Source organism: Novosphingobium aeonii, assembly GCF_052279045.1.
Taxonomy (GTDB): domain Bacteria; phylum Pseudomonadota; class Alphaproteobacteria; order Sphingomonadales; family Sphingomonadaceae; genus Novosphingobium.
On the sequence record NZ_CP176833.1, the window covers coordinates 65,172 to 122,842 of the forward strand.

The 57,671-nt window shown below is 65.9% G+C and carries 38 protein-coding genes (2 of these 38 cut by a window edge); 13 read left to right on the plus strand and 25 right to left on the minus strand.

The annotated features are described in order from the left end of the window. Together ACLIMP_RS16230 and ACLIMP_RS16235 are read right to left on the minus strand one after the other, a co-directional pair. A protein-coding gene (locus ACLIMP_RS16230; RefSeq protein WP_132469598.1) for a tryptophan halogenase family protein crosses the window boundary here: on the minus strand, window positions 1–475 show its beginning. The gene continues 1,082 nt to the left of window position 1, outside the view; the window shows 475 of its 1,557 coding nt (coding positions 1–475); the start codon lies at window positions 473–475; the stop codon falls past the left edge of the window. A 23-nt stretch (window positions 476–498) separates the two neighbouring features. After that, entirely contained in the window at window positions 499–2,952 is a 2,454-nt protein-coding gene (locus ACLIMP_RS16235; RefSeq protein ID WP_054436398.1) for a TonB-dependent receptor, read from the minus strand. 172 nt (window positions 2,953–3,124) lie between these two features. On the opposite strand from ACLIMP_RS16235, the gene ACLIMP_RS16240 reads away from it, so the two are divergent. From ACLIMP_RS16240 to ACLIMP_RS16250, 3 genes are all read left to right on the plus strand, one after another. Next, window positions 3,125–4,381: an MFS transporter gene (locus ACLIMP_RS16240; protein WP_132469597.1), complete on the plus strand. Its 1,257-nt coding sequence runs from the start codon at window positions 3,125–3,127 to the stop codon at window positions 4,379–4,381. After that, complete coding sequence (locus ACLIMP_RS16245) at window positions 4,378–5,394, plus strand: LacI family DNA-binding transcriptional regulator (RefSeq protein WP_443478548.1); 1,017 nt, start codon at window positions 4,378–4,380, stop codon at window positions 5,392–5,394. The genes ACLIMP_RS16240 and ACLIMP_RS16245 overlap by 4 nt, the downstream gene beginning before the upstream one ends. Window positions 5,395–5,496: 102 nt before the next feature. Then, entirely contained in the window at window positions 5,497–6,822 is a 1,326-nt protein-coding gene (locus tag ACLIMP_RS16250) for a metal-dependent hydrolase family protein (protein WP_185999205.1), read from the plus strand. Here the strand turns inward: ACLIMP_RS16250 and ACLIMP_RS16255 are convergent. Further along, window positions 6,794–8,131 (minus strand): sugar MFS transporter, encoded by a 1,338-nt coding sequence (locus ACLIMP_RS16255; RefSeq protein ID WP_185999204.1) that lies wholly within the window; start codon window positions 8,129–8,131, stop codon window positions 6,794–6,796. The genes ACLIMP_RS16250 and ACLIMP_RS16255 overlap by 29 nt on opposite strands. 395 nt (window positions 8,132–8,526) lie before the next feature. Between ACLIMP_RS16255 and ACLIMP_RS16260 the strand changes: the two genes are divergently transcribed. Then, window positions 8,527–9,519 carry a LacI family DNA-binding transcriptional regulator gene (locus ACLIMP_RS16260; RefSeq protein WP_185999203.1) on the plus strand — a complete coding sequence of 331 codons (993 nt, stop codon included), beginning with the start codon at window positions 8,527–8,529 and terminating at the stop codon, window positions 9,517–9,519. Between the two features lie 4 nt (window positions 9,520–9,523). On the opposite strand, the gene ACLIMP_RS16265 is transcribed toward ACLIMP_RS16260, so the two are convergent. Then, window positions 9,524–10,840 (minus strand): NAD(P)/FAD-dependent oxidoreductase, encoded by a 1,317-nt coding sequence (locus tag ACLIMP_RS16265; protein WP_054436395.1) that lies wholly within the window; start codon window positions 10,838–10,840, stop codon window positions 9,524–9,526. 84 nt (window positions 10,841–10,924) lie between these two features. Then, complete coding sequence (locus tag ACLIMP_RS16270) at window positions 10,925–11,611, minus strand: glutathione S-transferase family protein (RefSeq protein WP_324699160.1); 687 nt, start codon at window positions 11,609–11,611, stop codon at window positions 10,925–10,927. Between the two features lie 231 nt (window positions 11,612–11,842). Here ACLIMP_RS16270 and ACLIMP_RS16275 point away from each other — a divergent pair, with 231 nt between their 5' ends. Next, a complete protein-coding gene (locus ACLIMP_RS16275; RefSeq protein ID WP_054436394.1) occupies window positions 11,843–12,622 on the plus strand; it encodes an IclR family transcriptional regulator in 780 nt (259 codons plus the stop codon). Between the two features lie 26 nt (window positions 12,623–12,648). Here the strand turns inward: ACLIMP_RS16275 and ACLIMP_RS16280 are convergent, their stop codons facing one another. The 7 genes from ACLIMP_RS16280 to ACLIMP_RS16310 all read right to left on the minus strand — a co-directional run bounded on the left by ACLIMP_RS16280 (window position 12,649) and on the right by ACLIMP_RS16310 (window position 24,133). Continuing rightward, a complete protein-coding gene (locus ACLIMP_RS16280; protein ID WP_132469594.1) occupies window positions 12,649–14,202 on the minus strand; it encodes an MFS transporter in 1,554 nt (517 codons plus the stop codon). Between the two features lie 69 nt (window positions 14,203–14,271). Next, window positions 14,272–16,740, minus strand: a complete 2,469-nt coding sequence (locus ACLIMP_RS16285; RefSeq protein ID WP_243692714.1) for a glycosyl hydrolase 115 family protein — start codon at window positions 16,738–16,740, stop codon at window positions 14,272–14,274. Window positions 16,741–16,742: 2 nt separating this feature from the next. Beyond that, the gene (gene bglB, locus ACLIMP_RS16290; protein WP_054436126.1) at window positions 16,743–17,858 is read right to left on the minus strand and encodes a beta-galactosidase BglB; all 1,116 of its coding nucleotides are present in this window, start codon (window positions 17,856–17,858) and stop codon (window positions 16,743–16,745) included. A gap of 62 nt (window positions 17,859–17,920) precedes the next feature. After that, window positions 17,921–20,959, minus strand: coding sequence for a glycoside hydrolase family 35 protein (locus ACLIMP_RS16295; RefSeq protein ID WP_324699159.1), 3,039 nt, complete (start codon window positions 20,957–20,959; stop codon window positions 17,921–17,923). 4 nt (window positions 20,960–20,963) lie between these two features. Then, window positions 20,964–21,257 carry an L-rhamnose mutarotase gene (locus tag ACLIMP_RS16300; RefSeq protein WP_054436129.1) on the minus strand — a complete coding sequence of 98 codons (294 nt, stop codon included), beginning with the start codon at window positions 21,255–21,257 and terminating at the stop codon, window positions 20,964–20,966. A gap of 109 nt (window positions 21,258–21,366) precedes the next feature. After that, window positions 21,367–22,914 carry a rhamnogalacturonidase gene (locus ACLIMP_RS16305; protein WP_443478549.1) on the minus strand — a complete coding sequence of 516 codons (1,548 nt, stop codon included), beginning with the start codon at window positions 22,912–22,914 and terminating at the stop codon, window positions 21,367–21,369. A gap of 4 nt (window positions 22,915–22,918) precedes the next feature. Next, a complete protein-coding gene (locus tag ACLIMP_RS16310; protein WP_324699158.1) occupies window positions 22,919–24,133 on the minus strand; it encodes a rhamnogalacturonan acetylesterase in 1,215 nt (404 codons plus the stop codon). Window positions 24,134–24,419: 286 nt separating this feature from the next. Here ACLIMP_RS16310 and ACLIMP_RS16315 point away from each other — a divergent pair, with 286 nt between their 5' ends. After that, window positions 24,420–27,386, plus strand: a complete 2,967-nt coding sequence (locus tag ACLIMP_RS16315) for a TonB-dependent receptor (protein ID WP_443478550.1) — start codon at window positions 24,420–24,422, stop codon at window positions 27,384–27,386. A gap of 104 nt (window positions 27,387–27,490) precedes the next feature. Here ACLIMP_RS16315 and ACLIMP_RS16320 read toward each other — a convergent pair whose 3' ends face one another. Both ACLIMP_RS16320 and ACLIMP_RS16325 read right to left on the minus strand, forming a co-directional pair. Continuing rightward, window positions 27,491–28,456, minus strand: coding sequence for a glycoside hydrolase family 43 protein (locus tag ACLIMP_RS16320; RefSeq protein WP_324699156.1), 966 nt, complete (start codon window positions 28,454–28,456; stop codon window positions 27,491–27,493). After that, window positions 28,453–29,445, minus strand: a complete 993-nt coding sequence (locus ACLIMP_RS16325; protein ID WP_324699154.1) for a family 43 glycosylhydrolase — start codon at window positions 29,443–29,445, stop codon at window positions 28,453–28,455. The genes ACLIMP_RS16320 and ACLIMP_RS16325 overlap by 4 nt, the downstream gene beginning before the upstream one ends. A 74-nt stretch (window positions 29,446–29,519) precedes the next feature. Here ACLIMP_RS16325 and ACLIMP_RS16330 point away from each other — a divergent pair, with 74 nt between their 5' ends. Continuing rightward, window positions 29,520–30,515 (plus strand): alpha/beta hydrolase, encoded by a 996-nt coding sequence (locus ACLIMP_RS16330; RefSeq protein ID WP_443478551.1) that lies wholly within the window; start codon window positions 29,520–29,522, stop codon window positions 30,513–30,515. 62 nt (window positions 30,516–30,577) lie between these two features. On the opposite strand, the gene ACLIMP_RS16335 is transcribed toward ACLIMP_RS16330, so the two are convergent. Together ACLIMP_RS16335 and ACLIMP_RS16340 are read right to left on the minus strand one after the other, a co-directional pair. Then, a complete protein-coding gene (locus tag ACLIMP_RS16335; RefSeq protein WP_443478552.1) occupies window positions 30,578–31,255 on the minus strand; it encodes a DUF6250 domain-containing protein in 678 nt (225 codons plus the stop codon). After that, a complete protein-coding gene (locus ACLIMP_RS16340) occupies window positions 31,252–34,029 on the minus strand; it encodes an exo-rhamnogalacturonan lyase family protein (RefSeq protein ID WP_443478553.1) in 2,778 nt (925 codons plus the stop codon). Before ACLIMP_RS16340 ends, ACLIMP_RS16335 begins: the two co-directional genes overlap by 4 nt. A gap of 212 nt (window positions 34,030–34,241) precedes the next feature. On the opposite strand from ACLIMP_RS16340, the gene ACLIMP_RS16345 reads away from it, so the two are divergent. Further along, window positions 34,242–35,417 carry an MFS transporter gene (locus ACLIMP_RS16345; RefSeq protein ID WP_443478554.1) on the plus strand — a complete coding sequence of 392 codons (1,176 nt, stop codon included), beginning with the start codon at window positions 34,242–34,244 and terminating at the stop codon, window positions 35,415–35,417. A gap of 21 nt (window positions 35,418–35,438) precedes the next feature. Here the strand turns inward: ACLIMP_RS16345 and ACLIMP_RS16350 are convergent, their stop codons facing one another. Beyond that, window positions 35,439–37,361, minus strand: coding sequence for a rhamnogalacturonan lyase (locus ACLIMP_RS16350; RefSeq protein WP_255351617.1), 1,923 nt, complete (start codon window positions 37,359–37,361; stop codon window positions 35,439–35,441). Between the two features lie 155 nt (window positions 37,362–37,516). On the opposite strand from ACLIMP_RS16350, the gene ACLIMP_RS16355 reads away from it, so the two are divergent. Continuing rightward, a complete protein-coding gene (locus ACLIMP_RS16355; RefSeq protein WP_185999196.1) occupies window positions 37,517–40,690 on the plus strand; it encodes a TonB-dependent receptor in 3,174 nt (1,057 codons plus the stop codon). Window positions 40,691–40,776: 86 nt separating this feature from the next. Here ACLIMP_RS16355 and ACLIMP_RS16360 read toward each other — a convergent pair whose 3' ends face one another. From ACLIMP_RS16360 to ACLIMP_RS16380, 5 genes are all read right to left on the minus strand, one after another. Continuing rightward, entirely contained in the window at window positions 40,777–41,355 is a 579-nt protein-coding gene (locus ACLIMP_RS16360; RefSeq protein WP_324699149.1) for a DedA family protein, read from the minus strand. Next, complete coding sequence (locus ACLIMP_RS16365; RefSeq protein ID WP_443478555.1) at window positions 41,346–42,863, minus strand: glycerol-3-phosphate dehydrogenase; 1,518 nt, start codon at window positions 42,861–42,863, stop codon at window positions 41,346–41,348. The genes ACLIMP_RS16360 and ACLIMP_RS16365 overlap by 10 nt, the downstream gene beginning before the upstream one ends. Window positions 42,864–42,947: 84 nt before the next feature. Next, window positions 42,948–45,653: an exo-rhamnogalacturonan lyase family protein gene (locus tag ACLIMP_RS16370; RefSeq protein WP_443478556.1), complete on the minus strand. Its 2,706-nt coding sequence runs from the start codon at window positions 45,651–45,653 to the stop codon at window positions 42,948–42,950. Window positions 45,654–45,667: 14 nt separating this feature from the next. Continuing rightward, window positions 45,668–46,381 carry a DUF6250 domain-containing protein gene (locus ACLIMP_RS16375; protein ID WP_443478557.1) on the minus strand — a complete coding sequence of 238 codons (714 nt, stop codon included), beginning with the start codon at window positions 46,379–46,381 and terminating at the stop codon, window positions 45,668–45,670. Beyond that, window positions 46,378–49,161 (minus strand): TonB-dependent receptor, encoded by a 2,784-nt coding sequence (locus ACLIMP_RS16380; RefSeq protein ID WP_443478558.1) that lies wholly within the window; start codon window positions 49,159–49,161, stop codon window positions 46,378–46,380. Before ACLIMP_RS16380 ends, ACLIMP_RS16375 begins: the two co-directional genes overlap by 4 nt. Window positions 49,162–49,594: 433 nt before the next feature. Here ACLIMP_RS16380 and ACLIMP_RS16385 point away from each other — a divergent pair, with 433 nt between their 5' ends. From ACLIMP_RS16385 to ACLIMP_RS16400, 4 genes are all read left to right on the plus strand, one after another. After that, window positions 49,595–50,968: an ATP-grasp domain-containing protein gene (locus ACLIMP_RS16385; protein WP_185999192.1), complete on the plus strand. Its 1,374-nt coding sequence runs from the start codon at window positions 49,595–49,597 to the stop codon at window positions 50,966–50,968. After that, window positions 50,965–51,756, plus strand: a complete 792-nt coding sequence (locus tag ACLIMP_RS16390; RefSeq protein WP_054436148.1) for a sulfite exporter TauE/SafE family protein — start codon at window positions 50,965–50,967, stop codon at window positions 51,754–51,756. Before ACLIMP_RS16385 ends, ACLIMP_RS16390 begins: the two co-directional genes overlap by 4 nt. A 195-nt stretch (window positions 51,757–51,951) precedes the next feature. Continuing rightward, window positions 51,952–53,916: a TonB-dependent receptor gene (locus ACLIMP_RS16395; protein WP_324699143.1), complete on the plus strand. Its 1,965-nt coding sequence runs from the start codon at window positions 51,952–51,954 to the stop codon at window positions 53,914–53,916. Continuing rightward, a complete protein-coding gene (locus ACLIMP_RS16400; protein ID WP_185999190.1) occupies window positions 53,913–54,749 on the plus strand; it encodes a HoxN/HupN/NixA family nickel/cobalt transporter in 837 nt (278 codons plus the stop codon). The genes ACLIMP_RS16395 and ACLIMP_RS16400 overlap by 4 nt, the downstream gene beginning before the upstream one ends. Here ACLIMP_RS16400 and nikR read toward each other — a convergent pair. The 3 genes from nikR to ACLIMP_RS16415 form a co-directional block, all read right to left on the minus strand. After that, the gene (gene nikR, locus ACLIMP_RS16405; protein WP_054436153.1) at window positions 54,732–55,205 is read right to left on the minus strand and encodes a nickel-responsive transcriptional regulator NikR; all 474 of its coding nucleotides are present in this window, start codon (window positions 55,203–55,205) and stop codon (window positions 54,732–54,734) included. The genes ACLIMP_RS16400 and nikR overlap by 18 nt on opposite strands. Before the next feature lie 205 nt (window positions 55,206–55,410). After that, entirely contained in the window at window positions 55,411–56,328 is a 918-nt protein-coding gene (locus ACLIMP_RS16410; RefSeq protein WP_054436155.1) for a BON domain-containing protein, read from the minus strand. 165 nt (window positions 56,329–56,493) lie between these two features. After that, window positions 56,494–57,671: the 3' portion of an NAD(P)/FAD-dependent oxidoreductase gene (locus ACLIMP_RS16415; protein ID WP_443478559.1), read on the minus strand. The gene runs 43 nt beyond the window's last position; 1,178 of the gene's 1,221 nt are visible here — the last part of the coding sequence; its start codon lies beyond the right edge, outside the window; its stop codon occupies window positions 56,494–56,496.

Sequence of the window (57,671 nt, forward strand, 5' to 3'; positions counted from 1 at the left end):
GATAGGCATAGTTCATCGGGCCGGAGAAATCGGGGTCTTCCGCCCGTTTCGGCGCGCGACCGGCGCGGATGACCTGTTCCTGCACGGTGACCGCATCGGCCCATGACGGGCGCGCGGCGCTGTCATCGCCGATCCAGTGCGGCAGCAGCGCCTCGTCCTCCCCGCCGACGGGCAGGTTGAACGGGTGGAAGTAGCTGTCGCTGCCGGTGGCCCAGCCATCGAACAGCACGCCCTGCTTGAAGGTGGCGTCGGCACGGGCGAGGAATTCCGCCTCGCCGATGCCGAGGCCGGCCAGTGTCGTGCGGATGGTGGGAAAAGTGCCTTCCCCCACGCCGATGATGCCGATCTCGCCGGATTCCACCAGCGTGACGTCGGCCATCTTCAGCGTGCGGGAAAGATAGGCGGCGGACAGCCATCCGGCCGTGCCGCCGCCCAGGATGACGACGCGACCGGAAGAGGGATAGTCGGTCGTCATTGTCCTGTCCTTTCAGCTTTCGATCAGAAGCTCGCGCGGGCGCGGACGCCCCAGGTACGCGGCGGCTGGAGGTTCGAGAGGAACACCGGATCGTAGCGCGGCGCGCCGAAGGCGCCGGCACCGGTGCGGATGTGTCCGTTCTCGATGTTCTGGACGAAGGCTTCGACCGAGTACTTGCCGTCAGCCGGCTCGAAACGGATCGAGGCGTCCGAGCGGAAGTAGGCCTTCTGCTTGTCCCACGAGGTGCCGTTGGTGCCGCGGTCGGGCATGTTGTCCGCCGGATCGTTGGCATTCACGAAGGGATTGGCATCGCCGTTGAAGTAGCTCAGCCAGCTCTTGGTCTCGTAGTGCGTGGTGAAGCGCGGGGTGATCCGCGCGCCGCTCGCCAGTTCGAAGTCGTGCTCGTAGCTCAGCGTCGCCGAGAAGCGCGGCGCGTGGGCCAGTTCGTTGCCCTTGAGCTGCACGATCGAGGAGGCCTTGCCGCCGTCGTAGAGACGACCGTCGACGCTTTCCAGATCGTCCAGCTTGGTCTTCTGCAGCGTGGCCGAGAAGTTCAGGCGGTCCGCGGCGGTGAAGGCCGCATTCATTTCCGCTTCCAGGCCGTAAGCCTTCGCGCCCTTGGCGTTCTGGGTCACGATCTGGCTGCGCACGACATTGCCTTCATCGTCGCGGAAGGTGACGGCCTGGTTGACCTGGTATCCCTTGAAGTCGGAATAGTAGGCGGCCAGGTTCAGCGTCACGGCCCGGTCGAGCAGGCGGGTCTTGAGGCCGACTTCGTAGTTGGTCAGGGTTTCCGGATCGGTCAGCCCGGCATTGTCCTGGATGTTGCCCGACTTGAAGCCGGTGGAGATGCTGGCATAGCCCAGGGTGTCGGCCGCGATGTCGGCATCGACGCGGGCGAGGTAGGTCAGCTTGTCCCACTTGCCCTTCACGTCGTTGTTCGAGATCGAGAAGCCGGGCAGCAGGTCCACCAGCTGCGCGGCGGTGGCGCCGGGATAGGCGCCGAAGATGCCGCCGGTGCAGGCGCCGCCGGGGGCCTTGTCGGCATCGGTGCAGCCTTCGCCAGAGAAGGTCACGTTACGGCCGCCGATGTCCTGCTTCTTGTCGGAGGTGTAGCGCAGGCCGCCGGTGAAGCGCAGCCAGTCAGACGCATGCCACACGGCCTGGCCGAACACGGCGCGGCTATCGATCTGGCGATTGGCCTGGATGAAGCTGCCCGCCCAGCTGAAGGTGCCGTCGCGGTAGCCGTTGCGCTGGTCGATATCGAAGCGGATCTTGTTCTTCTCGTGGCTGTAATAGGCGCCGAGGATCCAGTCGATGTCGTTCTCGCCGGTGGACTTGAGCTGGAGTTCGTGGCTCTGGAAGTCATAGCGCGAGGAGAGCGTGGCGTTCTCGTTGAAGGCGCCGAGCGGCAGGTCGTTGCCGTCCGCGTCCACCTGGCCGGTCGGGGGCAGGGCGCCCGCGTCGGCGTCGGTGCGGGTGCTGCCGCCGATGCGCGACCAGCCACCGATGTAGCTGAGCTGGATGCCGTCCGTGATGTCGTAGTTCATCGTGCTGCGCACGGCGACCGAGTAACGATCGGTTTCAGGCGCGGTATCGCTGAGCGTGGACCAGCGCTTGGTGCCCGCGCGCGGGGTCTGGAGCAGGCCGATGACCGGCGCGCCGTTGTCGAGGAAACCTTCGGCCGAAAGGTTCCAGCTGAAGCGGTCGCTCGGCTGCCAGAGCATCGAGACGCGGCCCGACTGCTGGTCCGCCGCGTAGTACTTCTTGCCCGAAGTGACGAAGGCGGACTTGTTGATGCCGACGATGTCGGGCGCGGCCTGGTAATCGGCATAGCCGTCATGACGGTCGCTGACGAAGGCGACGCGGAAGGCCAGCGTATCGGTGACGGGGATGTTGATCGCGCCGCGCATGCCGAAGCGGTCGTAATTGCCCGCGGTCAGTTCGAGGTTGCCGCTGAATTCGCCGAGCTTGGGCTTGGCCGAGATCAGGCTGAGCGCGCCGACGGTGGCGTTGCGGCCGAACAGCGTGCCCTGCGGGCCGCGCAGCACTTCGACGCGTTCCATGTCGTACATCAGCACCGATGCGCCCTGCGAGCGCGGCGAGTATACGCCGTCGATGTAGATGGCGACTTCGGGGTCGGCCACTTCGGTATAGGCGCTGTCGTTGCCGATGCCGCGCAACGTCAGCAGCACGGCCGACTGGTCGCCCTGTTGGTTGAACTGCAACGAGGGGACGAAACGGGCAAGGTCGGTCACGTCCTTGACGCCGTTCTTGGTCAGCGTTTCCTGGCTGAAGGCCGAGATCGCGATCGGGGTCGATTGCAGGGTGGTTTCGCGGCGGGTCGCGGTAACGATGATATCGTTGTCGGAAACGGTCTGCTGCGCCGATGCCGCGGCATCCTGGGCGTGAGCGGCAGATACGGAAAATAGGCAAGCCGCGAGCGCTGTGCCCGCGACGAGATCGTGCCTCGTCATGTCATCCTCCCGAATGTTTGTTACTTGTGAGGGTGCAATGCCCAAGCCCTGACATCGTTGTCAAGCCTGATTTGACATCGATGTCAGGGCTTGGGTCAGGATAAGGCCGGTGCTGTGTCTTCGGGGAAACAGTCCTTTTGCCATCCCGGGCGCAGTGCCATAGATGCCTCACATGTCGCGCACCGCCCCACCCGTTCTGCCGTCCGATGCGCAGGAATCCCTCGTCAGGCGGCTGTTCTGGCTTTCGATCGGCGTGTTCTTCATCGGCGGCTTCCTGAGCGCATCCGTCAGCCTGCTGGTGCCGCAGCTCAAGGCGGTGCTGGGGCTGGACTACAAGGGCGCGCTGCTCGTCCAGCTTGCCTTCCATTCGAGCTATCTCCTGTTCGCCCTACCGGCGGCGCTGGCGGTGGTGCGAATCGGGTACATGCGGGCGATCGCCATCGGCCTGTCGGTCATGACGGCGGGATGCCTGTCGCTGGCGCTGGCGCAGGGGATGCGGCAGTTCCTGCTGGTACTGGGCGCGCTGCTGCTGCTTTCGGCGGGGCAGACGGTCCTGCAGATCGCGTCCAACACCGTGGTCACGGTGATCGGGCCGTCTCGCGGGGCGGCGGTGCGGCTCAACCTGCTGCAGGGCTTCAATTCCCTGGGCACGGTGCTGGGCCCCGTGCTGAGCGCGCCGTTCCTGCTGGCGAACATCACGCCGGGGGATCGGGGCGGCGGAACGGCATCCGTCCCGTTCGTGGCGATCGGCGCGGTGCTGGCGGTGCTGTCGGCCCTCTATGTCGGCCACCGCGCCCTGCTGTCGGCGGCGCCTGCCGGCGCGGGCAGGATGCTCCCGCCGGACTGGTCGCGGCAGATATTCTCCGTCCTGCGCGATCGCCGGCTGCGATGGGGGACGGCGGCGATCTTCGTCTATGTGGGCGCGGAAGTGACGATCGGAACCCTGATGACGAACGTGCTGATGCTGCCCGAACGCCTGGCGCTGGAACCGGTCAGCGCGGGGAGGCTGGTCGGCCTCTACTGGGCCGGCGCCATGGTCGGGCGCTTCGCGGGCGCGTGGATGCTGACGCGCATGGCCGAGGCGCGCCTGCTGCTTTACGCCGCGCTGGCGGCGATCGCGCTGACGGTGGCTGCCACCGTGCTGCCCGGAGCGGCAGGCGCCGCCGCGCTGATCGCGGTGGGGCTCTGCAACGCGATCATGTATCCCACCATCTATGCCCTGGCGATGCCGCAGGACAGCCGGCAGGCGCCGCTCGCCTCGATGTGGCTGTGCATGGCCGTGGTCGGCGGAGCGGTGGTTCCGATCCTGACCGGGGCCGCCGCCGATGCCGCGGGCCTGCTTCCGGCCTTGCTGCTTCCGGCGCTGTGCTATGCGGGGATCGCGGGGTTCGCGGGCATGTGCCGGCGGCCGAGGGAGGTGGCGGCATGAGTATCGTGACGATCAAGGATGTCGCCGCAAGGGCAGGCGTCTCGCCGAAAACCGTTTCGCGCGTCATCAATGGCGAAGCGCATGTCCGCCCGGAACTGCGCGATCTGGTGCAGCGGATCGTGGCGGAGCTGGACTACCGGCCCAATGCCTTCGCCCGCAGCCTTTCAAGCTCGCGCTCCTATCTGCTGGGTCTGTTCATCGACGATCCGGTGTCCGGCTATGCCGCCGATGTCCAGCACGGCGCCCTGATGGGCTGCCGCGCGCGCAGCTATCACCTGGTGGTGGAGCCGGTCGACCTTGCCGCGCCGGACTGGGCGCTTGAAGTGCGCGCCAGCATTGCGGCGCTGCGGCTGGACGGGGCGATAGTCGCCCCGCCGATTTGCGACGATGCGGCGCTGATGGCGATCTTCGCGGAGGCGGGGCTGCCCACCGTACTGGTCGCCCCCAGCAAGGCCCCCACCGGTTCCGGCACGGTGCGCATGGACGATCGCGGCGCGGCGCGGGAAGTGACCGAATACCTGCTGGGCCTCGGCCATCGCCGCATCGGCTTCGTGCAGGGGCCGCTCAGCCACAGCGCATCGGCCCGCCGTGAGGAAGGCTTCCGCGCGGCCATGGCGGCCGCCGGCGTCGATATCGACGAGGCCAGCGTGGTGCGGGGAGATTTCACCTCGCGGTCCGGGTTGGCGCTGGGCGAACGGCTGCTGGCGCTGAAGGACCGGCCGACGGCGATCTTCGCCTCCAACGACGACATGGCGCTGGGCGTGCTCATCACCGCCATGAAGCACGGCATCGCCGTTCCCGAAACGCTGTCCCTGTGCGGGTTCGACGATGCGCCCTCGTCGCGCGCGGCATGGCCGCAATTGACCACGGTGCGCCAGCCCAAGGCGGAAATGGCGGCGGCGGCGGTGGATATCCTCGTCGATCCGCAATTCCGCCGCACCGCCGGGGGAGAAGGTTCGCACCTGATGCTGCCGCACGAACTGATCGTCCGGGGCAGCACCGGACCGGCCTGAGAGCAGCGCGGCGGCGCGAAAGCCATTGACGGTCCGCCCGCGCCGCGCAACGTTGATTTATCGGCAGATCTGGCTTCGATTCAGGGGGATATGATGGGGGCAATGGGTTCGGTGAAACGTGCGGCGGCGATCGCATGCAGTGTGCTGGCGCTTGCCGCCGGCGCGTGTGGCAGCGCGGGCGCGAAGGATATCGTCATCCATGCCGGCCGCTTCATCGACGGCACCGGCGCGGCCGCGCGCCAGAACGTGTCGATCCTGATTACCGATGAGCGCATCACCGCGATCCAGCCCGGCTTCGTCACGCCGCAAGGCGCCGAAGTGGTGGACCTTTCCGGCAAGACGGTCCTGCCCGGCCTCATCGATACGCATGATCACATCACGGCGGGGTGGCATTCCGGCGATCCGATCCGCAACAGCGTGACCCGCAGCGCTTTCGAGGATGCGATCGAGGCCACGGTCTTTACCCGCGACACCCTGCTGGCCGGGTTCACCTCGGTGCGCGATTGCGGGGCCGATACCCAGGTGGTCGTCGCGCTCAGGAAGTCGATCGAGGGCGGAGTGGTTCCCGGTCCGCGCATGTGGGTTGCGGGCACTCCGCTCGGCCCGACCGGCGGCCACGGCGATGCGGTGAACGGCCTGCGGGTGGAATTCGCCGATATTCCCCATGTCAGCGACAATGTGGTCGATAGCCCCGAATCCGCCCGGCTGGCGGTGCGGCGCCTGAAGCGCGAAGGCGTGGACCTTATCAAGATCATGCCGTCTGGCGGGGTCATGTCCATCGGCGACGATCCCCGGCACCAGCTGATGACGGACGAGGAGATCAAGGCGGTGATCGACACCGCCCACGCGCTGGGGATGAAGGTGGCTGCCCACGCCCATGGCAAGGAGGCGATCGACCATACCATCGAGCTGGGCGTGGATTCGATCGAGCATGGCTCCTACGCCGATGCGGCAAGCTACAAGCTGTTCAAGCAGCACGGGACCTATCTCGTGCCGACGATGCTGGTCGGCGAGCGGGTCTACCAGCGCGCGAAGGAGCATCCCGAGCAGCTCAACCCCTCCACCGCGGAAAAAGCGCTCGCCATTGCGCCGCTGCTGCGCCGCAACCTGCACGATGCCTATGCCGCGGGCGTGAAGATCGCCTTCGGCACGGATACCTTCGGCCTTTCCCGGCACGGCGAGAATGCGCAGGAATTCGCGCTGCTGGTAAACGCGGGGATGACCCCGATGGACGCGATCAAGACGGCGACCGGGAATGCCGCCGACCTTCTGGGCAGCACCGATGTCGGCACGCTGCAGGTTGGCCGCTATGCCGACGTCATCGCCGTGGACGGCGATCCGCTGGCCGACGTCAAGGTGCTGGAAAACGTCGGCTTCGTGATGAAGGGCGGCGCGATCGTCAAATCGGCGGGAAAGCCCCTGATCTGAGGGCTTCCGTTTCGGGAACCGGGGCAGGTCGCCGGGCGGACACGCCGAACCCGGCGATCACCGCGTAGCACAGCGCGGGGAGAACCAGCGCCATGCCCAGGTTGCCGCCGGTCAGGTCTGCCAGCGCCCCGGTGGCGAGCGGCACCAGCGCGCCGCCGCAGATCGCCACGTTGATGATGCCCGAACCGTCCGCCGCGCGGGCGCCCAGCTTCTCGCAGGCGAGGCTGAAGATCGTGGGGAACATGATCGAGTTCATCAGGCCCACGGCCAGCAGCGCATAGCCCGAGACGGTGCCGGTGCTCGCCACCGAAAGCGCGAGCAGGGCGATGGCCGTGAAGGCATTGACGGCAAGCACCCGTCCGGGATCGAGGACGCGCAGGACGGCAGAGCCGATGAAGCGCCCCAGCATCGCACCGCCCCAGTAAAGCCCGATCAGCTTGCCGGCGGACTGTTCCGGCAGGGCCATGACGTGGTCCTGCATGAGGTAGCTGACGATCAGCGACCCGATGGAGACTTCGGCGCCGACGTAAAGGAAGATGCACAGTGTGCCGAAGCGGAAACGCGGGCGCTTCAGCAGGTCGAACCCGGCGAATCCTGCATGGTCGCCGTGCTGCTGCGGCGGCAGGCGGTTGCGGAAGGCCCAGACGGCGGCGATGACGAGCGCGAGCGCGCCGGCAATGGCAAGATAGCCGTGGACGATCGCCTGGCTTTCGGCGCGGCGATAGGCATCGAGCGCGGCGCCGGAAAGGTCGTGCGCCGAAACGGCGGCAAGGCTGCCCAGGATCAGCACGGCGCCGGCGATCGGGAAGATGGTGGTGCCCAGCGAATTGAAGGCCTGCGCGAAGGTCAGGCGCGAACTGGTCGTTTCCGGCTTGCCCAGCAGGCTGATGAGCGGGTTGGCCACCACCTGGACGATCACCACGCCCGCCGCGAGCACGAAGTAGGCGGCGAGGAACAGCCAGTAGGTGGCGGTCTGCGATGCCGGAATGAAGGCCAGGCAGCCCACGATCATGATCGCCAGCCCGGCCGCTGCCCCGCGCATGTAGCCGATCCCGCGTACCAGCATCGCGCCGGGAATGCCGATCACCGCATAGGCCGTGAAGAAGCAGAACTGCACCAGCATCGCTTCGGTGTAGCTGAGCGTGAACAGCTCCTTCAGCTTGGGAATGATGACGTCGTTCAGGCTGGTTATGCCGCCGAAGATGAAGAACAGCGCCATGACGAAATAGCGCAGCTCCGGCGCGTCGACATGACCGCCGGGGGCTTCCTCGCTCGGTTCGGAACTTGTGATCGCTGACGTGAAGGCCATGATTTTTGCTCGACTCGCGCTGCCGGGCGCGTTCCACGCGCCAATTCAGGGATGAAGGGTGGGGACGCGCGGGCGTCCGGGGCGATGGTTCAGCCCGAGCCGGTGTCGGCTGCCGTGGTGAGCACCGCGATATCTCCCATGTCGTTCTTATTGGTTTGTCATCCCGGGTGCGATCGATTCGCCTTTCGGCGAAAGGGCCGCACCCGGGATTCCAGCGCTGTCGGCTTTGGAGGAGATGACAACGTTGTACCGGATGATTAGCGCGCAATGCGCGATCGATCAAGGCAATCCTGCAGGGAGGCATTCACGCCGCGATTATGCGACGATCCCGGAGAACGGCCGGGAATTTCCGTAAAACCATTCTCAACCGCAATCTTGTGTGGCAAGGCCTGCAAATGACCAGCATTCGTGACGTTGCTGCCGCGGCAGGCGTATCCATCAAGACCGTGTCCCGCGTTGTCAACAAAGCGCCGAATGTGAGCGAGGATCTGCGCACGCGGGTGACCGAAGCGATCGACCGGCTCGGCTACAGGCCGAATCAGTCGGCACGCCGCCTGGCCGGGGGGCGCTCGTTCATGCTGGCCTTCCTCTACAACAACCCCACCCCCGGCTACACTTCCGCAATCCAGGTGGGCGCGGCAAACCGCTGCCGCGAACTGGGCTACCATCTCGTTGTCGAACCGATGCCGCTGTCCGGTGACGAGCGCTTCGAGATACTCGACCGGCTGGTGGCGGCGCTTCGGCCCGACGGCGTATTCGTGGCCCCGCCGCTGTCGGACGACAGGGCGTTGCTGCAAAGGCTTTCGGAACTCGACTTGCCCTGTGCGCGGCTGGCAGGATCGCTGGTGACGGAGAGCTTCAACATTCCCACACCGGAGCGGGCGGCGGGGCGGATGATCGCCGATCACCTGATCGAACTGGGGCACCGCCGGATCGGCGTGATCGCGCCGCCGGCGGACCACCGCGCGGCGCTCGCCCGGGTCGAGGGTTTCCGGGACGGGCTGGAAGCAGCGGGCATCCCGGCCGGGGACGTCCGGTTCGTGCCGGGCAGCTTCGATTTCGATTCCGGCCTTCGCGCCGGGGAACAATTGCTCGCCGGCGAAGCGCCGCCCACCGCGATCTTCGCCACGAACGACGCCATGGCGCTGGGCGTGCTCACATATGCGCATCGCACCGGGCTGAGCGTGCCGGATGACGTGTCGATCGTCGGCTTTGACGATACGTCCGCCAGCGCCACCACCTGGCCGCCGCTCACCACGATCCGTCAGCCGCTGGAGGAGATGGGGCGCGCCGTCGTGGATGCGCTGGTCGGCGCGCCGGACGAAGCGCCCGTGTTCCGGTTCGAGCTGGTCCGGCGCGAAAGCAGCGGGCCGGCCCCCACTGGCTGACGATCTAGTGTAGCTTCAGGCGGGGGCGGACGATGCGGTTGACGTGGCTGACCGCGATCAGCGCCGAACCCTTGATCCAGCCATGGATCGCCAGCAGGTGCATCCGGTACAGCGATAGGTAGATGAACCGGGCGAGCCGCCCTTCCACCGCCATGCGGCCGCCCACCAGATTGCCCATGAGCGTGCCCACGGTCGAGAACCGGCTCAGCGACACCAGCGAACCATGGTCCTTGTAGACGAAATCGACGAGCGGCTTGCCTTCCATCGCGCGTTTGAGGTTCGCGAAGGCGGCGTCCGCCATCTGGTGCGCCGCCTGCGCGCGCGGCGGGATCGGCCGGTCGCGGCCCGGCAGGATGCAGGAGGCGCAGTCGCCGATGGCGAAAATCCTGTCGTCAGTGGCGCTTTGCAGGGTGGGGCGGACCACGATCTGGCCCGATCTGGCAAGTTCCAGCCCGCCAAGGCCCTCGGCGATGGGCTGGGCCTTCACGCCCGCCGCCCAGACCTGAAGGTCGGCGTCAATCCGCTCTCCCGAGCGCGTGACCATTCCTTCGGCGGTGGATTCGACGATGGGCGTATCGACAAGGACGCGCACCCCCAGCGTTTCCAGTTCCTGATGCGCGGCTCCGGCCAGTCGGTCCGGCAATTGCGGCAGGATGCGGGGACCGGCTTCGACGAGAGTCACGTCAAGGCGGCCCCGGTCGAACACTTCCAGCCCGTAATATCCCAGTGCATCGGCGGCGTTGAACAGTTCAGCGGCCAGTTCCACCCCGGTTGCTCCGCCGCCGACGATCGCCACCTTGACCCGCGCATCGCTGGCCGGATCGGCGGTCATCGCGCGCGAGACGCGCAGGCACTGGTCCAGCAGCTTGTCGCGGAAACGGTCGGCCTGCGCGCGGCTGTCGAGGAAAGTGCAGTTCTCGGCAACACCGGGCGTGCCGAAGTCGTTGGTGACGGAGCCGAAGGCCAGCACCAGGTAATCGTAGCGGATCGAATGCGGGGCAAGCACTTCGCGCCCTTTTTCGTCCTGCACCGCGGCAAGGTGGACGCGGCGGTTCGTGCGGTCGATCCCCGAGAGCGTGCCGTAGAAATAGCGATAGCCCCAGCGGTGGCAGTGGCTGCGATAGCCCACCTCGTCGAGATTGGCGTCAAGCGAGCCGGTCGCCACCTCATGGAGCAGCGGTTTCCAGATATGCGTCCGGTTGCGGTCCACCAGGATGATGTCGTGGCGCTTGCGGCCGTAACGGGCGCCGAGCTTGGCGGCGAGTTCCAGTCCGGCGGCACCGCCGCCGACGATCACGATCTGGGTCTTGCTCGGGAGCAGGGGGCATTCCTTCCGCGCAGGTGTTGCCCCGCTCCTATGGCACAGCGGCGCACGCCCTAGAAGTCCTTCCGCAGGCCCGCGAACTCAGGCGTAGCGATAGGGGCCGCCCGCCGCCAGCGCGGCCTGATAGGCGGGGCGCGCATGGATCTTCTCCAGCCAGGCCGTCGTTGCCGGGCGCGAGGCGTCCAGTCCGGCCCGGTCGCGCGCGGCCTCCAGCGGGAAGCTCATCATCACGTCGGCGGCGGTGAAGGCATCGCCGGCGAACCAGGGGCGGGAGGCGAGTTCGCTTTCCACGAAATCGAGGTGGACGTCGATCATCGGCTGGACCTTCTTCTGCGCGAAGCCGCCGACCACCGGGATCATGCCGAGCACCAGCTTGATGAGCAGCGGCGGCATGAGCGAGCCTTCGGCATAGTGCAGGTAATAGCGATAGCGCAGCGCGGCCTCCCGTGCCTCCGGCGCACTTGCGCCTTGTGCCTCCGGCACAGCCCCGATTTGTGCCTCCGGCACACCCAGCCTCCCGTCCGCCTTCCCGACGAGGTATTCGATGATCGCGCCGGTTTCGGCGATGGTGAGAGGCCCGTCCCCGGCATCCTCGTCGACGATGACCGGCGATTTGCCGAGCGGGTGCACCGCGCGCAGTTCCGGCGGGGCGAGCATCGTCGCCTTGTCGCGCGCGTAATGCACCACGCGGTAGGGCAGGCCGAGTTCCTCCAGCAGCCAGAGGATGCGCTGCGAGCGTGAATTCTCCAGATGGTGGACTGCGATCATCGGTCTTTCCTCCAGCGGGCGCCGGGTCATGAGGCGCCGCGATCATAACGCGGGCGGTGCAACAAGGTGCCGCGCCGCCCGGTGGCCGGCATTTACCGCCATGGCGGGCCAACCTGCCGGGCGCCCCATTGACGGTGGCGCCGGACGGTATAGAGCTTGGTGGAACAATTGGAGTCACGTCCCGCAAAGTGGGTATCCCAGGGGATGAGTCTCTCCGGAAAGACGGGAACTATGACACCTCGCGACGATAAACCCGAAGTCGAGGTCAAGGGCACGCAGACGCTGATGCGCGCGCTCGACATCATGGACGAAGTGATCGGCGGACCGATCCGCGCCGCCGACCTCGCCCGCAAGCTGGGCATGAGCAAGACCACCGCACACCGGCTGGTGCAGGCGCTGAAATCGCGCGGCTATCTCTCCGTCACGAACGACGGGTTCGGCCTTGGCCCCAAGCTGCTCGAACTGGGCGTGATGGCCACCGAGCAGATCGACTATGTGCGCGTGGCCCGCCCCTTCATGGAAAAGCTTTCGGAAGAGACCGGCTTCTGCGTCTTCGTGGGCAAGCGCGAGGGAGACTGGTCCCGGCACCTTGACCGTGTGACCGGCCGCCAGCGCCTGCGCGTGGCCACCGCGCCGGGCGATCGCCGCCCCATCGCCGAAACCGGCCTGGGCAAGGCGTTGCTGCTGGATGAGGATGAAAAGATCTGGGAAGACCTCTACCGCGACGCCAATGGCGGCAAGGTCCCGGCGAAGGCGGTGAAGGAATACGTCGCCCTGATGCGCGAGCACAAGGCGCGCGGCTATGTGCTCCATGACAGCGAACTGGGTGACGGCGTGCGCTCGATCGCGGTGCCGATCCGCGACGCGCGGCGCCAGATCTGCATCGCGATCTCGATCGCCAGCGCGGCCCACTACCTCACGGACGACATCGTCGACGATCTCGTCGCCGCCATCGTCGCCACTGCGGGACAGATCGGCGCAGCGGTGGGCTATCGCGCGCCGCGCGGATAGGGCGCTGGCCCCAGGTCGTAAGCTTTTCAAGCACCGGCGGGTTTGCCGACTTCGCTGCCGCATTCATCGTGCCGGACCAGCGAATTGCGGCCCCAGAGCTGGTCGTAGCGCCAGCCCGACAGGTCCTCCACCACGGCCTGCGCCTCGGGGCTGGTCGGCGTGCGGGCGCCCGAGCGCAAGTGTTCGATCTCGTGCATCAGCACGGCGTGAGTTGCGGGCGAAAGCCGGAAGCGCAGCGAGACGATCACCCCGAAGACCAGCATTCCCACGGTCCCCAGCCCGAGCAGCACCGCGATGGTGCGGATCGCGCCGTCGGACTGCTGCGCCGCGCCGGAAACGAAGCCGCCGGCCTGCATCACGAAGCCCACGCCCGCCACCGCGGCCGCCTGCGTGGCCTTGCGCACGAAAGTCATGACGCCTGCGAAGCTGCCTTCGCGGCGGGTGCCGGTGACGATCTCGTCCACGTCGGCCATGTAGTTGTAGGTTGCCCAGGGGATGTAGTTGAGCGCGCCGCGCCCCAGCCCTGCCAGTCCGATCGACAGCCAGATCGTATGGCTCGTTGCCGTGATGCCCATGGCCCACAGCCCGATCAGGGTGAGCGCGCCCGCGCCGAAGCTGGCGGCGGCGATCTGGTAGGCCCGGCTGGGAGAGGCGCGCAGGGCCATGTTGATGGCGATGATGACGGCGACGAACTGCACGATGTACATGGTGCCGAGCAGGCCGGAGGCGATCGCGGTGGTGCCTGCCAGCGCGAAGATCACGAAGAAGGTGAAGGCGGCGTTGAACACGTCCTGGCTGATGTAGCCACCCAGGTACATGCCCAGATGCAGGCGGAAGGCGCGGATGCGCATGGTGGAGAACAGGTTGCGGTAAAGCGCCTTCAGCGCGTCCAGCGGGCTGGCCGAATGGCGCTGTTCGGCGGGGAGGGGGACACCGCCCGGCATGTGACGTTCCCAGCTGAACAGATAGAGCATCGCCGCCGTCACCATGAACAGTGCGGCGAAGATCAGGCCCATGTAGAAGAACGTGTCCGCACTGTCCCGGCCCAGCGCCTCGATCAGCCAGAGCGGCAGGAAACCGGCGAGGATCGCCGCGGCCTGTCCGAACAGGATGCGCCAGCCCGCGAACTTCGCCTTGGTGCGGTAGTCGCTCGACATCTCCGCGGCGAGGGTCTCGAACGGGATGATCTCCATCGCGTAGACCAGTTCGAACAGCACGTAACTGACGAGGTAGTACCAGAAGCTCTGGCCCGGCAGCCACATCAGGCCGAAACTGGGCAGGAGCGGGATCGCGGCGAGGATGAAGAAACGCCGCCGCCCGAAACGGCGGCCCAGCGCGGTCGTGCCGAAGTGGTCGGAGATATAGCCGATCATCGGCGATGCAAAGGCATCGAGCACGCGCGCCACGGCGAAGATGGTGGCAGCCTGCCCCGCCGAAAGCCCGCAGAATTGCGTGTAGAAAATGAGCACCCAGCCCGAGATGACCGCCATCGACCCGGCCCCGAGCACGTCGTTGGAGCCATAGGCGAGGTAGTTTCGGAGGCGCACGGGACGCACGGCCGTATCAGGGCTCTGGGGCACTACAGGATCCTTCACCGTCTTGTTCTTCGCGCGGTTCGCCTTCGTGGGCGGACCGATTGGTTTCGACTATTAAGTCGGAGTAATTGTCTTGTCAGCAGGTATGAAACGAATGGCCTCGATCTTCACGGCGGGATCGCCGGCTTCGAGCGAAACCTCATGGCGACCCGCGCCGAGCGTTGGGGCGAGCGGCATGGCGATGCGGTTGTCGAGCACGGCCATGGCCCAGTCCCGGTCGCCGGTGCGGCGCGGAATTTCGAGGGTCTGCGCCGCGCCGTCGATGCGGACGGTGAGACGCAGCACGTCTCCGTTGTCGGACGGATAGGCGGGCAGCAGGTCGATCACGGCGCGCCAGTTTCCGGCAGGCAGGGTGACGGATGCGCGCGCCGGGGCGGAAGGCGAACCGGCGGCGAGAAGCGCGCCGTTACGCCCGAGGCCGTCAATCAGCCGCCAGCCTTTTGCGCGGGTGAATGCGTCCGGCCGCAAGAGCGGGAGAGGCGCGGCGGGGGAGGGGGCCGGGCGCCCGGCATCATCCCCATCGGGTATCGAGGCCGCGGCGGGCACTACCGGCAGGCTCTGGCGGAAGCTGCGCCATTGGCCGTCGGCGGGCTCGACCGCCATGATCCCGCGCCATTTCCCGCCGGCGACCTCGCGGTTGTAGCGGCGGGTCAGCGCGGTGAGGGTCTCCTGCGCCTCTGCCGCGATCCGCGCGCGGCGCCAGCTTTCGGCCGGGTCGGCATCGCGCAGGGCATCGTGGGCCTCGGCAGCGAAGAAGCGGCGATTGGCGGCGGCCGAGGCGGAGAGCGGATAGTCCAGCAGTTCGAAGAAAGCGTCCGCGCGGGCCGGGGGAATCAGCGGGCGAAGCGCGGCCACTCGCCGCTCCATCGCCGCGAACCCGGCAAGGCGCTCGTCCGCCTCGGCAATGGTCAGCGGGCTGGCATGGGGCTTTTCTCCCGGCAGGTACCATTGCAGATGTTCGGGGCGGCGCGCGAAGTTGAGCCGGTAATAATCGCCCAGCAGCGCCGCCGCCTGCTTGCCGGTGCCATTGCCAAGCGCATCTTGGGCCCATTGTCCCACCCATGTCTCGATCGGCTGGGCGCGTGTCCCTTCGATGTCCCAGGCAAGGCTCAGGAAATAGTCGATCTGGAGTTCGGCGGGCTTGATGTCTCCCGCGTTGGCGATCCACATCCGGCGCGCGCCCATGTCCCAGGCACGTCCCATCTCCTCGCGGATCAGCGCGGGCGGCGTCGTCGACAGCCAGAGGTAGGAGAGCGGCGCGCCAAGGTAGGAGAGGTGGTAGTAGATGCCGTTGCCGCCCGCGCGCGCCCGTTCGGGGGCATCGGGGAAATGGCGGATGTAGCCGAAGTTGTCGTCCGTCCACATCAGGGTCACGTCGTCCGGCACTTTCAGCCCGGCGCGGTAGATGCCCAGAACTTCCTTGTAGGGCGTGAAGACCTGCGGCGCGCCGGCGAGGCCGGCCCGGCCCAGCATGTCCCGCTGGTCGGCGAAGACCTGTTCGAGGGTGCGGCGGCGCTCCTCGTCGGTGTTCGGGCCGATCATGCCGCTGTCGTGAATGCCGCGCAGGCCCAGCGTCCAGATCGTTTCGTAGGCGGCATGGCCGCGCACCCGCTCGCGCCAGTATTCGCCGATGGCGGCGCGATGGGTCAGGTAGTTGAAATCCTCCGCCCTGCCGGTCCATTCGCTCACGTTGTTGCGAAGCATGGGCTCGGCGTGGCTGGTGCCCATGACCACGCCGTAGCGTTCGGCCAGCGCGGCATTGGCGGGATCGGCGTTGAAGGCGCGGCTGGCCTTGTGCATCGCGGGCCAGAGCGTGTTGGCCCTGAGCCGCAGCAGCAGGTCGAAGACTTTCTCGTAAGTCCCGGGGCCCGGCGCGGGCTCGCCGGGGAAGGCACCCTGAGCCCAGGGCACGAGGCCCCAGTCCTCGTCATTGATGAAGATGCCGCGATACTGCACCGAAGGCGGGCCGAAACGGCGGGTTCCGGCGGCAACGAAAAGGCCATCGTGATGTTCGGGCGGCACGTCCGCCCACCAGTGCCACGGCGATACGCCGATGGCGCGGGACAGTTCGTAAGCGCCATAGGCGGTGCCGCGCCGGTCGCTGCCCACGATCACCAGCGCCTGCCGGATGCCGGGCGCGGGATCGGACAGGGGCACGATCAGGAAGCTTTCCCAGGCGCCCTTCAGCTTCGCCGCGTCGATCCTGCCGCTGGAAACCAGCCGGTCGATGGCAGGATTGCGGCCCAGCGTGCCGATCCAGACTTGCGCGCCGGACGCGGCCATATCCGCCTTGCTCGCGGGCTGGCCGGTCACTGCCGCAAGGTCCGCGCGCAGCCCTTCGGCGGCGATGCGGACGAGTTCGTGATCCTGCGGCGCGGTGACGATCCGCGCCGTCCGGCCGTTTTGCGCGAGCGCAAAATCGCCTCGGGAATAGGCAAAGCGCACCAGTTCCGGCGTTTCCGCCCTTACCGGCGCGCCGACCAGCATGGTCGCAGCCAGGGCAAGGGCGGAAACGCCGCGCATCGTCAGATGTAGGTCCGCAGGAACTCGGCCAGAGCGCAGATCGCCAGGCTCTGACCGTACGGCATGGAGGTGAGGGCGATGTCCTTGTAGAACTGCAGGCTGTCGCCCATCGCCGTGCCGAAGCTGACCTGCTGAAGCTCGCCGGCATCGTCGATATTGGCCAGCACGCCGCGCACCGCCTTGATGCCCACCGCCTCGTATTCGCGCGGGAGGTAACCCTTGCGGACGGCCTTCAGGATGCCATAGGCGAAGCCCGCCGTGGCGGAGGCTTCGAGGTAACTGGTGGGATCGTCGATCAGCGTGTGCCACAGGCCGGTGTCGCCATCCTGCGTGGCGGCCAGGGTGCGGACCTGCGCGGCCAGCGTGTCGATCAGGAACGAGCGGAAAGCATCGCCCGGTTCGAGATCGAGCAGTTCGATGATCTCGGGAATGGCGATCGTCACCCAGCAGTTGCCGCGCGCCCAGAGCGCCTCGGCAAAGTTGTGGCGTCCGTTGAAGTCCCATCCGTGGAACCACAGGCCGGTCTTGCGATCTGCCAGATACTTGATGTGGACGAGGAACTGGCGCTTGGCTTCCTCGATATAGTGCGGGCGGTCCAGCAGCAGGCCGATCTTGGCCAGCGGCAGCACGCTCATCATCAGCGTGTCGTCCCACAGTTCGCCGGGGTTCTCATCGTTGTAGACGATGTGCTGGAAGCCGCCTTCCTCGGTCTTGGGCAGTCCGTCCGGCGCCATCAGCCATTCGGCCCAGGTATCGAGATAGGGGATGTAGCTGGGATCGCCGTCCAGTTCGTAAAGGTAGGCGAGGGTGATGAAGGGCGCCACCGTGTTGATGTTCTTGGTGGGCGTGCCTTCGGCGAAGCGGTCCTCGAACCACTGGCGGATGATGTTCAGCGCGGTCTCATCGCCGGTCTGCTCGAAATAGCGCCACATGCCGAACAGGCCGACGCCGTGGGTCCATTCCCAACCGGCCCAGCCCTTGGTGTCGATCACGCGGCCATCTTCGAGGCGGAGCAGGAATTCGCCGGTCTCGTCCTTGATATGGACGAGGTTGTGCATCAGCTTGCCGATGGCGTCGGTGATATTCGCGCGCGGAATATCGTGCGTTAGCGCGGCCAATTAAGGTCTCCTGGTCATGGTTCTGGTGGCGCTCGCGGAGCGCCGGATAAGGGGCTGGCGGCTCATTTGAGCTCTGCCGGTGTCTGGGGGGCGGGCACCGTCTTCACGGCAATGCCGCCGCGCGCGTTGTGCAGGGTGACAAGTTTTACCGCCTCCAGCGCATCGCCGGGGGCGCCGTCGCTCGTCACGGCCAGCGCCACGTGGTTGGTGCCGTGGTGGCTGAGGATACCCTCGGGGATGGGGAACACGCGCTGCGGGCCGACATGGGCGATGAACTGGCCCATGTTCCAGCCGTTGACGAAGATCAGAACGCGGTATTTCGCGGCCGAGCGCGGGGTTTCGGTATCGCCGAAGGCCAGCGCGATGGTGGCGTCCTGCCCCTTGGGCACGGCCAGGTCGAAGGTGGTGCGATACCATGTCGTGCCGGGATTGGCGCTGCTTGCCGGAACTTGCGCGGCAGACCACCGGCTGTCGTCGAACAGCGGCAGGTGCCAGCCCATGCGCTCGCCATGGAGACCGCCGTTGTTGGCGGGGCCGCGCACGGGGTCGGCCAAGTCCTCGCCGCCGCGCTGGCCCTGGATCTTCCACGCGATCGGCACCGCGAAGCTGCGCCCGCCGGGCTGCGAGATCGACGCGGAGATCAGCCCGCGCGCTTCCTTGTGGAAGTCGTCGGAATCGAGGTCCCAGTTATGGCCGTTGTTGCGCACCATCACCGAAAGCACATGGCTTCCGTCCGCCTGCGCTTCGGGCGGCAGGTCCAAGGTGACGGTGCCGGTGGTGATCGGGCGGGGGAGGCCACTCGGCGTCTCGGCCTCGCCGATGAACTTGCCGTCCAGCCAGGCCTGCACCAGCCCAGAGCCGCCGGCGCCGTAGAACAGCGAGACGGTTTTCGCCCCGGCATTGCCCTCGAACTTGCCGCGATACCAGACGTCGCCCTCGTGGAAGCCATAGGCATCCATCGCCATGTTCGGCTGGCCGTCAGGGCGCTGGGTGATGGTCGCATTGGGACGATTACCGCCCACGGCCTGCCAACCGCTGTCGTCGAATTTCGGATCGGCCTCCGGCGAACCCTTGGCCATGCGCCAGCCGGTGAGGGCGGGAAGCACGACGGGGACAGGGCCGGGCAAGGGCGCGGTGGAGGAGATGCTGCCAACGGCAGATGCCTTGGCAGGGACACGGGCGCCATTCCATGACAGCGCGCGAACGGCACCGGGCGCCCAGACTTCGAGATTGCCCTCTTCGCCGGTGTCGCCGGTCAGCGCCAGCGCGCCGGATTTGAGCGACGCGTGACGGACCAGCTGCGGACCGCGAACGAGAACGGGTCCGGCAGCGGTGTCGGCGCGGGTGTAGCGGGTGGCTTCGGCCTCGCCGGCAAGGATCAGGATCAGGTCGCCGCGCCCGCCGCCGGTCAGGCGCAGCACGGTGCGGCCTGCCTGACCACTGGCGTGCGTGTAGGTGACTTTCAGGTCGCCCTTGGTGTCGTTGAAGGCGGTTTCTGCCGCGCCTTCCAGAACCGTGATTTTGGGGGCCGAGGCATAGCGCAGCACGGTCTCGCCCGGCTCCCCGGCACGGCCGTAGAGCAGCAGGAGATCGGCGGTTCCCGCCTTCGATGCCGATTGCAGTTCGGAGGTCGAATAGACCAGCCGCTGCCCGCCAAGGTTCACACCCGCGACCAGCCACTTGGCATCGAAGCCATTGAGACGTATCGGAAAAGTATATCGCCCGTCGGGCAGGGCGGCGGTGACGGTGAAGCTGTCGTCGGTCTGCCCGTTCGACGGCTTGTGCGCCACCAGCAGGAAGCGCGCGTCGGTCTCCGGGCTCTTGTTGTGGTAGATCTGGATGTTGGGCGAAGAGGCCTCAGGCGCGCCCGCCGGGATCATGCCCGCAAGGTCCGGGACGGAGGCGATGAGCCCGCCCAGCTGCTTCATCTCCAGCGCCTTTTCGCGCAGGTTCCGCGCCTCGGAAATGGCGGCGCCATAGTCGTAGCTGGTGAACACCACCGGGGCCGGAAGCCAGCCCCAGCTGGTGCCGCCATAGGTCATGTAGAAGCTCTGGATGCCGATGCCGTTGGCCAGATTGGTGCCGTAGAACACCCGCTGGAATCGCTTGCCCCGCTGCACCGCGTTGCATTCGTAGCCGCCGTTGGAACCCCAGTAATCGAACCAGCCGCCGCCGAATTCGGCCAGGAATCCGGGCGTTTTCGGCGAAGCGGAGGCGCCACCCTTGGCGCCGCCGGGGCCGTAGAAGCCCCAGTCCGGCGCAGCCACGCTGCGCGTCGGCTTGCCTTCCACGGTGCAGGTGCCGCCGGGGTAACCGTCGAACGCATACATGTCGTTGGGGCCGTGGACGACTTTGTCGACGGGCGAGCCTTCCGGCACCCAGTAGCCGTTGCGGCCCTGATCGTTGTGGAAGATCGGTACGGTAATGCCGTCGGCACGCGCCTTGGCATAGAGGTGGTCCATGTAGCGGCGCTGCGCGGGGGTGGTCAGCGCCAGTTCGTTCTCGATCTGGTGGAGGATCACCGATCCCTTATGACCTTTGCCATCGCCGTTGATCTGGTGGCGGGCAATGATCGCGTTGATCTGCGTCAGCCACTCGTCGGCTGCGGCGAGATACTCCGGATCGTCGGTGCGGGCGCGGGCCTTCTGGTTGACCAGCCAGCCCGGAAAACCGCCGCGCGACAGTTCCGCGTTCACATAAGGCCCGGCGCGGGTCATCACCCACAGGCCCTCTTCCTCAGCCATCGTCAGCAGGCGGTCGAGGTCGCGAATTCCGCTGAAATCGTAGACGCCCTGCCTGGGCGAGTGGTAGCCCCAGTCGAAATAGAGCGCGACGGTGTTGAACCCGCTGGCCTTCATCTTCTGCAGCACGTCCCGCCAGAGGTCGGGGCTGGGCAGTCGGAAGGGGTGAAACTCGCCCGACCAGATCACTTGCCGCTTGCCGTCGATCATCAGCGATCGCGCATCGAACGAGACGCGGCCGAAGGTCCGGGCCGGGGCGGAAAGGTCGGCGGTCTGCTTCGCGTCCTGTGCCGATGCGGCCGAGGGCGAGGCAATCGGAACGGCGGAAAGCAGCAGGGCGGTGAGGAAAGCGCGCTTCATCGGCTCAATCCATATGGAACATGAGCGGGAGCGAGCGCTCGACCGGGCGGTTGCCAGGCTCCACTTCCATCAGCGGCGCCATATAGTCCCACCAGCGGCGCATCACCGGGTGGTCGGGCAGGGCTTCGCGGCTATTGTCCGGCAGGACGCGCAGCACGGCGAAGAGGGCAAGGCTGTCCTCGTCCAGGAAGATCGAATAGTCACGGATGCCTGCCTCGGTCAGCAGCGCGGAGAGTTCCGGCCAGATCGCGTCGTGACGGCGGCGGTATTCCTCAACCGTGCCGGGCTTCAACTGCATCCTGAAGGCGTGGATCGACCCCGTCCCAGTATCCAGCACTCCATTCTCCCATTTGTTCCATTATGTGGATATCAATGCCGTTATTTGGTAACTGCTCCGCACGCGTCCGTCAATCGCCATTCTGCCGGAGGAGTGTGTTCGAAAAGCGCGGAAATGCCACGTTTTCGAGCCGGATCGGCGCGCGGACGTCCTTCAGGATCGTTTCGGCGTGGAACTTGTCGACAGTCAGGCGTTCCACATGGCGGACCCAGAGCGCCCATGCCGGGAGCACCCCGAACATGCTGGGTTCGGGGTAGGCCCCTGCAAGTTCAGGCACTTGCCGGACGGGTGCGGGCGCAGAATCGCGTCTTTTTCCGGCCTCGCCGTAAACGAGGTGGATGTCGCGCATCTCGATCGATTCGATAGGGTGTCCGGCAAGGCCCGCGAAAGTTGCAGGAAAGCGCGGGTCGATTCCCCTTGCGTCGATCTCCGATATGACCACGCGGCGCACCGCGCCCACGCCGGTGCCGTCCGGCCCGCGCCGCCGGTCTCCCAGTCTCACGAAAAGGGGGGCGGTGGTCACGTCCCGCATGGTGAGACGGCTTGCGACGACGTTCTCCATCACCCCGCCGTCCACGGTCTCCAGCGCGAGGCCCCGGCAGCGGGTGAAAGTGCAGTCCTGAACCACGACATTGCGATAACCGCCGTTGCTTTCCGTGCCGAGCTTGATCCTACCGGTAACGCGATCGCGGTCGGGCGCGATGTGCTGCGCGGTTCCATGGGTGCCGTCCAGCATCGTACCCATGTCATAGCCGGAGACGGCGCAGTCGCGGATCAACACGTTTTCGGCGGGGAGCGGTTCGCTCAGCGCCAGGCTGGACTTCACGACGATGCCGTCGTCATTGGGCGAATTGACCTTGCAGCCACGCACAAGGGTGTCTTTCACGCAGTCCAGGTCGATGCCGTCCCGGTCCGTGTCGATGGTGAGGCTTTCGATCAGCAAGGCGCTGGTGCCGGTGGCGAGAATGGCGAAGTGCCCGCCTTTCAGCACGGTGAAGCCGGACAACCGGATATTGCGCCCCCGTTTCAGCGCAATGGCCTTGTTGCCGAGCCCCTGCATCGCCGCCACGGCGGGTTCGAGGTCGGCGATATCCCTTTCGCTCATGCCCTGCATCGAAAGCGGCCGCTCGCCGGTCTGCGCTTTCCAGCGTGCGCCGGGCCCATCGCGGGTGAGACCAAGCCCATGGATCAGGCCGGGGCCTTCAATGGCCATGTCCTCAATGTCTTCGCCCCAGATCAGGCTGTTGCGCCAGTGGCTATGGCCAAAGTCCTGGTAGAGGCCGGGGGCAGGTTCGGGCAGATCGTAGCTGCCGCCATGAAGCGCGGGGTCGGCGGCCACGATCGTGGCGCCCTGTTCGAACACGATCCTGATGCGGCTTTGCAGGCGGATCGAGAAACAGAGATAGCGGCCCGCCGGAACCAGCACCGTGCCGCCTCGGCGTGCGGCCTCGGCGATTGCGGCATTGAAGGCCGGACTGTCGATGGCCGTCCCGTCGCCCTTTGCGCCGAAATGGCGCACGTCGAAGCGGCCTTCAGCCCCGAGTGCGGCCCGGGGCATCAGCGGCGTCAGTGCTCCTGCCATGCAGAGGCCGGAGAACATGCGACGGGGAAGGTCCATCGGCTCAACTCCCTTCCGGCTTGCTTTCCTCGAGCGAGATGCTCGGCGCGATCGGCAAGGCTTCGGGCAGAGGCGGATGCGCGGGATCGAAGTTCCCCGGCACGACATTGGGCGCCAGTTCGGGGATCTTCTCGCGCACCTGCCGGGCGATGGCGGCGGCGAAGAGCCAGGCGCCGTAGTTGTTGTTGTGCGTCCTGTCCTTGCCATTATCGGCGAAAGCGCGGGGCGAGATGTCCGGGCCGAGCGCCTGCATGATCGCGATGCTGTCCCGGTTGAGATCGATCAGCGGCACGTTCTCTTCCGCCGCAACCTTGCGCACTGCCGCGGCATAGGCGCCGAGCGTGTCCTTGATCCTGCCGGCATCGTCGAAATTGCGCCGCTCGGGCGAAGTCACCAGCACCGGATGAACGCCTCTGCGGCGGACTTCGGCGATATAGCTGCGCAAATAGGAAGGGTAAGTCAGTTCGGGATCGAGATAGGTCATCGGCCACTCGGCCTTCTGGTCGTTGTGGCCGAACTGGATGAACAGCCAGTCGCCTTCCTGCATCTGGGTCAGGAGCTTGGAGAAACGGAGTTGGGCGATGAACGACTTCAGAGTCGCGCCCGACTTGGCGTGATTGGCAACGGCAACGCGATCGTCCAGCATCGCGGGCAGCATCTGGCCCCAACTCGTGAAGGGCTCGGTGTACTGGTCGGCCACGGTCGAATCGCCGGCGAGGAACAGGCGCGGGGCCTTGGCGGGCTCGATGTGGATCGCCGAGACGCGGGGCTGGCCGAGGAACTCGAATGTCAGCTTGTCATCCCAGCTGAAACTGGCGAGGTCGCGCTCGTCCAGCAGCACGGTCTGGCCGAACCGGGGGGCGCCGGCAGGCTGGGCCGGGAGACGTGCGTTGCGCACATCGACAAGAAAGCTACGTGTTACCGTCTGCCCGCGCCGGGTTGCGACGTCGCGCAGGACCAGGCGGCGGCTTTCGGTCTTCACGGTGGTGCGTCCGGCGCTGCGCCTGTCGCCCAGGGTCAGGGTGACCCGGTACAAGCCCTCGGGCAGCGCCACCGAGTAGAGAAATTCACCCGATTCATCGCGCCGCTCCACCCCGGATCCGCCGGCGCGGTATACCGGCATCTGCTCGGGCGACCTGCCGCCGAGGTCGATGTCTATCGTGGGACTGGCCGCCACGCTCGCGGTCAGGACTAGGGCGAGAGCCGGACTCAAGGGCATTGGGATGATCCTCTCCTGGGTTTCCGGCTGCATCGATTATCAGCGGAATATCCCACATGGCGATTTATTACGGCATATATCGGGATGAAGGAGAGTCAATCGCGGCGAGCGCTGCTATTTGGCCGCGTCTTGCGATGAAATGCACCGCTGCTGCGTGGAATCGCCGGCCGCCCATCGGATCGGTAGCGATTTTGACTGGAACTGAGCGAAAATGTCGTATAATGTAAAACTCAATCCCACATAGTGGGTAATGTTCGAAACAAGAACAAAAATTGGGAGTGAGGAAATGGGAAGGGCTTTCTCGAAATCCGTCATGCGCAGCCGCGTCTCCGCGCCGGCGCTGGTTGCGGCATTTCTTGTCACGCTGCCGCTTTCGGCCTTTGCGCAGGACGGTGCGGCCGCTGCCGGGCAGGACACCTCCCGGGCCAGCGATTCCCCCAGCACTTCGGAAATCATCGTCACCGGTTTTCGCGCCTCGCTGAATGCGGCATTGGCCGACAAGCGCGTGGAAACGGCCGCGATCGACACCATCAAGGCCGAAGACCTCGGCAAGTTCCCCGATTCCAACCTTGCGGAGTCGATGCAGCGAATTCCCGGCGTGGCACTTCAGCGCGGTGACGGCGGCGAAGGCAAGAACATCTCCGTGCGCGGCCTCGGCGCCGATTTCACCCGCGTGCGGATCAACGGCATGGAAGCTGCCGCGCAGACCGGCGGTTCGGATATCTACGGCGCAGGCAACAACGGGCGCAGCTTCGACTTCAACGTGTTCCCGACAGAAATCTTCTCGGCGCTGACCGTGCGCAAAACTCCTTCGGCCGATATCGAGGAGGGGTCGCTCGGCGCCACGGTGGATCTCAGCGCTCCGAGGCCGATGGACCAGGCCAAGGATTTCGTGTTTTCCGCCACGGCTCGCGGCGTGTGGAACGAACTGTCGAAGAAGGTCGATCCACGCGCATCGGCGCTCGTTTCCAAGCAATTCGGGGACAGCGGCTTCGGCATTCTCGGCTCGCTCGCCTACCAGAAGCGCCACACGCGCGAAGTGGGCTATTCGGCGGTGGACATCCTTTCGGCCAACCAGAACGGCATGTTCTGCTCACCCGTCGGCTTCACGCCGCAAAGCCCGGCAAACAGCGCGACGACCGGGGCCGATGCCGCCAACTGCTCCACAGGCAATCCACGCACAAGCGATCCCGCTGCCTATCAGACCGTCTATGATGCCCGGCGCGACGATATGCCGAACACCCCCGGCAGCGGCGCGTTCTTCCCGCGTATTCCGCGCTACCTGAACTCGCAGCAGACGCAGGAGCGCATCGGCGGCACGCTGACCCTGCAGTACAAGCCCGACGACGACACCGACATCTCGCTCGACATGCTCTATTCGCGCTTCAACGTCACGCGGGACGACAACTACATCGAGGCGATCTCGTTCGGCCGTTCCGCGTCGAACCAGGGCTATCCGATGATGTCGCTCAAAGACGTGCAACTCTCGGACCTGGGCTCGGTCGAATATGCCCTGCTCGATGGCGTGGACGTTCGCTCGGAAGGTCTTCATTCGAAATATTCGACGACCTTCAAGCAGATGAATCTCAACTTCATGCACCGCTTCACCGACAGGCTGACGGTCGATGCCAGATTTGGCCTCAACCGTTCGGTCTGGAAGGACAAGGTCCGCATGCAGTACTTCATGGATGCGCTGGACACCGACAATTTCTCGATCGACTATACCGGAGGCGGGCGCACGCCGGTGCTGGGCTTCGGCTTCGACGTGTCCGACCCGAACAACTTCCTCTATGGTCCCACACCGGGCGCGGGTGTCGTCACCGGCGGGTTCAGTCTTCAGGGCAAGCCTGGCACCAATACCACCAACGGCCTGATGGCCGAATGGAACGCCCATTACGAATTTTCCGACGCCTTCAAGCTTCATTTCGGAGGCCAGTACAGGTCCAGTGACTTCAAGCAGCGCCTGACGACTTACTATACGGCCGATACGCTGGTTCAGGCGCTGCCGGCCGGGGTTTCGCTTGCCGACCTGACGACCCAGATCACCGGGGTGGACAGTCTTTGGGGTCACGGCGCGCCGGCGAGCTGGGCGACGCTGGACTGGCAGAAGCTGGCCGATACCTACAATCTTTTCGACGCGCGCACCTGCACCGGCTGCGGCGAGATCAATCCCGCCGTCAGGGAGGAGGAGACCAGCGCCTTCGCGATGGGAACGTTCGACCTGACGGACGCCGTGGGCATCGGCCTGCGCGGCGACGTGGGCGTGCGATACATCCACACCTCGCAGCGCTCCTCGGGCTATCTCAACCTTTCGGACGCAACTTCGCCCACGGGCCTGTCCGGTCAGTATCGTTCCGCGACGCGCAGCTATGACGATTGGCTGCCATCCGCGAATATCGTGGTGGAGCCGGTCCAGAACCTGCTGCTGCGTTTCTCTGCCGCGAAGGTCATGTCCCGCCCGGCGTTGACCGTGCTGGCGCCTACGGTGACGATCAATGCCGTGACCCGGTCGGGCTCGCTGGGCAATCCCTACCTCAAGCCCATCCGCGCCAACACCTTCGATGCGGCCGTGGAATGGTACTTCCGCCCCGGATCGCTGATCTCGGCGGCCTTCTTCTACAAGGACATCAAGACCTACGTCCAGAACGTGAACTCGCTGATTCCATTCAACGAACTGGGCCTTCCGGTCGAACTGCTCACGGGCAGCAACACCACGCCGGACGAAGAATTCAACATCGCCACGCCCACCAACACGCCGGGCGGCAAGTTGAAGGGCATCGAACTGAACGCGCAGCTCCCGTTCAACTTCGTGTCCGGCTTCATCAGCCACTTCGGCGTTCTGGCGAACTACACGCACGTGATGTCGAAGATCAATTACTGCCTCGTCAGTTCCGAGGGCGTCTGCACCGAGACGACCAAGGACGATCTGGTCGGCCTGTCCAAGGATACGGCGTCGGGAACGCTCTATTGGGAAGACAGCAAGTTCTCGATCCGCGGCACCGTGAACTATCGCGGGCCGTTCATTCGCGGCATTCCTGCCTCGCCGGGCAGCGATCTGGTGGGCAACCGCTCGACCGTGTTCGTCGATGCCTCGGCTTCCTACAACATCTCGGACAGCATCAAGCTGATCGTCGAGGGCACCAACCTCACGGACGAGCAGAACAGCCTCTACACCGACAGCCAGCGGCAGGACACGCTGTTCCAGACCCGCGTCGGCCGGACGATTTCGGCAGGCGTGAATGTGAAATTCTGAATTTGACGACCTCGGCGGGGCCCTCCCACGCCGGAACTGAAGGCTCCCGGGTCCTCCACCCGGGAGCCGCTTTTTCAGGCCCTCTCTGTTCAGGATTCGTCTGTTCAGGTTTCGAGCGCGGAGAGCAGCCTGCGGTCGATCCGCACAAGGGAACCGTGACGTGCGCCTTGCGGCATGACGAGCCGGTCGCTGACGTCATGCCAGGTCACCATGTCGCGCGTGGTCTTCGCGCCCCAGCGGCCATCGCGATAGACATCGTAGTAGCAGACCAGTTCCGCGCCGGCCTGCGCCGTCATCGGGCCTTCCACCCAAGGCGGCGTGAACGGCTCGCCGAGCGGTGCGAACGGTCCGAGAGGCCCGCGCGCGGATGCGGCGCGCAGCCATTTGCGGGGCGGGTTCAGGGTCTCGTCCTTGACCACCAGCCAGAGTCCGCCGTTCGGCGCATGAGAGAACGTACCGTCGATCACGCTGAAGCCGGGGTCATAGAGCACTTGCGCCGGGGCAAAGCTCTCGAAGTCGGCGGTGGTGGTGTACCAGAGCCGGTGGTTGTAGCCGCCTTCGGATGTGCCGGCGGTTTCGCGAAAGCGGCCTTCCACGGTGCTGGACCAGAAGATCACCGTGCGGCGCGTGGCGGGATCGTAGATCGCCTCGGGCGCCCAGCAGTTGCGGGTGCCGGGAACGGCGGCCATGACCGGGATCGCGCGCTGGGGTGTCCAGTTCACGAAATCGCGCGTGGTTGCATGGCCTATCGTCACGCCCTCCCACGCCGTGGTCCAGATGCAATGCCAGGGCGCATCCGGTCCCTCGCCGCGCCAGAGGAAGGGATCGCGCAGGAGCTTCTTCTCGCCGACCTGCGGCACGAGGAAGGGCTTGCCCCCGCCGAGCGTGCGGAAGGTGAAGCCGTCCTCGCTCACCGCCAGTTTCAGCCCGTCCGCCTCGCCCTTGCCGGTGCTGAAATAGGCGAAGAGCAGCGGACCTGCCGGTTCCACCGTGCCGGTGCGCGTGGTCGCGCAGCCGGCCAGTGCGGCCGCGCCCAGGCAGAGCGCGCGGCGGTCAAGCAGCGGGTTCATCGGCGCGCTTCCTTCGGCGGCACGAGTTTTACGTGGGTAGCGCTGTCACGGTCCACGGCGATCACTCCGTCCTTCTCCTTCAGTTCCGCGATCTGGAGCACGCTGCGGCGGTTCCAGTCGGGGTTTGCCTTTGCCTCGTCCTCGCCGCCCTGATGCACGAAGTAGACGATATAGGCACGGCCCTCCGAGACGATCACATCGGGATGCTGGCCCTTGGCGCGGTCGGTCGGTGCCTGTCCGGGCGTGGCAAGGATGTGGCCGGGCTGGGTGGTCCATTGCTTGCCGTCATCGCTGCGCATGACGAGCAGCCCCTTCCAGGCGTCGGAAACCAGCCACCAGCGGCCTTTCCACCGGAACGCCTTGGGGCCTTCGCCGGGGGTCGCGGTGAGGCGGTCCTTCACGCTCCAGTGGACGAGATCCTTGCTGTCCGCCGTGCGGATCGCCTTGCCCATGCGCTCGTCATTGAAGAACAGGCGGTAGCCGCCCTCCGGCAGCGCGACGACACTGGCGTCGATCACCCTGTCCGAACCGAGATCGAGACGGTCGCCGCATGTCCACGATTTCAGGTCGGGGCTGGTGAGATGGACGATGAAGCGCGGGGCGTTCCAGTCGCGGAACACGCCGGGTACGACCGTCAGCCACATGTGCCACTCACCGTTGAAACGCTCGATATCCGGCGCCCACAGCGTTTCGCCGGTGCAACTAGTGGGGATCGAGGCGGTGCCGCCGTAGCGCCAGTGCACGCCGTCTTTCGACCGCGCGGTGCCGATCGCGGTGCCGTGGACCCAGCGCACGTCCTTTTCGTCCTCCATCGGCAGGTCGGCGCGGCGGTTCGTGTAGAACATCACCCATTCGCGTGTGGCGGGATCGTAGACCGTGCTGGGATCTGCAGCGCCGTCATGCACCGGATCGCGGAACAGTGGCTTCGGCGCGACGTCGGCGGCCGGAGCGGTCGCGGCGGCGAGCAGGAGCAGCGAAGCGCCGATCATGCCGCGCGGTCCAAAAGTCGAATGAATTTCAACATGTTCCAATGCATAGAAAGACCTTCCGAGGAGAGTGCAATATGTCGAGTGATCGCCGCCGGTTTCTTGGCCAATATCTGGCTGCGTTGGCCGCTGCGCCGCTGCTGTCCGGCCGCGCGATGGCGGCGGCTCAAGGCGGCATCGCCGTGGGCGAGCGCTTTCCGATCTGGCCGGGCTTCCCGCCCGGACTGCCCAAAGCGGGCGTGAAACAGGAAAGCGTCCTGCGCTCCGGTCCCGCAAACCCGGACGACCTTGCCTGGCCGCATGTCGAGACACCGATGCTCACGGTCTGTCCTGCGGCGAAACCCACCGGCGCGGCGGTGCTTGTCATTCCGGGCGGTGGTTATGCCCGCGTCGCCATGGGAACCAGGCCCTCCGCGATTGCGCGCTGGTTCGCCGGGCAAGGAGTGACCGCGTTCGAACTGCTCTACCGCCTGCCGCACGACGGCTGGGCCGGCGGGCCGGACACGCCCCTGCAGGATGCCCAGCGCGCGATGCGCGTGATCCGCGTCCATGCGGCGAAATGGGGGGTGGATCCTGCCAACGTCGCCGCCATCGGTTTTTCGGCGGGCGGACACTTGTGCGGCAGCCTCGCGACGCGCTTTGCGGCCAAGGTCTACGATCCGGTCGACGCCGCCGATGGGCAGGATGCGCGGCCGATCGTGGCGGGCATGTTCTTTCCAGTCGTCAGCATGGTGCCGCCGCTCGCCCACGGGCAGTCGCGCCGGGAACTGCTGGGAGCGAGCCCGGGCGACGACCTGTCGCGCCGCTATTCGGTGAACCTCGATGTTCCGGCTGTCACGCCGCCGATCCTGCTGGGTCATGCCGCCGACGATGCGGTGGTCGATTGCGGTAATAGCCTCGCCATGTTCGAGGGCTGCAGGGCGGCGAAAGTTCCTTCGGAACTGCACATTATAGAGAAGGGCGGGCACGGCGCCCCGCTGTTCGAGCCGGATGGCCGTGCCGGACTGTGGTTGACGCGGTTTGCCCGTTTCGCGGCCCGGCATGGGCTGCGGATTCCCTCCGACGGGGCGTGATATGCGGGAGCGACGATTGAATTGAAGCGATGGGACTTTGAGGAGCGGCATCTTGCGGCCCATCAGCGTCCCGTCCCGAGCGGAACGATCCGGAAATTGCGGATGCGCAAGTGGCTCCTGGTCGTGCGCAACGCGAACCAGCCCCGGCTATAAGGCGCGGTATCGGCCATCGTGAAAAGCCGCTTGCCGCCGAAGTCCACCGTCACAGTCACGCCATCGGCGGCAAGGCGCATCGGCACCCAGCGATTGGCAACGAGCCGCGCAGCCGGATCGGTCCGGCCATGCTCGGGCCGCAGCGGACGATTGCCCGGTTCGCCCACATAGCGGCGCATCCGCGTGGTCGTGTTGCGATTGCCGCCGATGCCCACGTAGTAAGTCTTGAGTGTGTCGTAGTCGGCAAAGGCCCCGCTGCGGGGGCGGGCCAGGGGCGATCCGTCCGGTGCGGCGGGGTCGGTGGCCATCCAGAAGGCGTTGACGTCGCTCACCGCATCGTTCGGCCCGCCGGCCGAAACGGCCATGACCTCGTATTCGATGGCGACGGCGCCGCGCAGTTCCTCGTCCCACCAGACCGAGAGCCCTTCCGGCGTATCGATGTCCATCACGCCGCCCTGCACGGTGATGCGCGGGGGCGCTTCCGCCTCGACGCGCCAGTGCGAGAGGCCGTGGCGGAAGTCGTCCGTTAGAGGGTTCGTCGCCGCCGACAGCGACACAAGTATGAGGGCGGCCGCGAGACACTTCACTCCAGCGCATCCCCGATCAGCGTCAGGTTCACGGTCGCGGCGATGCCCCACTGCGCGGCATCGTTGGTGGAGACTTCGGCGATCTCGTCCACCGGCTTGAGCACGGCAGCGCCCGCCACCTTGTTCGCGCCGCGCGACTGGTCGCGTCCTTCGCGGTCGCCTGCGCCGAAGAACTCGCCCCAGGCGCGCTTGACGAGGTCCGGCTTGCCGAGCTGGACCCCGGCATAGGCGGTGTAGCGCGAATGCGCCTGCGTCAGCGCGCGGCCCTTGCCCGATGCACCGGTGCGCGCGCGGAATTCCGCCTCCGGCGCGTTGTAGAGTTCGCAGTATTCGAGCCAGGTCTTGCGGAACGCCGGTTCGTCCAGCAGTTCCAGCAGTTCGGCAGTGATCTCGAACACGCCGAACACGCCGTTGAGGTGGCTCATGTTCACTTCGCTGCCGCCGCCAACGAAGCGGCCCGAGGCAAGGTCGAAGGCACCGCCGCCTGCCAGCCAGCCCTTGGGCAGGGCGGCGATGGAGCGCATTCCGGCGACGATGCGGTCGCGCCATCTGGTGTCTCGCGTGCGTTCCCATTCGGTGAGCCAAGCGCCCAGCAGCGAGCCCCACACCGTGCCGAACTGCATGAAGATCTGGCCATCGGGCAGCGGCTGGTCGGCCACTACCGCGCCGGTTCCGGCGAGCGGTCCTGCGCGGTGGAGGACCTTGCGGCCGATATCGACCGTTTTCAGCGCATGATCGCTGTCCACCAGACCGCGCATCAGGTCGCCGCAACGCTCATCGGTGGTGAGATAATAGTAGAAACGGCGATAGGCGGCGTTGGAGATGCGCGGCTGCTTCGAACTGTCCGCCCAGTGCTGCACCCCGTGGCGCGTGCCCAGGCCCTTGAAGCGGCCGGAGTGATAGACGTCCACCTCGCCGGTGTGGCGCGTCATCGCTTCGGCGAGGCGGAACACGTCGGCGCGGGCCGTGCGCAGGAAGCCGTACCACAGCCACATGTCGGTCGAGAGTTCGCTGTTGTCCCACGCGAAACCGCCGATGTCGTAGCGCCAGACGTGCCGGTCGTTGTCATAGCTGTGCATGACGTCGCCGTAGTTCCAGAAGCCGTACCAGCGGCGCTGGTCCACTTGCCCGATATAGAAATCGAGTTCCTGTTTCGCCCGCGCCTCGATCTTTCCGCGCAGCGGGCCGCCGGCAGCAATCGGACTCCACGGGCCGAACAGCCCGGCGGAATGGACTCGCGCGACATTGGCGACCAGACGCGGCGGTGTGGCAAGGCCCTTGCCCATCTCGGCCAGACGTTCGCGCGGCGGCGTGGCGGGCAGGGCCCAGATGCGGAATTCGGTGGTGCGGGCGATGCCCGAGGCATCTCCCCAGCCCGGTTCGTAATCCTCGTAAGTCACGTCGAGCCCGCGGTTCTGCGCTTCGAAGCTCTCCATGCCCATGACGTCGTGATAGAAGCGCTGGTCCATCGCCGGGGCATCGGGGGCGTGGTACCAGACGGTGAAGCGGGCAGTGTCGCCCGCCGCATCCGAGATGTCGAGGCCGACAGGGCAGCGCTGCCAGAAATCGTGCATTCCGAAAGCGACGCCGCCCGATGGACCGCCGATATAGCCGAATCCCGGCGCGCGGCCTGCAGTATCGACGTCGATCCAGCCGCAGCCCGGCTTGGTGCGCTTGACGATGGAAAAGCCGTCCGAATTGGGCTGACGCAGGCGGAAATCGCCCCATGCGGGAATGTATTCGATGTTCTGGCGCACCGCCGCGCCCATCTGGTCGAGCGGGGGCGTGGCCGCGCCCGCCACTTGCGCATCGCGGAAGGCCTTGCCAGGATCGCGGCGCAGGCCGGTCAGCGGGCGCACGGCCTCGCCCCAGAGGCCGCCATTCTCGCCCGCAAAACGAACGTGGCGATCGTGCAGCTTGTCGCGCATCGGCACCGCGCCTTCGAGGCCCAGCCCGCGAATGAAGCGCCTGGCGGGATCGCCATCGAATATCATCGAATGGACCAGCCGCACACTGTCCGAGCCGGTGTGGAAATAGAGGCGGACGGAGAAGGGCATCCAGTCTCCGGGCTCGTTGCCCATTTGGCCGCGATGGCGCCCGTCGAGCTTGATGACCGCGCGGATCGGGCCGCTCTGTTCTACCGTGGCGCTTTCGATGGCGCTGGTCCAGCGGGCGAGTGTGGGAGCGCCGTCCTCGTCATCGGGGCGGTCCTGCGCGCTGGCGAGCAGGCGTACCGATTGCAGCACTTCGCTCGCCCCCACCCGCGCCGAGCGGATCAGGGCCTCGCCGGATTTGCCGACGGTCCAGACGGTCTGGCCCACGGTGACAGTGATCGCATCGCCCGCCTCATGCACGGAGAGCGTCTGCTCCGGTTTGGCAGTGCCGGGAACGACGCGCAGCGAGCCGGTGCGGGCCCCATTGGCGGCGGTCGCATGTCCGGTCCACTTGATAGAGCCGTCCGGCCACCATGCCATTGGCCAGGTCTGCACCGCCTCGCGCTTGCCGCCTGCGGCTTCGAGAACATAGCCGCGTTTGTCGAGCCGGGTGCCGCGCGGCCAGGGTTGGCCCCAGGACTGGCCCTCGTGCGCGGAGGGAGCGCCGCCGTCGAGCCAGACCACGTCGTCACCCGTGGAAATGCGGGAGCCCAACGGCTCTTTCGTGGCGAGCGGTGCAGCGTCGACGCGCCCGGCCGTGAGCGCCATCGAACCGACAACGGCGGATGATGCCAGGCTTTGCGCCAACATCTCGCGGCGGCTCCAGACCAGCTTGCTCATGTTCTCTCCCTTCCCGATCGGGTATCTTATGTGGGATGGTATTTCATCATGTGGGTTTAACCGTCAACCGGCCGGATAAGAAAAAGTGTGCCGACGACCTGGTCGCAGCCGATCTGTTTTCGAGGATTGCCAACCACGGCGCGCGCCGCCATGCCCGCTTCATGCCTCTTTCGCGAATGCACGAGCCCGGCACAGCGGTGCCGAAGAGCTCTTTGCCGGTCTGGTTTCCTCTGCTTGCCCTGATCGTACTGGGTTGCAACTTGCGCAGCCCGTTGACAGCGATCCAGCCGGTTCTTGGCGAGCTTCGCGCCAGTCTCGGACTGGGCAGCGTAGGCGCGGGACTGCTGACCAGCATTCCGGTGCTGTGCTTTGGCTTGCTGCCACCGCTGATGTCGCCCTTGATTGGGCGTATGGGCATCGACCGGTCGATTCGACTCGTACTGATCGGCGTGGCTGCGGCGACAGTGATCCGGCCCTATACCGGGATCATCGGCATGTTTGGCGGAACGCTGGTGATCGGTGTCTGCATCGCAATGGGCAACATCGTTTCGCTGATGCTGATCGCGCGCGATTTCCGGCGCAATGTGAACGGGGTTACCGGGTTCTACACCGTATCGCTCAATCTGGGCGCGATGCTGACACTGGGCTTTACCGCACCGATTGCTGCATGGGGAGGCTGGCAGATCGCGCTTGCCGGGTGGGTCTGGCTGACGCTGCTGGCTTTGGCATCGCGGTGGCTGATCGACCGGCAGGGGCGCCTGGCGGAGCATGTCGAGCCCGATGCAAGTGACGCATCGAAATCGCAAACCGCTCCTGAAAGCGCGATGCCCGCCATGGTCGTCTGGCTCATGATCGCGGCATTCGCGATCCATATCTTCGCTTATTACGGCCTCACCGCCTGGCTGCCGACCTTCCTGAAAACGGCCGGGGGAATGAGCGGCACGCAGGCGGGAGTGGTGGCATCCTCGTTCCAGATTCTCTCGCTTACCGGCTCGCTGGGCATTCCGATGCTGGCGCGGCGCGTTTCATTGGGGCGGTTGCTTGTGCTGATGGGGGCGGTCTGGACGGTGACGCCGCTGTGGATCGTGGCAGCGCCCAGCCAGTGGATGTTGTGGTCGCCGATCGGCAGTATCGCGCATGGAGGCACGTTTGTGCTCATCTTCATGATGATCATGAAGTTCTCCCGCACCCTGGACGAGAACCGCAGGATTTCCACGAAAGTTCAAAGCGCGGGCTATTGCTTTGCGGCGCTGGGGCCGGTCCTCATCGGGTGGCTTCAGGGATGGCCCGAGGGCTGGTGGCTGGCGTTCGGGCTGCTGGCCGTACTGACCCTTGGCCTGATCCCGGCAGGGCTGGCGATCGACCGGTATGAACAGCGGCGAGGCTAGCCTCGCCGCTGGAATTTCGGGTCATTTACCCGGCGGCGGCGCACCGAGGTAGAAACCGGTGTGTGGCGGCTGGTTATAGGCCGTGTTCTGCCATGCCACGCCCGCACGATAGACGGGGTCCTGCATCAGTGCGACGAAGCGGTGCATCGTCGGATAAGGCGTCGTGTAGATGCGCAGTTCGCGGTTGTCGGCGCGGCGCCAGATCACTTCCTCGCGCCAGTCGCCGATGAGATCGGCCTGGAGTGCCGGGTTCGCCTTGGTGCCGTTGTTCGATGCAAGCCCTTCAGGGGCGAGAATCGGTGTCGCCACGCCGCGCTCCCAGTCCCATTTGGAAATGGTGGTGCCGTCCAGCAGTTCGCGCAGCAGGTCGCCATCCCACCAGATCGCGAAATTCATCTGGCGCGGGCGTGGGCCGATCGGCTGGCCCTTGGTGTCGAAAAGACGGTCCGAGTTTGAGCCCCAGAACTCCGCGCCGTAATGCCGGGGATCGATGTCGGCGGCGACACCGCGCCCGGTGTCCTGTTCGGCCGGCGTGGTCCAGAGCACTTCGCCGGTCCGCGCGTCGAGCAGGGCGGAGCCAAGCCCGCCATTGCTGCGGATATCCTCGAAGACGCCGAACTTCTCGAGCCCGGGACGCGCCGGGTCGAGGTCGCCGACATGCATCGTGTCGCCGTGGTACAGCGGCCGGGTCCAGAGGCCCTTGCCGTCATCATCGATCGCCATCGAGCCGTAGATCACCTCTTCGCGCCCATCTTCGTCGACGTCGGCGATGGAAAGCTGATGATTGCCGCGCCCGGCGTAGTCACCGTTGCCCGGAGCGGAACTGTCGAACAGCCAGCGCTGGGTCAGTTTGCCGCCGCGCCAGTCCCAGGCGGCAATCGCGGTGCGGGCGTAGTAGCCGCGTCCGAACACCATGCTCGGCAAGTGCCCGTCGAGATAGGCGACGCCGGCAAGAAAGCGGTCGGAACGGTTGGCGTAGCCATCTCCCCATGCGGCAGCGAGCTGTTCCGGCGTCGGATTGCCGCCCGGATAGCGCGGGGGATCGTAAGGTGCGGTAGCCAGCGCCTTGCCGGTTGCGCCTTCGAAAACGGTCAGGAATTCCGGACCTTTGACGATCCGCCCCTGCATCGGCGCGACCTTGGTGCCATCGGCCAGCACTTTGGCCCCGGTGCGGTCCTGCTGCGGCACTTCGCCGCCGCTGCTGCGCCAGTCCGCCCTGGCGTCGCCCATGACCTTGCCCGTGCCGTCCACGGTGCCGTCGGCGGTTTTCATCGCCACTTCGGCGCGGCCGTCCCCATCGAAATCGAAGACGAGGAACTGGGTATAGTGCGCTCCGGCGCGAATGTTCCGGCCGAGGTCGATGCGCCAGAGCCGGGTGCCGTCGAGGCGATAGGCGTCAAGGAAAACGCTGCCGGTATAGCCGGTGTGGGCATTGTCGTGGCTGTTAGTGGGGTCCCACTTGAGCACGACCTCATACTGGCCGTCTCCGTCGAGATCGCCCACGCTCGCATCGTTGGCGGTATAGGAAAAGGCTTCTCCGGCCGGAGTTACACCGTCGGCAGGGGGAACGAGCGGGATCGACAGATAGCCCTTGTCCCACATCATGGCACGCTGCGGGCCCGCGCGATCACCGATGCGCTCCACCGAATAGCTGCTTTGCGGCGTGCCGTGGGCATCCACGAATGTTGTTGCCGCGCCGGCTTTGGTAAGGTGAATCTGCTTGCCGTCACGCAGCACGCGGAAGCGGGAATCTTGCGGATCGTCGGCAAGAAATCGCCAGTTTACAAGGATTCCACCGTCCTTTGCGGGGAGAGCGACTGCCCCCCGGTCCAACCGTTCGGCGGCAAGGCGGCCGGGCGGATTCGCGCCGAGCGCGGGGCCGGTTTCCGCTGCGAGGCAAACAAGCCCGATCATCAGGTTCAGTGCGCGGATTTTGGCCGCCATTTGCAACATCCTCCGGGTTTGGAACCATCGTGGTCCAAATTATAGCATTGCATCCCACATATCGGTTCAATAAGTGTCCGTCTAGAAACTGATTCGATCAGCGACCGGAAAACCGGAACAGACAAGATCGACAGGGGTAAAAGAGGGGATTGGATATGCGTAAGCATGCCGTTGGAAATACGAGGATTTCTCGCACATCGAAGTTCACCGGCCATGCCTTGAGAGGCGTTTCCGGACTGGCTCTGGCAGGAGCCCTCGGCGTTTCCCTCCCCGCATATGCTCAGACTAGTTCGGAAGATCAGGGCGCTGTTGCCGAAGAACCGGCCAAGAAGCCGATAGACGACAAGACGGCGGAAAAGATCATCACTACCGCCAACGACATCGTCGTCGTCGGTACGCGGGCCTCGCTGCAATCGGCAACCAACCGCAAGCGCGAAGCGAGTACCATCGTCGATTCCATCGTGGCGGACGATATCGCCAGTTTCCCTGACAAGAACATCGGAGATTCGCTGGCCCGCATCACCGGCGTCCAGCTTACCCGCGATTTCGGCGAGGGAACGGCAGTCTCGATCCGAGGTGTCGAGCCGGACCTCAACCGCGTGGAAATCAACGGCGTCAGCCAGGTCAGCGCCACCGGCAGCCGCGCGGGTGACTTCCGCGAACTGGCGACCGAACTGGTCAAGTCGATCGACGTCTACAAGGGCTATGCGGCCGACCTTACCGAGGGCGGCATCGGCGGCACCGTGCGCGTGGAGACGCGCAAGCCGCTCGACCTGAAGGCCCCGCTGATGACGGGGGTGGTTTCATACCAGAACCTCGATACGGCGGAGACCTGGAAGCCGCGCATGACCTTCGTGGCCGGCACACCGAAATTCCTGATCGACGGCCTCGGCGTGCTGGTGAACGTCACTTACAGTGACGTGGATACCCGGCAGGATTATATCAGCAATACCAACTGGTCGCGCCTTGCCGACTTCGATCATTCGACCGAAAAGACCGTCGCGAACCCGCTTTACGCCAACTACAACACTTACGAGAGCTGCGCCGGCGTAGGCGGGGTGACCACTTCGGCGGCGACCGCTAATCGGCTGGCTTGCGAAACCCAGTTCTTCGACTGGGCACCAACGGTTCCGCGCTATCGTAGCTGGGTTCGCAATGACAAGCGCATTTCGGGCGATCTCGCGCTGCAATACCAGATCGCTCCGAACTTCCGGGCCTATGGCCAGGTGCAGATCAACAAGCGCAACCAGAACCTGCAGGATACCAATTATTCCGTCGACCTGACCCGTGTCGAGCGATTCAACCTCGATCCGGCATTGCCGGCGGGCGCAAACGGCGGAACTTCGCGCCGCCAGGTTCAGCTCGGTACTTCGACGGTCAATGAGAACCATGTCGTTACCAGCGTGCAGACCGCGCTCAATGCCGTGAACATCGGCACGGTGGCCGTGCCCAACTGGAACGGCGCTGCGAATATCGTCGGCGTGCAGCGCCGCGATTTCAGCTACGATCAGGATTCAAAGTACTTCACTGGTGGTTTCCGCTGGGACCTGAACCGCCTGCATATCGATTTCATGGGCTCTCACGCCAAGGCGACCACCGTGTCGGAGAGCAACCTGATCTCGCTCGGCACCAGCGTTGCCGGCATCACCGTCGATCGCAACAACGAGCAGGGAATCCCGGTCTTCACTTTCCCGTCGGAGTTCGATCCCGCCGATCCGGCTGTCTATTCGGACTTCACGCGGACGGGCGCCAACGGGCAGGTCCTGCCGGTCTACGGCCCGGCGCTGCAGTATCGCCCTTCGCAGGCAAGCAATACCGAGGACCAGCTCAAGTTCGATGCGGACTGGGAAATCGATCACCCGATCGTCAGCAAGTTCGAGTTCGGCGGACAGTTCCGCAAGCAGAAGTACGTCAGCTATAACGGCGGCGGCACCCGTCTTATCGACCCGGCGACCCTGACCTACCAGCAGAGCGCCAACGTGTCCTATACGACCCAGATCCAGGACAATCCCGCCCAGATCCGCAACGGCAATACCTGGTATCTGACCCCGGCGCAGTACCAGTCGCTGATTTCCGCGGTCGGCGGCACGCTGGGCGGGGCCCCGCTGTTCAGCGGCCTCAAGAATGCGCCTTCCGGCATTCCCTCCAACATCGCGTTCCCGAATTTCGATGCCGATGTGCTGTCGCAGTATTACGACCTCTCCGGCTTCGACCAGGATCTGGTGCGCAATGCGGACGGCCTCTCGCAGATTCCGGCCTATCTCATCAAGGAGACGGTCTACGCCGGTTACATCATGGCGGATATCGACACCGAAATCTTCGGCATGCGCCTGACGGGCAATGCCGGCTTGCGGTGGACGCAGACCAAGGATCAGGGGCTGGGCACCAACATTTCGCGCGTGACGCGCACGACGGCGACCGGCGGCACCGAAACCGTGGTTATCGCAGCCCAGGAAGCGCGTATTTCCAATACTTACACGGACTTCCTGCCCGCCTTCAACGCCAACCTGGCGATTACGCCGGACCTGTCGCTCCGCGCCAACTACGCCAAGAACCTGGCGCGTCCGCGGCCGACGGATCTGGTGCCGAACATCAACTGCCTCGACGACCAGACACTGACCGGCGCCGAGGATGTCTGCACCGCAGGCAATCCAGACCTCAAGCCCTATCGCGCCGATCAATGGGAAGTGAACCTGGCGTGGTATCCCAACGCCGATACCATGATCAGCCTCGGCTACTACAAGAAGTACGAATCCAGCTTCGTCATTCCGAACGTGGTGCGCAGCGGAGTGGACCTGTTCCACGACGGCATCACCTATACGGTGCGTCAGGCGGTAAACGGCTACGGCGCGCTGCTCGACGGGATCGAGGTAAGCGGCCAGACCGTGTTTACCTTCCTGCCACAGCCCTTCGACGGGCTCGGCCTGACCGGCAACATGACCTATGCCCGCGCAATCCGCACGAACCTGACGAACAGCGCGACGGGTCAGGAACTGAAGGAATATCCGGGGCTTTCCAAGTACACGTACAATGCCAGCGTTTTCTACGACAAGGGCTTCCTGAACGCACGCCTCAGCTACAACTATCGCTCCAAGTGGCTGAGCACCGTGCTGGATGCGGCGAATGGCAATAACCCCTTGTACCGCAAGGCGGAAGGCTATCTCGATGGCAAGGTAACGCTACGGTTCCCGAAGTATCACTTCAACGTTTTCTTCGAGATGCAGAACATCAACAAGGAATACTCGAAGGTCTACATCAACAAGGATATGCCGGTGGATCTTTACTATCCCGGTCGCCGCATGTTCATCGGTGTGCAGGCCAAGCTCTGACCTGAGCCGGAATTTTCGGTATCTGTTGCGGATCGCCCGTCCTGCCGATCAGGCATGGCGGGCGATCCGCATTCAGGCATGGCGGTTCAGTCCGCCGCCTTCGCAACTCGGGCAAGGCGGCGCCGCACGAGAACGATCGTGCCGGCAGCAAGGACCGCCAGCCCCGCTGCGGCCATGGCGACATGTTCGATGCGACCCAGCTTTCCGAATGCCATTTCTATCGCCTGCCCGAAGGTATAGCCGATAGCTGCAATGACGATGCCCCATACCGTTGCGGCCAGCGCATTCAGGACGATGAAGCGGCGTGCGGGAATGGAAGAGGTGCCGATAGCGATGGGGCTGACGGTTCTCAGCCCGTAGAGGAAGCGAAAGGCCAGGATGAAGCCCACCGGGTGCCGCTCGAGCAGCGCGAGCGCACGCGCAAAGGCCGGCTTCTCCGACAGCGCGCGTACGGCTGGCCGGGCGCGGAAATGCCGGCCGAGGAAGAAGAAAATCTCATCGGCAAGGAAGGAGCCGATTGCTCCGGCCGCCATCACTCCGCCGATCGGCAGAAGCCCTTGATGCGCGAGCAGCCCGCCCGTCATCAATGCGGTTTCACCTTCCGCGGCAGCGCCCAGCCCTACCGCCAGCAGTCCGAAATGGGCGATAAAGGTTTCTATGGACATTGGCTGCCCTGCTCGGCCAGCCAGGCATCCAGCAGGTCGGAGGTTTCCCGTGGCACGTGAAGGCCGAGCTTGCTGCGGCGCAAGAGAATGTCTTCGGCCGTCCGCGCCCATTCCTCGCGCACGAGATACTCGGCTTCGCATTCATGGAGCCCGCCGCCGAAATCCCGGCCAAGGTCGCCGGGGGCGCGGGCTGGCCCGAGCCATGCGGTAGCCCTCGTGCCGTAGGCGCGGGCGACGCGATGAAGCAGGAGCGCCGGCATCAGGGGATAGCGGGCCGTCAGATCGGACAGGAACCGCTCGAAATCGGCATCGGGGAAATCACCGCCGGGCAGCACCGCCCCGGCGGTCCATGCACCTCCCATTTCGGGGAAAAGGCCGGATAGCTGCGCCATCGCATGCTCGGCGAGCTTGCGATAGGTCGTGATCTTCCCGCCGAAGATGCTGAGCACGGGCGGGTGGTTACCGTTCGCCTCCAGATCGAGGACATAGTCGCGGGTAACCGCAGAGGCGTTGCGGGCATGGTCTTCGTAGAGCGGCCGGATGCCGGCGTAACTCCACGCGATGTCGGCGCTCGTGACGCGGCGATCGAAGTAGCGGTTGACCGTGTCGCACAAGTACCGGATCTCCCCGGCGCTGATCTCGGCCCTGGCCGGCGGCCCTTCCCATGCTTCGTCGGTCGTGCCGACAAGGGTGAATTCGTCCTCGTAGGGAATGGCGAAAACGATCCGGCGATCCGGGTTCTGGAGCATGAAGGCGTGTTCGCCCGGGTAGAGGCGCGGCAGGACTACATGGCTACCCTTCACGAGGCGCAGGCCGCGATCGCTGTTGTCTTTACCGAGCCGGTGCAGAACGTCCTTCACCCATGGCCCGGCCGCGTTGATCAGCGTTCTGGCGCGAATTTGCCGCTCTTGCCCGTCCTGTTCGAGCGTCGCCAGCCAGTGGTTGCCCTCGGCCCTTGCCGAGGCGAGACGGGTGCGGGTAAGAATTCGGGCACCGCGCGCGGCGGCGTCCATGGCATTCAGGACGACGAGGCGGCTGTCGTCCACCCAGCAGTCCGAATAGACGAATGCCCTGCCGGGATCGGGCTTCAGGCCGCTGCCTAACGGAGAGCGGGAGAGGTCAACGCTTTCGGTGCCGGGAAGCTTTCCCCGGGCACCGAGATGATCGTAGAGGAACAGGCCAAGGCGCACCAACCACGCCGGGCGAGGCGACTGCGACTGCGGCAATACGAAGCGCAGCGGGCGAATGATATGCGGCGCCATTCCCAGCAGCCGCTCGCGCTCTATCAAAGCTTCGCGAACCAGACGGAATTCGCCATATTCCAGGTAGCGCAGGCCGCCATGTATCAGCTTGGTCGATGCGGAGGACGTGTGACCGGCCAGATCGTCCTGCTCGACCAGCATCACCGAGAGCCCGCGGCCCGCCGCATCGCGAGCGATGCCCGCGCCGTTCACGCCGCCACCGACGATCAGCAGGTCAAACGTCTGCGGCGCGGTCGAATTCGGCAAGGTGATACGGCGTCTCCTGACTTGGGGCCGACCGTGTCCGCTAATCCGCTGCGTTGCAAGAGCTTCGGGATAGGCGGCAGGTTCTCATTCCACCAGCACGTTGCCGGGCAGGAGTGCGAGATTCTGGATTGCGGCAAGGCCCCACTGGGCCGCGCTGTTGGTCGAGAGGCCGGGGATTTCCACTTGCCCTTCCGCGACATTGTGCGCTGCCAGATCGGCGGGCAGATCCCGGTCGTGGAACTCTGCCCAGGCGCGTCTTGCCAGTGCCCTGTCGCCCAATGCATGGGCCGCATAGGCGGTGAGGCGCGAGTGTGCCTGGTGCAAGTTGTGCCCGCGCGGAGGTTCGCCGAAGCGGCGCTCCCAGTCAGCGGCGGGGGCATTGTACCAGGCGCAGTAGTCGATCCAGGCGGCGCGGTAGCGGGGGGTATCTACCAGCGGGAGCACTTCGGCCATGATCTCCACCACGCCGAACACGGCATTGAGGTGGCTGACGCTGATCTGGTCGCCGCCCGACACGAAGCGGCCGCTGGCGAGGTCGAAGTTGGCGCCGCCCGCCCACCATTGACGTGGCAGGGCGGCGATGCTGTCCATCCCGGCGACGATGCGGTCGCGCCAGCGGCGCTCGCCGGTGCGCTCCCATTCGGTGAACCATGCCGCGACAAGACTGCCCCAGCTCGTGCCGAACTGTAGCTGGATCACGCCGTCGGGCAGGTCCTTCGGCTTCGTGACCGCGGCGATGCCGCCGGGCGGCAGAGATTCCGGCGCACGGTCGGCGACCTTGCGGCCGATATCGACTTTCTGAAGCGCCCGGTCGGAATGGACCAGCGCGCGCATGAGGTCACCCACGCGTTCGTCGCCCGTGAGGTAATAATAGATCCGGCGATAGGCGGCATTGGGAACGCGCGGCTGCTTCGAACTGTCGCTCCAGTGCTGGACGCCGTGGCGGGTGCCGAGCCCGGCCCATGGGCCCATGTGGTAGACGTCGACCTCTCCGGTGTGGCGGGTCATCGCCTCGGCCATGCGGAAAAGGCCGGCGCGGCCGGTGCGCAAGTAGCTGTACCAGAGCCACAGGTCGGTCGAGAGTTCGCTGTTGTCCCAGGCATAGCCGCCGATGTCGTAGCGCCACTGATGCCGGTCGGCATCGTAAGTATGCATGACGTCGCCGTGGTTCCAGAAACCGTACCAATGGCGCCGCTCGATCTCGCCCTGGTAATGGCCGAGCAGCAGGTCGTTCTGACGTTCCACGGCCGCCGCTGCCGGGCCGGTGATCGCGGGTAGAGCCCAGTCTCCGAAGACCCCGGCAGCCCGGATCTGCGCGGGGCTCGCCAGGAGGCGCGGCGGGCGGGCGACGTGGGCGGCGTAGCTTTCCAGCGTTGCGGTATCGGGTGTGGCGGGCAGCGCCCAGAGCCAGAGTTCGTTGGTCCGCGCGATGCCCTTGGCGCAATCCCAGCCCGGCTCGTAGTCCTCGTAGGTCACGTCGAGGCCGCGGTTCTGCGCGGGGTAATCGGTCATGCCCAGCACGTCGCGATAGGAGCGCATGTCCAGCGCCGGAGCATCGGGCGCCCAGAGCCATGCGGTGAGTTCGGCTTCGTCTCCGGCAGCCCCGGCAATGTCGAGCTGGACCGGATGACGCTTCCAGAAGTCCGCCATGCCGATCGCCGCGCCGCCTTGCGGCGAACCGACATAGGCAAGACCGCGCGCACGGTGCCCTTCGAGAGACTGGATCGGCGCGCGCCCCTTGCGGGTGCGCTTGGTCACGACGAACCCCTCGGACGTACCCTGAAACAGCCGGAAATCGCCCCAGGCGGGAATGCTGTCGAGGAGCGGCGCGAACTTTTCCGGCAGCGCCGAGATACCCGGTGCGGCGCGGCCGTCGATCTGCGCTTGTCGGAAACCCTCGCCCGGATCGCGGCGCAGTCCGGTCAGCGGGCGCACGGCTTCGGCGAACAGGTTCTTTTCGGTGGCGAGGCGGACGTGCCGGTCATGCAGCGCGCCGCGCATCGGAACGCGGGCCTGCACGCCAAGCCCCGAGAGGAAGTCGCGATCGGCGTCGCCGTCCCAGATGAAGCTGTGCACGATCCGCACGGCGTCGCTGCCGCTGGTGAAGTAGAGCCTCAGGCTGAACGGCAGCCAGGCGCCTTCCTCGCCGGCATGGCTGCCCTCGACCTTGAGCACGGCGCGGACCGGGCCGGATTGCTCGATGGTCACGCTGCCTATGCGGCTGGTGAAATGGCGCTGGGTAAGGGTGTCTGCCTCCTCGCCCGAGGCCGCATCCTGCGCGCGGGCGACCAACGCGACATCGCGCAGGAGCACGCGGCCGTCGCGCTCGGCCGAGGCGATGACCGCGCTGCCCTGACGCGGCACGCGCCAGCATGTCGGGCCGACCTGCACGGCGATGGTTTCGCCCTGTTCCCTGACGGTGACTTTCTCGACCGGTGCAGCGGGGCGTCCGGGGGCGATCTTCACGGTCCGAGGCGCTGCACCGCCGCCAAGCGCATGGCCGCTCCACTTGATCGAACCGTCCGGCCAATAGGCGAGCGGCCAGCTTTGCACCGGCAGCGCGGCGCCTTCATTCGCTTGCGCGGCGAGGTTTCCGACCTGGCGCAAGACCCCGCGCGGCCAGGGAACGCCGAAGCTCTGGCCGCTGTCCCAACCCGGTGCCTCGCCATCGAGCCAGTGCAAGTCCGCATCTGGAGCCAAGGGCGAGGCGGCGAGAAGGCGGCCCGGAAGGGACAGGGCGGCGCCTCCGAGGAGACCGGCGCGCAGCAGCGCGCGACGTGAGCAGGGCATGACGGATCCTGGATTCAAGCGAGGCGGGAAACGGTGAAGTCGCGAATTCTGAGATGGCTTGCGGTGGTGCGCAGCGCGAAGTGGCCGCTGGCCAGCGGTGCCGGATCGTCGAAAGCGAAAAGCTGCCGGTCGCCCCGGAAGAAACCGATCCGCGCGCCGTCGGCCGTGAGACGGATGCGCTGCCAGCGGTTGCCGACAAGCATGTCCTCCGCGCCGCGCCGGTCGTTCTGCGGCAGCAGCGGGCGAATGCCGGGCGTTCCGACATAGCGGCGAAAGCGCGTGGTTGAATTGCCGTTTCCGCCGACGCCGACATAATAGGTTTCGAGGTCGTCGTAGTCCTCGAACCTGCCCGTGCGCGGGCGGGCCAGTGCGTTGCCTTTCGGCGCTGCCCGGTCCTGCGCCATCCAGAAGCAGTTGAGGTCGCTCACCCGGTCATGGGCGCCGCCTTCGGAGACCGCCTGCGCTTCGTAGTCGATGGCGATACGGCCTGCGAGGCGCGGCAGGAACCAGAGCGTCAGTCCTGCCGGTGCCTCGATATCGAGCACACCGCCGGTAGCGGACACGCGCGCCGGAGCCTCCGCTTCGATCCGCCATTGGCCGAGGCCGTGGCGGAAGCGGTCCGAGAACATCGTCCGCTGCCCGCCCCGCGTGAAGGCCGGGACCGGCAGGAGACATGCTCCCGCCAGCCCCGTCATCATCGCGCGCCGGGAAAGTGCCCGTGCGCTCACAGCTTGGCCCGTACGCCGAAGTAGACGCGGCGGCCGTAAGTCTCGATCACGTTGCGGCGATAGATGCTGTTGGCGTTCTCGATCCGGGTGGAATCGGTGAGGTTCACGCCCTCCAGGAACACCGAGACATGCGGGTTGATGACATAGCTTGCCGAGGCGTCGAACTGGCCGAAGGATTCGCCGAACGAGGGGTTGTTGCCGCGATCGACGGCGTTGATCAGGTAGCGGCTGCGCCAGTTGTAGGACCCGCGGATGGCGAAGCGGCCGTCGTCGTAGAACACCGAGGCGTTGTAGCTGTTGCGCGAAACGCCCGGGAACGGCAGGGAGCCGCCGGTGAAGTAGTCCTTTCCTTCATAGCCGCTGTCGCTGTTGAAGGTGTAGTTCGCGGTCACGCCCAGGTTGCTCAGCAGGCCGGGCAGGAAGTCCAGTCCAAGCTGCGCGCCTGCCTCGAAACCCTGAATGGTGACATGCTGGGTGCCGTTGACCGGAAGCCTGATGGTGTAGACCTGCCCGTCGATCTCCTCTTCCTGGCTCTGCGTGTCGATGAACGACTTGATGTCCTTGCGGAAAGCCGTGACCGAGACGTAGTTGGTGCGCGACAGGTAGTATTCGAAGCCGAGGTCGTACTGCCATGCGCGGTAGGGCTTGAGGCCCGGGTTACCGCGCGAGCCCGTGAGCGCCACGGAATCCAGCCTGACGTTGGGCGCCATCTGCGAAGGGGCAGGGCGGGCGAGCACATCCGAAGCGGTGGCGCGAACCACCAGCTTGCGCGGGATCACTTCGGCGCGCAGGTTCAGCGAGGGCAGCAGGACGGTATATTCGCCGGTGTAGCGGGCGGGCGTGATGACACCGTCCGTGCTCTGGCTACCGCTGGAAACCGTGCGCGTATGGACGAGGCGCGCACCGACCACGCCCGAAAGGTCAAAGCCCAGATCAAGGTTGAACGACCCCTGGAAGTATCCGGCGATCGTGCTCTCGCGGACCTTGTAGGTATCGAGCGGTGAAATGCTGGTGTAGGGATCGGGAATGCCCACGGCATTGGCGAGATTGTCGCCAAGGTTCCACCAGCGATCGATGCCGGAGAAGCCGAGGTCGCCGGTCTTGAAGAAGCTGCCGTCACCCATGCCGCCGTAAGTGTTCAGCAGGTCCTGGATTCTGGCGAGCTGCGCGGCCGGGGTGGTGGTGGCGAGAACCTGCGTGCCGGTTACGCCCGAGCGGGTCAGCGTGGTCTGCCCGGTGATGCCGTTCAGCGTATAGACCGCGTTCTGGAAGCGGCTGCTCGACACCAACTGGTTAAGCTCGACGCCGCTCTTGAGCGAGGTCAGGAACCCGCTTTCATCGGGCTTGTACTCGGCATCGAACTTGGCGCCGGTCTCGCGCTGCTTGTTGAGGCGCGGGCGTGCCTCGACCGAGAGGGTATTGATGCCTTCGGTCGTGGTGGTGTCGATCGGCAGGATGATGTTCGGCGCGTTCTGCGGGTTGTTGTAGTCGATCGTGATCCACGGCAGCGCGTCCTTGCCGGAAACCGAGGCGGTCACGTCCACTTCGTCGTTAAGCACGCGCGAGGCGGCATAAGTGCCGCGTGCCGAGAGCTTGAACTTGCCGGTGGTCCACTCGGCACCGAGAATGCCGTTGAAAGTGCGGCGGTTGAGGCTGCCGATCACGCTGCGGTAATTCACGCTCGGCCCGGAGCCGGGGTTCGAGCTGTTGACGAAGGTCACGGTCTGCGCGGTCTCGTCGCGAATGACGACACCGGTGGGATCGATGCCGCCGTTCGCCACGGATTGCGTGGTGCTGAGCTGGAGGTACTGGTCGTCCGAGGTCGTGTCGCTGCGGGTATAGGTGCCTTCGACATAGGCGCGGAAATCGTCGTTGGGCCGCCATTCGAGGATGCCGTTGAGGGCATAGCGCTTGGTCGGCTCGGTTGCGGTGATGTAGCGCGGGATGTCGGGATAGAAATCACCGAAGCCGCTGCCGTCGAGATCGACACAGCGCGCCTGGTTGCGGCCGGAGAGGCAGTTCTGCGCGGCGGGGGTGGCGGGCTGGGTGGTTTCGACCTGTCGCCACCCGGTCGTGCGCGCCTGGTCGTAGCGGATCGTGCGTTCTTCGTAAGTGCCTGAGAGCAGCACGCCGATGGTGTCGTGGGCAAAGAGCTTCGAGCCGATCACCGCGAACTTGGGGTCCACCTTGTCGGCCAGTTCGTTGTAGATGCCCTGGGCCGAACCGGCGAGGTAGCCTTCCTTGCTGTCGAACGGGCGGCGGGTGATGATGCGCACGGTGCCGCCGAGGCCGCCCTCGGTCATGTCCGGCGTGGCGGACTTGAGCACTTCGAGGCGCGAGACGAATTCGGCAGGAAGATCGCGGAAATCGACTGCGCGGTTGCTGCCGTTGCCGGCCGCTGCCGCGATCGAGGTGGAAAGCGCCGACTGGCCGTTGATCTCGACGCGGTTGAGCGAGGCATCGGCGCCGCGAATGGTGATCGCCTGCCCTTCGCCGCCGCTGCGGGTGATCTGGACGCCGGTAATGCGCTGGAGCGCCTCGCCGATGTTCTTGTCCGGGAACTTGCCTACGTCCTCGGCCGAGATGGCGTCGACGACTTGTGCGGAATCGCGTTTCACGGCCAGCGAGTCAGCCAGGCTCTTGCGGATGCCGGTGACGATGATGTCGGCGCGCGAAGTGTCGTCAGCGGCGGTTTCCCGCGTGTTCTGCTGCTGCGCATCCTGCGCGAAGACCGAGGTGCTGGTGAGGAGAAGCGCAATGGCTCCGGTGAAACGATACACGACAATGTGCCCCTTTTTGTCGGACTAAAAAGCGACGTCGGGCTAATCTCTACCGATTTGGTTGACAAAAAAGATTTTCTACGGGCACCGGAAGGCCGTAGGCGTCCGCAATGATAGATGAGCAGGACGAATATATTGCGCCATGCCAATGGCCTGCCCGCTGCGGCAAACCCGCCGATCGGCTCAAATCCTCGCTTGGCGCTGAACAGGTGCATGCTTCAGCACAACTCATAAAAAGATGCGCGAAACGCAATTAAAAGGCTGCATTACGCAAGCCGGATGTCCGGGCGCTAGTCAGGCCAGGCGCGCGATTGACGCCGTTCTGCAACCGATGCGGCGCTAGAGGCGTTATGCCCTCGTCCAGTCGGCTTCAGCCGACAGGCGGGGCGTGGCCGCAGGAAATGCCGAATTTCGGCCGACAAAGGAGAAGCGATTGCGGGGCTGGGTCCTGTTTCATCGAGAGCTTGATCCGGCCATCCCGGAGGTTCCGGAAATCCTGCGGTTTCAGGAAGCCGCAAGCGCCATGGGCATCGAGCTGCACATTCTCAATCCGCATCGCTTCGATCTCATCGTGGGCGCGGGGGACGATTGGGGGACGAAGTACCAGGGCCATCCGATGGAGCGGCCCGACTTCATCCTGTGCCGTACCGGCGCTGAGACGGACTACTTCACACTGGCACTGCTGCGCCATTTCGAGCGCCGCGGAGTGCGGCTGGTGAACGGCCCTGCAACTATCGAACGGGTGGCGGACAAGCTGCATACGCTCCAGAGCCTGAGCCGGGCGGGCCTTCCTATTCCGCGTACGATCCTGGGCACTTTTCCGATCGACGTCGGACTTGTGGAGCGTGAACTGGGGTTCCCGCTGATCGTGAAGACGCTCAAGGGAACGCGCGGCGCCGGCGTCCTGAAATGCGAGGACCGCGAGCAGTTCGAGGATCTTGCGGGCTTGCTGGAAAGTGCCGAGGCCAAGGCCGATTTCATTCTCCAGCACTATGTCCGTGCCAGCCATGGCCGCGACGTGCGCGTGCTGGTGGTGGGAGGCCGCGTGGTGGCGGCCATGGAACGGCGGTCGATGACGGGCGGTTTCAAGTCCAACGTTTCGCTGGGAGGCGTCGGGGTGGCGTACAACCCGCCACCCGAGATGGCCGAGCTTGCGGTGCAGGCGGCCGACGTGCTGGGCCTCGACGTGACCGGGATCGACATCCTGTTCGACGAGGACGGCTATCGTATCTGCGAGGCGAATTCGGCGCCGGGGTTCCAGGGCCTCGAACGCGCCAGCGGAATGGACGTGCCTTCCGCCATTCTCGAATGGATCAGGTCGACGCAGGACGCGCCTGCCGAAACGCCGGTACCGGCCGAAAGCAATGCCTTGGCCGAACTTATGTTCGGCGGCCGCACGGGCCTTCGGTCGATCAGCGATCGCAACGCCGATCCCAGGCGCTTCGCCCGCGCAATCGGTCTCAGGATGATCGCCGCCGGGGTCAACTGCCTTGCCCATGCCGCGATCCCGGCACCTCTGGTTGACCGGAAGAGCCGCACCAGCCTTGGTCTTCGCACCTTGTTCGAGGGCCGGGTCCGCACCGATCTGTCGGCGCTGGACGATCTCGAACAGGAGCGGACCTTGCTGGTCGTGCTGGGCGTGGCGATCTGGGCGGCGGTGCTTCCCTGGCTTGCCGGGGCGGAAGCTGCCCTGAGCGGGCTCCTTTCGGTGATCGCGCTGAGCTTCCCCATGCTGTTCCTGTTCACCGCGCCGGCCGGACGCTTCGGCAAGCCCGCCTCCCAATTGCGACGGAAGATGCGCCGATGATCGACCCGGCTACGATACCCTGGTCCGACCTGATCCCGTTCATCCTGATAGGCTTCGCCGCACAGACCGTGGACAGTGCGCTGGGCATGGCCTTCGGTGTGATCGGCAATTCCTTGCTGATGCTGCTGGGCATGCCGCCCGCGCTGGCTTCCTCGGTGACACATACCGTCGAAGGTTTCACCAGCGGCGCTTCCGGCGTTGCGCATGTTCTCCAGCGCAACGTCGACTGGTCGCTGTTCGCGCGGCTGGTGATCCCCGGTATCGCGGGCGGGCTCTGCGGTGTCTGGCTCCTCTCCGTGGTGAGCCTGACCATCGTTCGGCCTGCGGTGTTCGTCTACCTCGCGGCCATCGGGGTCTATCTTATCTGGCGCGGAGCAAGGCGCCCGCAGGCCTATCGCCGGATGAAGCTGGTCGGTCCGCTGGGGCTGGCCGGTGGCTTCCTCGACGCGGTAGGCGGCGGTGGCTGGGGGCCGGTGGTGACGGGCAACCTGCTGGCGCAGGGCATGACGCCGCGCATGGCGATCGGCACGGTGAATGCCGCAGAGTTCTTCGTCACCGTTACCGTCCTGTCGGCATTCATCGGCAAGCTGGGCTTGCAATCCTTCACGATCGCCGCCTCGGGGTTGCTGATCGGCGGGATCGTGGCGGCGCCGGTTGGCGCGCTCGTGACGCGGCGCCTTTCCTCGACGAGCCTGCTGAGAGGCGTCGGCAGCGTCCTGATAGCGATCAGCCTCGTCGGGCTGCTCTCGCTGATGTTCGGGGCGATCCCGGTATTCGCCCGCTTCTAGGCCGCTCCACCCGGCGCATACGTCAAATGCCCCATCCTGGGTGCGGCGAAGATTCGTATGAATATCGCGATGATTATTCATACTCAATCGGCGGCTTGGGCGACTCGCTCGTTTAGGCGCAGTGCTTGTCGCAGCGCGGCTGTTGCGGCCGCCCTGCTGTCTGCCCACCCGGCCTTGGCCGAGGAGGAAGTGCCTGTGGCGGCGGACAGGGAGATCGTTGTCTACGGGCGCGGTCTTGCGCAGATCGGGATTGCGCAATCCGGCTCGCAAGGCGTCGTGGGCTATGAGGATTTCGCGGACAAGCCGCTCAGCCGCGTGGGCGAACTGGTCGAGAATGTGCCGGGTGTGATTGCCACGCAGCATTCGGGCACGGGCAAGGCGAACCAGTATTTCCTGCGCGGCTTCAATCTCGATCACGGCACCGATTTTGCGGGATTCGTCGACGGCGTGCCCATCAACATGCCCACGCACGGGCATGGGCAGGGCTATCTCGATCTCAACTTCCTGATCCCTGAACTGGTTGAGCGGATCGACTATCGCAAGGGCCCGTACTTTGCGGATGTCGGGGATTTCTCAGCCGCCGGAACCGTGCAGTTCAGGACCGTCGACAGCCTGTCCCGCCCGCTGATGGAGGCGACGGCAGGCAGTTACGGCTACTACCGGGCGCTGGCGGCCGGCAGTGTGAAGGCGATGGGCGGAGACCTGCTCATGGCGGTGGACGGCACGCATTCCAACGGCCCCTGGGATCTCGATGAGGACCTGAAGAAGGTCAACGGCCTGCTGAAGTATACCCAGGGCACACAGAAACATGGATGGAGCATCGGTTTCACCGGCTACCGCGCGACCTGGAATGCGACGGACCAGGTTCCCCGGCGCGCCATCGACGAAGGGCTGATCGATCGTTGGGGAAACATCGATCCCGCACTTGGCGGACGCACGACCCGGCTTGGCCTGTTCGGGAACGCCGCGCTCGGGAATACGGAAATCTCCGCCTATGCGACCTATTACCGGTTCCTGCTGACGTCCAACTTCACATACTTCCTGAATGACCCGGTCAACGGCGACGAGTTCCAGCAGCGCGACCGGCGCGGCGTTTTCGGCGGCTCGGTCCGTCACCGTATCGAATCGCAGTTCGCCGGGCTGCCCGTCACCTTCACGCTGGGTGGGGACGGGCGGTGGGATCATATCGGCAAGATCGGGCTCTATTCCTCGGTCGCCGGCGTAACGCGCGCGGCGATCCGGAAGGACAAGGTCGACGAGTACAGCGGCGGTGCCTATGGCGAGGCGGCGGCCGCGCTTTCTGGCCGGCTGCGCCTGACGCTGGGCCTGCGCGGCGATGTCTATGGTTATGACGTGAATGCCCTGACGATGGCCGCCAATTCCGGCAAGGGTTCCGGCGCGATGCTGAGCCCGAAAGCCGCGCTGGCCTGGCGAGCGACCGACCGGCTGGAGTTCTACGCCAATTACGGAGAGAGCTTCCATTCCAACGATGTGCGCGGGGCGGCGATCCGCAACGATCCCGTCACGGGGGAAGCGGTGGACCGCGTGCCGGTGCTGGTGAAGGCGCGGGGTGAGGAACTGGGCGTGCGGCTGGAACTGCCGCGCTTTACCGCCTCGCTCGTGGCCTTCCACCTCAGCCTCGGTTCGGAACTGGTCTTCGTGGGTGACGGTGGCTCCACCGAGCCCAACGATGCCACGCACCGCCGGGGCGTGGAGGCGACGCTGTTCTGGCGCCCGGTGGACTGGCTGGCGCTGGATGCCGCCGGTGCGCTCACCCATGCGCGGTTTCGCGGCGTCGATGCGGGGGAGGACCGCATTCCCAACGCCGTCAGCGAAGTCCTTTCGGCCGGAGCGGCGGTCGAACTGGGCCATGGCTTCAGCGGCGCCCTGCGGCTGCGCCACTTCGGCGCGGCACCGCTGATCGAGGACAACAGCGTGCGTTCGCATCCCACCAGCCTCGTCAACCTGGGCGCCTATTACACGCGCGGTGCCGTGAAGATCGGTCTCGACGTGCTCAATCTCTTCGATGCCAGGGATGCCGACATCTCCTATTACTACGCCTCGCGTCTTGCCGGAGAGCCGGCGGAAGGCGTGGAGGACCGCCACATTCACCCGGTAGAGCCGCGCCAGGTTCGCCTTTCCCTGAGGTATCGCCTGTGATCGATCCGGCCACGCTCTCGTTTCAGGCGCTTCTGCTGACCGGTTTCGCGCTTGGCGCGCGCCATGCGCTGGATGCCGATCATCTTGCCGTGGTAGACGCTGCCGCGCGGCGATCTGCGGTTTCCCGGCCGTGGCACGCCCGCATGGCGGGGGTCTCCTTCGCGGCCGGTCACGTTCTGGTCGTGACCGGGATCGCTTTTGCCGGATGCCTGTTCCTTTCCCGCCAAGTGGCCCCGCCCGACTGGCTGGCGCTGACGGGAGTGGCCATATCGGCCACGACACTGATCCTGCTGGGCATGATGAACCTGCGCGCGGTACGTCGCCATGCCGGAACCGGGCCGGTCCCGGTCCGGGGCTGGCGCAGCCGGCTGGTTCCTCCTGCCGACAGGAGCCTGATGATCGTGCTGACCGGCGCCCTTTTTGCGATCTCGTTCGATACGGTGGCGATCGCGCTCGGGCTGGGGGTTGCGGGAAAGCTGCTGGGCGGCTGGCCCTGGGCGCTGATGGGCTGTGCAGGTTTCGCGGCGGGAATGGTGCTGGTGGGAACCGCGAACGGGGCCTTGACCGTCCATCTCCTGCGCTCGGCCGACGCGCGCGCGGCGATGGTCTCGCGCGCCGTCACCGGCGGGATCGGACTTGCCAATCTCGGGCTGGGCCTGCTGGGAATGGCGGCCCTGCTGCTGCCGAGGCTGGATCAATGGCGCGAGGCGCACGGGCTTGCCGCCAGCGCTGCGGTCGTCGCGCTCAGCGCCGGGACTTTCGCCTTCGCTGCGCTGCTGCACGCCCTGCGTGCCAGAGGAGGGCGCGCCGGGCCTTCACTTGCTGCGCGGTGACATATGCGCATGGCCGTGGTGGTCATGCGCGCCAGCGTGGTCGTGACCGTCTCCGGCTTCCACGTCGAGCATGTTGATCGTGCCGAAGCGCACGCCCCGCTCGGCCCGGACCCGGTCGGCGAAAGCCTTGACCTGGCGGGTCGGCCCCTTGAGCATCACGCTTTCCAGTCCGTGGTCATGGTCCAGCCGGACCAGCGTGCTGGCCGCCACCAGATCGTGGTGTTCGTGCTGGAGATCGGCAAGGCGCTGCGGCAGCGAGCGGGTGCGGCGGTCGAAGACGTAGGACAGGTTGGCCACGCAATGCTCGCTGCGGCTGTTCTCCTGCCGCCAGCTTTCGATGGCGCCGCGCACAAGGTCGCGCATGGCTTCCGAACGGCTCTGATAGCCGCGCTCGGCAATCAGCTGGTCCAGCGTCTCCACGAGTTGATCGTCGATGGAGATGGTCACGCGCTGCATGGATCGGGCACTTTCGGGATGGAAAAGACAGGCCCTGTCTGGCGCGGTGATCGGGCCCCGTCAAACCCGGCCTCCAGCTCGGATACTCCTGACCGCGCCCCAAGGGCGAACGGACCGAGCCGGAGCGGATGCGGAGGGTAATGGATGCGAAAAGGGGAAGCCCTTTCGGGCTTCCCCTCGAACCTGTCCGCGTATCGCTGAGCGATCAGCGAGACAGCGGCGTGGTGGCCGATGGCGTGGTCGTGCTTCCCACTGAATCGCCGACGCGCAAGTTGTTCTGCACATGGCGCACGCCGGTGATGTCGTCCGCAAGGTCTTCGGCGCGGCGCTTCGACTGGCGGCTGCTCACCGTGCCCTCAAGCGTGACTTCACCGTCCTTTACCACAACCCGGACATGGCTGGCGTCGATCCGCCAGTCATTCGTCAGCGTATCGTTCACGTCCTCGCGAATACGTTCGTCGGAGCGGGTGTAATCGGACGGCCCGCGGCCGCGATGATCCTCGCGGTGGTCTTCCTCGCGCCGGCGCGTGGCATCCTCGCTGCCGAACCAGCTTGCGATCTCGTCGCCCGCGCGTTCGAGGAAGCCGCGGCGTTCGCCATATTCGCGCCAGCCGCCATAGTCATCGCTGGATGCCCAGCTTCCGGGGCCATGGCTGGGCCGATAGGAACCGCTCGGCCTCATGCCGCCGGTCAGGCCGCCGCCGCGATTGTAGAAATCCCGGCCGCCATAGTCGTCGCCGGTGAATTCGGCGAAGTCGTTGCCGCCACTCGCATCGAAAGTGTGCGTGGGGTATTCGGAGGTGCTTGCAGAGCGGCTCTCCCCGGAGAAGCGATAGCGGCGTTCGCCTTGCAGGGGTCGCCTGTCGTCGCCGCGATAATCGCGCGAGCCGGTATCGTAGCGGCTGGCGCCATCCGGGCGAGCCCTGTCGCGGGCGCGGCCTTCACCGAAGTGGCTGGTGCCCTGATCGTCATCCTGCACCCAGTCACCGCCGGCCTGACGGTTTGCGTCGGCTTGCCACTGATGGGTCTGGCGCGGCGAATCCCAGGACGATTCGTCACTGCGATAGCCGCCGGAAGGCTGCTTTCCGGCCGAGGGCGTGATGTTGGGATCGCGTCGATTCATGGCTGCTCTCCTTGGCGTTTTTCAAAACTTTCGGACGGAGGAGATGTCCGGGACTGGCCGGCTCTCTCGGCGTCTGAAGTTCAAACGGGCCGCCGGGGATTGCGATCCACTGTCCGGCGCGAATTGCGGGGCGTCTGTCGCAGAGGGCGGCGCAGGGGGCGGCGTTCAGGACGAAAACCGGTAGGGGTCGAACCCGTCGCCATCCGGGTCGGGCTCACCCGCAAGCTCGCGCTCCAGCAGTTCCGCGGCGAGAGCGGCGAAGGCTATGCCGTTGCCGCCGAACCCGGCCGCCAGCCAGACATGCTCCATCGAAGCGCTGCGGCCGATCGCGGGCAATCCGTCGGGGGAACTTCCGAAGGTCGCGCTCCAGGCGCGATCCCATGCGATCGGCCCGGACCCCAGCGTGGCGGCCAGCTTCGCGGCGATCGTTCCCGCCTTGCCGGGGAGCAGCGCATCGCGGTTGTCGGAATCGGCCAGTTCGACATCCTCGCCGCCCGCGATCACCCGCCCGTCGGGTGTGGTGCGAACGTAGAGGTAGGGATCGCTCGCCTCCCAGATCATGGCGTCCTCCCGCCAGAGCGGAGCGATTCCGGGCCGCGTCGCAATGGCAAAAGTCGAAAGCAATGAGAAGCTGGAGGGCAGGAACAGGCGCGCGCGCTCGTAGCCGGTGGCCAGGATCACGTCCCTTGCGCGGAACGAGCGCCCGTCGGACGCCTCCAGCACGATCCCGGCGGGATCGGGGTGCAGCGCGGCGATGTCGATCGGATAGACCACTTCCGCGCCGGACTGCCGGGCGCGGCCCAGCAGTTCGTGGCAGGTATGCACGGGGTCGATGGAGAAGGAGCCGGAGGAGACGATACCGGCGCGGGGCGCCACTCCGAAACGTTCGGCCACGGCCGCCGCGTCGAGGTAGTCGGACGGCAGGTCATGGCGGCGATGGGCTTCGGCTTCCTCCCGCAGCCCATCGGCATCCAGCAGGTCGCCCGCGAGATAGAGCGTGGGACATGTGCGCTTGCCGTCGATCCCGAGCCGGTCCAGCCGTTCGCCGAACCGCTGGACCGCGGCGAACACGCGCTTCCAGCGCCGGGCCGCTTCCGGCTCGCCCAGCGTCCGGGCCAGGGTCAGCAGGGGCACGTCCATGGCCCACATGATCTGTGCGGTGGAGGCGGCCGTGCTGCCGCAACCGGGCGGACGGCGATCGCAGACGGCGACTTTCCGGCCGCTTGCGCTCAGGCGTTCGGCCAGGATCGCACCCATTATGCCGCCGCCCAGGATCGCAATGTCCACTTCGGCGGAAGGGAATTCCGAGGTCTTGGGGCAGTGCCATTCGCTTTCCCGCCAGG

Excerpts from the sequence above, each read along its gene's own strand:
- ACLIMP_RS16235 (WP_054436398.1), bottom strand. The coding sequence starts at position 2,952 with ATGACGAGGCACGATCTCGTCGCGGGCACAGCGCTCGCGGCTTGCCTA.
- ACLIMP_RS16240 (WP_132469597.1), top strand. The coding sequence starts at position 3,125 with ATGTCGCGCACCGCCCCACCCGTTCTGCCGTCCGATGCGCAGGAATCC.
- ACLIMP_RS16245 (WP_443478548.1), top strand. The coding sequence starts at position 4,378 with ATGAGTATCGTGACGATCAAGGATGTCGCCGCAAGGGCAGGCGTCTCG.
- ACLIMP_RS16250 (WP_185999205.1), top strand. The coding sequence starts at position 5,497 with ATGGGTTCGGTGAAACGTGCGGCGGCGATCGCATGCAGTGTGCTGGCG.
- ACLIMP_RS16255 (WP_185999204.1), bottom strand. The coding sequence starts at position 8,131 with ATGGCCTTCACGTCAGCGATCACAAGTTCCGAACCGAGCGAGGAAGCC.
- ACLIMP_RS16260 (WP_185999203.1), top strand. The coding sequence starts at position 8,527 with ATGACCAGCATTCGTGACGTTGCTGCCGCGGCAGGCGTATCCATCAAG.
- ACLIMP_RS16270 (WP_324699160.1), bottom strand. The coding sequence starts at position 11,611 with ATGATCGCAGTCCACCATCTGGAGAATTCACGCTCGCAGCGCATCCTC.
- ACLIMP_RS16275 (WP_054436394.1), top strand. The coding sequence starts at position 11,843 with ATGACACCTCGCGACGATAAACCCGAAGTCGAGGTCAAGGGCACGCAG.
- ACLIMP_RS16285 (WP_243692714.1), bottom strand. The coding sequence starts at position 16,740 with ATGCGCGGCGTTTCCGCCCTTGCCCTGGCTGCGACCATGCTGGTCGGC.
- ACLIMP_RS16295 (WP_324699159.1), bottom strand. The coding sequence starts at position 20,959 with ATGAAGCGCGCTTTCCTCACCGCCCTGCTGCTTTCCGCCGTTCCGATT.
- ACLIMP_RS16300 (WP_054436129.1), bottom strand. The coding sequence starts at position 21,257 with ATGCAGTTGAAGCCCGGCACGGTTGAGGAATACCGCCGCCGTCACGAC.
- ACLIMP_RS16305 (WP_443478549.1), bottom strand. The coding sequence starts at position 22,914 with ATGGACCTTCCCCGTCGCATGTTCTCCGGCCTCTGCATGGCAGGAGCA.
- ACLIMP_RS16310 (WP_324699158.1), bottom strand. The coding sequence starts at position 24,133 with ATGCCCTTGAGTCCGGCTCTCGCCCTAGTCCTGACCGCGAGCGTGGCG.
- ACLIMP_RS16315 (WP_443478550.1), top strand. The coding sequence starts at position 24,420 with ATGGGAAGGGCTTTCTCGAAATCCGTCATGCGCAGCCGCGTCTCCGCG.
- ACLIMP_RS16320 (WP_324699156.1), bottom strand. The coding sequence starts at position 28,456 with ATGAACCCGCTGCTTGACCGCCGCGCGCTCTGCCTGGGCGCGGCCGCA.
- ACLIMP_RS16325 (WP_324699154.1), bottom strand. The coding sequence starts at position 29,445 with ATGATCGGCGCTTCGCTGCTCCTGCTCGCCGCCGCGACCGCTCCGGCC.
- ACLIMP_RS16330 (WP_443478551.1), top strand. The coding sequence starts at position 29,520 with ATGTCGAGTGATCGCCGCCGGTTTCTTGGCCAATATCTGGCTGCGTTG.
- ACLIMP_RS16340 (WP_443478553.1), bottom strand. The coding sequence starts at position 34,029 with ATGAGCAAGCTGGTCTGGAGCCGCCGCGAGATGTTGGCGCAAAGCCTG.
- ACLIMP_RS16350 (WP_255351617.1), bottom strand. The coding sequence starts at position 37,361 with ATGGCGGCCAAAATCCGCGCACTGAACCTGATGATCGGGCTTGTTTGC.
- ACLIMP_RS16355 (WP_185999196.1), top strand. The coding sequence starts at position 37,517 with ATGCGTAAGCATGCCGTTGGAAATACGAGGATTTCTCGCACATCGAAG.
- ACLIMP_RS16360 (WP_324699149.1), bottom strand. The coding sequence starts at position 41,355 with ATGTCCATAGAAACCTTTATCGCCCATTTCGGACTGCTGGCGGTAGGG.
- ACLIMP_RS16370 (WP_443478556.1), bottom strand. The coding sequence starts at position 45,653 with ATGCCCTGCTCACGTCGCGCGCTGCTGCGCGCCGGTCTCCTCGGAGGC.
- ACLIMP_RS16390 (WP_054436148.1), top strand. The coding sequence starts at position 50,965 with ATGATCGACCCGGCTACGATACCCTGGTCCGACCTGATCCCGTTCATC.
- nikR (WP_054436153.1), bottom strand. The coding sequence starts at position 55,205 with ATGCAGCGCGTGACCATCTCCATCGACGATCAACTCGTGGAGACGCTG.
- ACLIMP_RS16410 (WP_054436155.1), bottom strand. The coding sequence starts at position 56,328 with ATGAATCGACGCGATCCCAACATCACGCCCTCGGCCGGAAAGCAGCCT.